Source organism: Lactiplantibacillus sp. 30.2.29, assembly GCF_018991255.1.
GTDB classification, from domain to species: domain Bacteria; phylum Bacillota; class Bacilli; order Lactobacillales; family Lactobacillaceae; genus Lactiplantibacillus; species Lactiplantibacillus pentosus.
Window position 1 is genome coordinate 230,686 of sequence record NZ_JAGYGU010000001.1, and the last position, 57,671, is coordinate 288,356.

The window sequence follows — 57,671 nt, forward strand, 5'->3', positions numbered from 1 at the left end:
CTGCCGTCACCCAGATGGCTAATGACCGGGTCGTTCACCTGACTGTCGCAACCCGCAACGAGTTAGGTGATGCTGAGACACTGACGTTGATTATCGAAATCATGGCGCGGCACAGTAACGTCATTTTAGTTGATGATCAAACGAGCAAAATCATCGATGTCATCAAGCACGTGGGCGCCGACCAAAACCGCTACCGGTTGTTACTACCCGGTGCCACCTATATCCAGCCACCCAAGCAAGACAAAATCGATCCGTTCACGCCCAATACTGATTATCAAACATTGGTGCGCGATTATCCAAACGAAGATGTCCTCGCTAAGCAGTTGCAGCAGCACTATCAAGGTTTAGGTCGCGACAGTGCCCAACAGTTGGCTGCTGACTTGCACCAACCAGGTGATTTAGCCGCACACTACCAGGCCTTCTTGGCACAATTCGATCATCCAGAACCAACGCTAATCACCTTGCCAAATCGTAAAACGATGTTTGCGGCCGGCAAGTTCGAGCACTTTGGTCCGGCTACCCGCCAGTTTGACACGCTCAGTCAGTTGCTCGATTTTTACTATGCGGATGCAGCCCAACGCGAACGCGTCCAGCAACAAGCCGGTAATTTGATTCGGGTCGTCAAAAATAACCTGAAGAAGAACCGTAATAAGCTCAAAAAGCTGGAACAGACTTTAGCCAATACTAAGCAGGCCGACGAGCTTCGGCTTAAAGGTGAAATTCTGACGACTTATTTACACGAAGTCAAACGCGGAATGACTGAAATTACATTACCTGATTATTATCATGATAATGCACCATTAAAAATTCAGTTATCTAACCAGTTGTCACCTTCACGCAACGCCCAAAAATACTTCTCGCGGTATCAGAAACAAAAGAACGCGGTCGGCTATGTCGGTGAACAGATCGGCTTGACGCAGGCTGAAATCGACTACCTGGATAATATTCAGACCCAGATCGAATTAGCCAGCCCAGCCGACATCGCCGAAATTCGCGAAGAATTGACGCAACAGGGCTATCTGAAGCAACATCATACCAAGAAGAAGCAGCGTAGTTCACGACGGCCTAGTCAGCCACAGGCGTTTGTCGCGACGGATGGCACCCCCATCTCAGTCGGTAAGAACAATCGACAAAATGACCAGTTGACGCTCAAAACTGCTCATAAGAGTGATTATTGGTTGCATACGCAGAAAATTCCGGGATCTCACGTCATCGTGCATTCTGACCACCCGAGTGAAACGACCTTGATGGAAGCGGCCAACTTGGCTGCCTACTTCTCAAAGGCTCGTGATTCTGCGACAGTCCCCGTTGATTACGTCCAAGTACGGCGAATCCGCAAACCAAACGGCGCCAAGCCTGGATTCGTGATTTATGAAGGGCAAAAGACCTTATACGTCTCACCGGATGCCCAACTTGTCGAACAGCTCACACCGAAAGATTAGTGTCTAAACGGGTAGCGGCTCGTTTGGCCCGCACGCGGCTTATCCTGATCGCAACAGGACTAGATCAATCAAAACCAGCACCCGTTGATTGACATTTAATGACACCGAACTAAAATCAGTATAATCACCACCAAAACGAGCCACTGGCAACCCAACCGGATTGTCCAATGGCTCGTTTTTTTAGTTGATCTTCGACTGGTGCCACCAATCTGTGCCAGCAATTTAAGCATCTGACTTGCCGCTGGAACGGTGCACCAGCGAGCTAGTTTTCTGGATGATACTCAGATCATCGTTAGCTTACATCAGTCCCTAGCGAATAAGCGTCACACTTCGCGCCGCCGGAACAACAGCCAACCTAACGCCAAGAAAAGACCAATATAGACTAAGTTACCCCAGAAAAATTGCATGTTGGATAACTTGGTCACATGGCTGAGTGACGCAACCCGCAGCTGTGACGCATAGTTGAACATGTTGATTGGATTCCATCTGAGCCACGCGTACTTTTTAATCAGCTCAATCATCGGCACGTTGACGAGTGAAAGTAAAAAGTACCCGACGATGCCGACAGCCACCGCCGTCCCTGACCGTTTAAAGCCCGTCGCAACGAGTAACACAAGACTAAGTAACAGCCAAGTATTCATGAAGTCCCCGGCCGTAGCGGCTAACCACTGCTTCCAAAAGCTGGGATGGGCAAAGATCATGAACTTATCGTTGAGGAGACTGACTTTTAGCAGCAACGTCAACCCTAGCGTCCCCACGTATAAAATCAAACTGTAAGTTAACATCGTCAGCCATTTACTGACCAGGACCTGCCCCCGCGTATACGACTGGGTCAAGACCGTTTTGATGGTGCCATATTGATATTCCATCGTCACCATCGCCGCAGCCGTGCCCATAATAAAGAAGACCAGGAATTGCCCCGTTTCAAAATTATCATTGAACAAAGCTTTAGCGGGGAAGAGTTTGGCATTGACGCGTGCCAGACTAGCAAAGGTTACTGCTAGTGCGATTAAGATACCGGGACACCACCACGTCGATTGCTTCTTAAGCAACTTACGCAATTCTTGTCGATATAAAGTTATCATCTGCCCCACCCCCTAGGCCTTAGATGACGCTAATAAGGTCAACACGATCTGTTCCAAATCGGCATCCTGGTGTTGAACATCTGTCACCGTGATGTGCTGCTGTTGCAACATGGCTAAGACATCCGCCACTGATTGATCCGGTGCTAGAAGCAGTTTAACTGGCGTTCCGGCTGCTAACTGATAACCCGCCGCAGTCAAGGCTGCTTTGGCCTGACCGTCATGTTCAGTCGCGACCACAACGTAATGTTCAGTCAACGCCAGAGCTGCGGCCATCGTCGTCCGCTGAATGACGCGACCATGGTCAATAATGACCAGGTCATCCGCTAATTTTTGTAATTCGCCCAGAATATGACTGGAAATCAGCAACGTCACCCCCTGCTGTTTTTGAGCCACAATAAAATCACGCAGTTGCTTGGTGCCCTGGGGATCGAGCCCGTTCATCGGTTCATCCAAGATGACCAGTTGCGGATGGTTCAAAAACGCCAGCGCAATCCCCAGTTTTTGTTTCATCCCTAGCGAATAGGTACGGGCCTTACGATGAATATAATTGGACATGTCAAACTGGGTCACGAGCACTTGAATTTGTGCCGCAACGTCCTGATCACGTGCAAACAACCGCAGATTATCCCAGCCACTCAGATAGGGGTACAGGCTCGGATATTCAATCAAGGCCCCGACCTGCGCCAATGCAGGATGCCGGTCAAATTGCATCGCTTGACCCGCAATCGTCACGGCGCCTTCAGTACGAATGAGTCCCAAAATCGATTTCATAATCGTCGTTTTTCCAGCACCGTTCGCGCCCACTAAGCCAATAATGCGTCCCGGTTCACAGTCAAAAGTCACATCCTGCAAGACCGGCTGGCGTTTGAATCGCTTATTGAGATGCGTGACACTTAAAATTGCTTCAGTCACTTCAACCACTTCCTTTTTGATTAACACTTCGATAGCCATTCGGTGATTTCTAAAAATTTTAAATTCAGTCAAATCGGCTCTAACCGGCTACAACTGTTGTAACCGCTATCCAAGCGATTCAACACCGCGGATTATACGATAGGCCAGCAGACGAAGCATCTGGGACGTCCCTGAATGACCTGATTTTTTAACTGCTAAACGATCCATGGCAAGTGACGGTTAACAAACAAACGTGTTAGGCGCAAGTGTGGCTTAACACAGTATCGTCTTAGGCCATAGCTGGCAACAGTCGGCCGATTACACAAAAACACACTTAATCACGCATTAACTGAGGACGTGTGAGTAAGTGTGTTGAGCATGTCGGATGAGCCCACCATGCAAAAAATGCGATGTTCAATTTACACTGTCCTGCATTTTTCCGGTTTAAAGCGCGTCGTTAATTTAAAACGTGAACAATCCCAATGTCCGGCAAACGTTTTTTGTTTATCAAAAGTGTAAACAAGATGAGCTGACTTACGTTTACAGGAATAATAAACATAAATCCAAATTTAATGTTTACAAATATGATAAACGCCCTTATAATCAATAGCATTGGAGGTGGCCTTATGGACCTAACTAATTTAACGATCGACGATTTAAAGCGTGGTTGGCACCAAACCGCCACAGCCATGTCCTGTAACTACTGTGATGCCAGTTGGGAACCAAGCACTGCGATTGAAACGATCGAACAACACTTGACGATCGTCCATGGTGGTAACCAGTCATCATTGATTCACTTGGATAGTCGCTATAACACTTTAACCGCTAAACAACAAAATTTACTGACCGCTTTTGCGACCGGCATTAAGGATGCTGACTTAGCCAAACAATTTCAATTAGCGGCGGCAACGATTCGCCATCAAAAATTTACCTTTCGTGAAAAAGCCAAACAAGCGAAATTGTACCTGGCCATCTATCAATCCGTCTTTGAGAGTGGCCAGACGAGTAATGATCTGATCGCCTTACCAGAACAACCCGGAATCGTTGATGACCGCTTTGCCATTACTGAAGACGAAGTGGCCCAAACGCTGAAGCAGTACTTCGACTTTGACCACGAGCCATTACAATTGAAGCGCTGGCCGAAGAGACAAAAGACGATCGTCATGATTTTGACCCGAATCATTGATGAAATTCCGCTGAACCAACCGCTCAGTGAAGCCGAGCTCAACACTTATTTGCGACCGATTTATTTTGATTACACCACACTGCGCCGCTACCTGATCGACTACGGCTTCTTAAAACGAACTGTCGATGGCCGGCAATACTGGCGTACAACGACTCAGGAGGATTAAAAGCATGCAACCAGCAGAAAAACGCGATTTACAGCAAAAATACAAACTAGCGCCAACTTATTATGGCGTCATTCAAATTACAAATGAACGCAACCACAAAATTTGGATTGATGTTGTCCCCAATTTGCATAACCGGTGGGCCTTTTATCAACTCAATCTTAATAAGAACTTTTATCGCGCCAATCCGTTACAGACTGATTGGAATCAGCAGACGCCCGCGGACTTTTCGTATCAAGTCTTGTGGCAAAAGGAAACAACGGCTGTCACGAATATGCGCGCCACACTTAAGGAACTCAAAAATAAATGGCTGCACAATTTACAACCATTCGATGAACATGGCTATAATCGGCGCCCAAAAGATTGGCAGGAAGACTAAATGACCACCACTAAACCAAACATGCACGCTGTTGCTATCGACCAAGAAACCTGGCCACGCCAACCGTATTTTTATTATTTTACAAAACTGGCCCCCAGTGGTTTCAGTCTCACAGTCAATATGGATGTCACTAGGACTCTAACTTGGACAAAAGCCCACCAGGTCAAATTTAACGCGGCTTATCTTTACCTAGTGAGTCGCTTGTTGACCACCCATCCCGAAATGCGCGTTGGCTATTTGAACGACCAACTGGTGACCTTTGACGTGCTCCACCCGTCGTATACGATTCTGCACGCGGACCGGACAATGGCCAATTTATGGACAACGTACGATAATAATTTCCGAACTTTTTATCAACACTATTTAGCCGACCAAGCTGAATTCAGTGCGCTTCCAGGGCCAATGCCTAAAGCACCGCAATCCCCAAATTTGGTCAATATCGGCAGCCTTCCGGGTGTTCATTTTAGCAGTTACACACCGCTGCCATTCAAACCGCTGGATAGCTTTTTTCCAATTTTTCAGGCTGGTCAGTTCAAGCAGGAGGCTGGCAGAACCACGATGCCGCTGAGCATTACGGTCAATCACGCCACCATCGACGGGGACCATCTCAGTCGCTTTTTTAATGAACTCCAAGCCTATTGGGACCAACCGTTACAATATTTAGGGTGACCACCCGCTTAGATTGTGTTGGATCCTTTATCAAGCTTGAACATGACTCGCCCCTCAGTCCGCTTCAAATCGGCTGGGGCCTAGGCTGGGTAGTTAGTTAGATTGCATTATTGACAGGTGGCCGTTCATAGTGACATCAGCGAGTGCCGCCCTTTTCAGAGCAAGGACCACACCCAGGTCCTTGCAGGTGAGATTGCCCTACTCGTCCCACCAGTGCAATTCTAAGAAATTCTTATGCTAGCCTTATGAAAATGCAGTAGTTACTGCGAGCGACGGCGCGTAAACTAAGTGTATTCATTAAGAAAGGAACTGATGTCTATGCGTCATCAACAAACTCTAACGATTACGCGGCGTCAAAGCCGACCGCAATCAGCACACCCAACTGTCATTTACGTGGCAAACCACCATCCGTACTGGCATTGGGACCTAACCAACTAAAACAATCAGCCGAGTAATGAATCGTAGTGGGCTCGTTTACTCGGAAACTCAAACCTAACGCCGTTGACGAAATGTGTGGGCATCGTCGACGGCGTTTTTGGTTGCAACCAGCTCCGCCTTTCTGTACACTTAGACCATCACAATTATGGCGAATTATTATGGAGGATTTATCATGGCTGACCAACTACACACCGATCTGGCAGTACTTCAACCGTATTTTGAGGCTGGTAAGTCCAGCGCACAACGGGCACAGCTGATTCCGCTGCTTAATTGGGTCCACACAACGTTTCCACAATTAACCCCGCGCGTGGCTTGGAACCAGCCGATGTTCACTGACCACGGGACCTTTATCATTGGTTTTAGCACGGCAAAGGACCACTTGAATATTGCGTTGGAGACCCCCACGCTTGACCATTTTCGAGCCGCTATCGAGGCCAACGGTGACCACGCCACTAAGATGCTCTGGCAAATCAATTTTGAAAAACCTGTTAATCATGACTTGCTGGCCCAGACGATTCAGTACAATATTGACACTAAGCAAGCGACCACGACTTTTTGGCGGGCTTAAGGGCGCTCATGTGACAGTCAGGCTTGATAGCAAACAAGTCATGCGCTGCATTGCCAGTTGCCCGCCTAACCCCTAAATTCAAAGCAAACAAAAACAGCCTACTCAGTTACTTCTGAATAGGCTGTTTGCACGTCACGATTGATCATCACTAAGCTGGGCAACCAGTCGCTAGTTGACATAACTTTAATTTATCTGAGCTGTTGGATTGGCCGACCAATCGATCACTTCATCAAACTGGAACTGGCCCGCTTCATAGCGATATTTCAAAACGGCACAATTGTGTAACACGATGCCCTGCCGTTCAATTTCGTCCATCGACAGCCATTTTCGCAAGAACATGAAGCTGGCGCCCCCGTGGCTCACCGCGAGAACCTGCTGATGATTGGGACGTTCCATAATTTCCGTCAACGTCTTGACCACGCGCGCCTGAACTTGTAAGTCACTTTCACCACCATATTGTAAGAAGAAATCACCGTGGCTGCGCCGAACTGGGTCGGGTTTGGGATTCAAGACTTCAGATTCTCCTTCAAAAACACCAAAGCCCCACTCCTTAATCCCTTTTACCCGTTCGTACGGCTGGTCAGTCACGAGTTCTAAGGTGTCGCTAGCGCGTTCCTGGGTCGAACAGTAGGCATGATCAAACGTGATCTGTGCTCGCCGAAAATAGTCGCCGACCTGCTTGGCATCCGCAATACCCCGTTCCGTTAATGGTGAATCACACGCACCTTGAATCTTGTGCAGCCGATTGAACAAGGTCTCACCGTGCCGCATTAAATATAGTGTCTTTGCCAATTTGCATAACCATCCTTTATCAAAATGTTAAGTTAAGCATACCACAAATGAAAGCGCTGTTCTTGACAAAAAGCGGCATCATCCGCCTAAACAGATGATGCCGCTTGTGACCAATCACGGGCGATAACCGCTCGCGGATACAAGGTCTTAATATCCAAATTGACAGATTACTGTCCCGCTGCCGCAGACCGCCGTGACCGTCTGATTGTGATCGGCCAGGCGATTAGCACACCAATCCACGCAACGATTGCAAGTACCGTTCCGAGTTTGGTAACGAAACTGCTTTGATACCGGATGATGAGCACGTTCTTGCCACGGCGCTGTTTCAGCCCAATATTACCGATCCAATGATGCTTGATTTGTGCTGATGTGACGCGTTTGCCGTTCAACACAAGCACGGTTCGACGATAAGCGACGACTGGTAGCGTCTGGACTTTCGCGTGTTTAGCATGCCAAGTGAGTTTGATGCCATCACGGATGACTTGGTGCTTAAAACGCGATTTCTGTTTAGAAAAATTCCGCGTGTAGGCATGGTAAACGTCTGGGTCCGTGACAACCTTATGCGTGACGGGCACATAGTCCGGGGTCGTTCGATCAGCATCATCAATCAGCTGTCCGAGTTTCCGCGTATGAAACGCTGGTTGCAGTTGTTTAATGTACTTCAGCCGTGAATGCACGTTGCCATCGGCCGTCTGTAACCCTTGCGCGAGTGGCGTCGAGTCGGCGATCGTAAAGTGCACGTTTTGACTGACTTTTTGCGTGCATAATATGAGCGAAATCAGACTCAAGCAAGTCGCCGCAATCCCAATGCTCCGGTGAAGTGTTTCACTGGTCTGCGTGTGGGCCACCTCACGATAAACCAAGACTGTCGCTAGCAACATGAACGGCGTCCCAATCAGCGTAATCCGGCGTGGCATTTGCAAGAATGATTGCAAGAGTGGGAACGATTTTTGCATCAAGTCCCACGGAAATAGCGTCGTCCCAATCACTAGATAGACCATCGAGACCGTCGCAAATAACTTTGTGAATGGCGTCAAGCGGTGCCAGAAGACGACCAGACCAGTCAACAGTGCATACACGATAATGGTCAAGACGATATCGCTATTGGAGTCGACGCCATTATAGATTGGCTGAAAAATCAGACTGGCATTGGGTGCCATATCCATCGCAACGGGTGGAATCAAGGTGTTGCCCCGGTAGACTTCTAACAATGGCAGAATGGTATCGAGACTGAGCAATACTGCCAGCAAGACCGCCGCCACGAAGTTTAGTAATCCGCTAACTTCGAATTTTGTTCGCCGCAGCCCGTGAATGAAAAATGGCACTAGGAATGGCAGGACTAACGCAACTGTCAGAATTTGAAATTGCGCTAACAACCCAATGTAGACGCCCAACTTCAGCATCGGTAACAACTCCCACTTGCCGGCATACAGATCTAGGATCGGACCGACGAGTAACGGCAATAAGCCAAACGCAATCGAGCGCCAAGTGACACCGAATAAGAAGCCGTAGACCACATTAGAGCTTAAGAAAATCACGCCCAAAGCGATCGAGACCCGTTTCGAAAAATGAAGCCGCTGACCGGCCGCGTACATCAACATCCCACTGGTAAAATAAACGATTGCTAGTGAGAGTATTTGGAATCGAAACCAATTGCCGACTAGCAGTAATAACGCACCGGCAATGTAAGTGATCAGCGGACTGTAGAGGCTGTTGACCACCCGGCCCGCTTGCTGAAATGAATACAGATTGATAAAACTAAAATTGTGATTTTTTAATTGTAACGCGGCCTCATAAATCCGATTGTATTGAAAATAACCATCCACCCCTAATAAAGCGTGATTATTCAATAGTAACGGACTACACATGACCAAGACGGCAAGTGCAATCACCACGATTGCCGTTTTGTGTTTGCGCATCTTCAATTCCTCCCCAACTAACCCTTTTGTTCTGATACTCGTTCAAGCACCTAAATTTACATTATATCCGTTTTACCCCATTGATTCCAATGTTAACTGGTTATCGTTAGTTCACACTCGCAACTCAAAAATCGCAACCCGACCAAGTTTTGGTTAGGTTGCGATCGCCAATATTTCTTAATGACGTTGGTCAAATAACGGCACAGTGTCAAGCGAACATGGGCATGTCAACCTAGAAGTCAGTGTCCTCATTGCCCTGATTCAAGGCCGTCAACGCCGCTTTCAACGTGTCACCATGGGCAATCACCGTCCCAGTCGCGTGACCAGGTTCGCCGGTTGCTTCGACTTCATCATAAATCTGTAAATGATTATATGGGAACGTGTTGGCCTGGACGTAAACGGGCTTCAAGCGGTTGACGTCTGGATAGTCGTACATCACCTTGGTCAACGACTCGCCCAACTTCACGTGTAGTAATAAGCGGGTCACGCTCGAGCCACTTGCTTTACTGATCAGTGCCATAGTCGCAATGCTCATCGGTTCAATCGTGGCCAGTTGCAGCTTCGTATCCGCAATTGCCAAGCGCACGGTATATAATCCGGGGGCGCCCATCGCGAGGACCCGTTGCTTGATTTCGTCAGTCAATGCCGTAATCGCTTGATTTTCAGCCTTATCCCGAATTGGGAAGACTTCGACCGCACCGCGCACGTTGCCACGAAGATTATTACCGGCAATAATTTCGCTGATCCCGAAAATTGAGACATCCGTTCCGTCCGTAATCACTTCCACGGCCGGTGAATCGTTCGTCTTGATTTGTTCGCGAGGCAAACTGTTATTGATTTGAATCACTTGATAGCCATCCCGAATCAGCTGTTGGCCCAGTCGATAGTCATGGTAGGTGGTAAAGACGATCAACGGCTTTTCAATCGCCAACACATTTAAAATGTCAGAATACTGCTTAGGCTCAACATAGCGCTTTTTCGCCAATTGCGGCGTCATCGCCACACTATTCGGATTAGCATTGATCAAAATTGGCTCGTAATTGGCCTTCTTCAAGTAAAACAACAGCTGTGAGACGAGATAATCGTTACCATGGTTAGTCCCGATACGGTTGGCGCCGGTGCCAATCACGACCACACGACGACCCGCAGTCGGTTGGCTTTCATTGTCAAATTCATAAGTTGAATAATAAGTACTAGTTTGTTCCGTGAATTCGCCGGCCGTTGGTTCGATTTCTTTAAACGTCGGCCGAATTTCATTTTCCAGTGCAAACTGGCGTACCTTGCTGACCTCAGCCTGCCAAGCAGCGGCCGCGTCTTCATCGGTAAAGCCGAAATATTTAGCCCGTCCCAATGCGTGGACGTCGAAAGGCCGCTCACGTAAAGCGCGTTCGATTTCTAAAATATGACTTAATTTATAGAAGTAAAAGGCGTCGATCTTGGTCAACTCAGCTAGCTCATCAATCTGGTAGCCCCGATTCAGTGCCTCTAGCAGAATCAGCATCCGCCCAGCTTGTGGGTGAATCAAGCGCTGAATCAGTTCACCTTCAGAATAGTTCTGTGGCCGATTGGCAATCACGTGATACCGTGATTCATCGGTCGAGCGCAATCCTTTCAGCAAAGCTTCTTCCGTTGAGCGACCAACGCCAATCACGGATCCAGTCGATTCAGTGACCGTATCGAGTTGGTGGCTGACCTTATTCAGCACATTGAACGGCCAGACTGGGATGCGGCAGACGATATGGTCGAGCACCGGTTCAATGAGGGCCGTCTGTTTACGATAAGCTCCTGGTAATTTAACTTCGGCTAAGCTAATGCCAACCATCAGATTACCGACAACTAGGGCGAGTGGGTACTCGGTTGCGCGGGCGGCCAAGGCCATCGTGCGGTCAAAATACGGCGTCACTTTAATGACATAGTAATTTTGAGTTGCCGGATCCAAGGCGAACTGAACGTGGCAGGACCCACTGAGCCGCAGCTTACGCATGATTTTCAGCGTCGCGGCTCGAAACTGTTGATACTCCTGGTCAGTGATCGTCTGCGTTGGCGCAAAAACGATTGAGTCCGCCGAGTGAATGCCGACCGGATCAAAGTTTTCCATCCCACTGACGAGTAATGCGGTGTCCTTTTGGTCACGGACGGCAACAAACTCAAGTTCCTTATAGCCAACAATACTTTGTTCGACAATGCATTGCTTGGTACCTGACACTTTGAAGCCCATTGCTAACGCTTGTTGCAGTTCATCTTCATCTTCACAGAGTTGCCGACTCGCTTCAATCCGTGGCGCCACTGATTTAACGATGACCGGGAAGCCGACGTGACGCACGACCGCCATCGCTTCTGCAGTACTGGCCACGACCTGCGAGGCAATCACCGGTTCGCCAATATCCTTCAGCCGATTACTCATGAGGGCGGGATTGACGATCATATCGACAACGTCTTGATCCCACTGCAACAGCTTGACCTGATTATTCTTAAGCACGTTATTTCGAATTAACCCCTGAATCAGGGTCACCGTTTGAATGCCACCCAAGGAAGGAATCAGGCCATCGGGTTGCTCGGCCTCGATAATTTTAGTCACAGCAGCAACCGTCAACGGCTCTAAGTAGACCTTATCCGCAAACCGATTTTCCGCCGCCACTGAATAGGCGTTGTTATCCACGAGTACGACCGCGATACCGAGTCGCCGAATCGCCGCACCGATTTGGGTCACGGCCGCATCATGTTGTCCTTCACGACCGATATCGTTGTGGCCCGCCCCGATGATCAGGACTTTTTGTAAGGTTTGATTATTCACCAGATTGGCCCCCTTGCTTGTTGCATGGATTCAACAAATTCATCGAAGATATCCCGCGTCTCAGTCGGTCCGGGCGCACCATCCGGGAAGAATTGGACTGAAAAAGCTGGAAAATCGCGCAGACGCAAGCCCTGAATCGTCCCGTCAATTAAATCAACAAACGTGGTAATTAATTTATTACGGTCAACGGTGTCCGCATCGACCGCAAAGCCTTGCCCCTGTGAGGCATAAATAATCTGATTAGTAATGACTTCGCGAATCGGATGGTTGGTGCCGTGATGTTCGGGTGACAACTTCATGATCTGTGCACCATTAGCCATCGCAAACAATTCATGACCGAGACCAATTGCAAAGAGCGGTACCCGGTTTTGAATATTTTTGATCATCTCCGTCACGCTGTCCGGCAAGTCTTGTGGTTTCCCAGGACCGGTCGACAAGACGACCCCGTCCGGATCAAGGTTCAAAATTTCTTCGGTCGTGGCGGTGTATGGCAACACCGTGACGTTGCAAGCCCGTTTACTAAGCTCACGTAAAATCCCGTGTTTCAGCCCAAAATCGACCACGACCACGTTCAAACCAGTCCCTGGATTGGGAAATGGTTTTGGTGTGGCGACGGCGGCAACTTGTTGATTGGTCAACACGGTTGCACCGAGTTGGTCAAAAGCGTGGGCATCCGCCACGTCCACGATGCTGGCCTTCATTGGACCGCTAGCTCGTAACTGCTTGGCGAGGTGCCGGGTGTCGATGTGACTGATCCCTGGAATGTTTTGTTGTTTTAAGTATTGGTCCAATGACCAACGTCGCTGCCGATTAGTCGAGATACTAGCGACATCACGTACGACGACCCCTTTGACCGTGGGTAAAATCGATTCATAGCTGTCGTGATTGATGCCGTAACTGCCAATCGTCGGCTGCGTAAAAGCAACAATTTGATTATGATAAATTTGATTGGTAATAATTTCTTGATAGCCCGTCATGCTCGTATTGACGACGATTTCTCCAGTCGAAACCGCTGGCGAGCCAAAGCCTTCGCCTAGGTAGGCGCTGCCGTCTTCAAGAATCAAATAGCGGTCTGCCATTGCGATCCCTTCTCATCTGTTTGATTACGTTTATTAGTTGATAATTTCAATGCCATCGTGACCGTCGATCTCACTGACGGTGACTCGAATGCGTTCCTGACGTGCAGTCGGAATGTTGCGGCCGATAAAGTCCGCGCGAATCGGTAATTCCCGGTGACCACGATCGACCAAGACCGCCAGTGCAATGCTTTGCGGCCGACCACCACCCATCAGGGCATCCAAAGCGGCGCGAATCGTTCGACCTGTGAAGAGGACGTCGTCAACCAGAATGACCCGTTTGTCAGCTACTGAGAATGCCAGCTGATAGTCATGGGCATTGCGCGCGGCATCCAGCGGCTGATCATCGCGAAAAGCGGTGATATCCAATTCACCAACGGGAATCGCGGTGCCCTCCAGCTGCTGGAGTTGGGCTGCGATGCGTTGTGCAATATAAACGCCCCGAGTTTTGATGCCCACCAACACGATATTTTTAATGCCTTTATTTTGCTCAATGATTTCGTACGTGATCCGGGTCAGCGCCCGTTTCATCGCCATTGAATCAACAACTTCTTTTTGCATATTTGCCTCCCAGTTTGTGATTAACGTTCATTTGAACCACCCATATGACAAAGAAAGGCGGCCGGACACAGAGTCACGGCCGCCGACAAAAGTTATTGTTAACAGGTTGCCTTTCAGTCTCGCAGGGCCGGATTAAAGGACATTCTTTACTGTTAGATTAATGATTCAAATCGGTTTTGTCAAGCTTAGCCAGGGTTTCAGTAAAAATCGGTGGCAAGGGTGCTTCAAACGTCAGCAGCTGCCCTGTCACAGGATGCTTAAAACCGAGCAAGCGCGCATGCAAAAACTGACCCTGTCCCTTAATGGTCTTTTTGGGCCCATATAAGGGGTCACCAACCAGTGGATGACCAATTGACTGCAAGTGGACCCGAATCTGGTGCGTCCGCCCGGTCTCTAAACGGCAGCTAATCAACGTGTAGTGCTGGTAGCGTTTCAAAACTTTAAAATGCGTTACCGCTGGTCGGCCAGTCTTAACGATGGCCTGTTTCTTGCGATCCTTAGGCGAACGACCTAAAGGTGCATTGATTGTCCCAGTCTCTTCCTTGATCACGCCGTGGACCAACGCGACGTATTCGCGCAGATTGGTCTTGGCTTTGAGTTGCGCCGCTAGTGACTGATGTGCCCGGTCATTTTTCGCAACCATCAGTAGGCCTGACGTATCCTTATCGATTCGGTGCACGATACCCGGCCGAAACTCGCCGTTGATGGTCGATAACGGACTATGATAGAGCAAGGCGTTGACCAAAGTATGGTCGGGATGCCCGGGTGCCGGATGCACGACCATCCCCTGGGGCTTATTGACGACGAGTACATCGTCATCCTCATAAACAATGTCCAACGGGATATTTTCCGGTTCGATGGTCGTCGTTTGGACCGTTTGGGCTGCGACGGTGATTTGGTCGCCCACTTTGACCTTGTACTTACTAGGTTGAACCTCCCCGTTGACCGTTACTTGCGCCGTTTTGATCAACTTATCGACCTGTGAACGTGTCCAGTCAGACTGCAGTCCAGCCAACACTTTATCCAAACGACCTTGTTGCGTCGTAATCGTATATTGTTGTTCCGTGGTCGCTCCTGCCACGTTATCAGCTCCCTATTACTTATTTGCCAAAACTATCGTCCCGTAAGACCCCAATCAAAATGAAAATCACACCGATCGTCAGGCACGAATCCGCAAAGTTAAAGATTGGAAAATTAATAAAATCAAGTTGGAACATATCAACGACATAACCCAGCCGCACACGGTCAATAAAATTACCCAACGTACCGGCAATCATCAGTGAAATGCCGACCTCATACGCCCATTTACCGCGCAACCGCCATAACAAGTAACCCATGATAACCAGCGCCACGACTGAAATTAAGTAGAAGAAACTCATTTTGCCTTCCAGAATGCTCCAGGCGGCCCCATTGTTATGTAAATTGGTCAATGATAATAGGCCGGGAACCACACTCGTGCTGGCCCCTAGTGCGATATGACTCACAATTGTTGCTTTGATAGCCTGGTCAGCTGCGACCAACGCCACCATCAATAGAATATAAATCCACATATTTTGCCCTCACATTTCGCTAAGCTGTGTTTAATTATACCAAAAGACGCCCCGCTTGTACGAAACTGGCTTGTAAAAAGCACGGTTTTTATTGGTTGCTTACGTATTATACTGGTTAATTTGTCATGAATCATGATTAAATCATGCTAGTTAGTGGATTCCTGTTCGTCAGCCGATGCGCGTCTTAGTCCGACTTCCGGGGCCGGCTGACAACGCTGGAACAGGGCGGACATCGATTTGAACTCACGCAGAAACCCACTGCGCAATTTCAAATACGAGTCTTCTTCTAGCCCGGGAAATTCACCCGGACAAGAAGAATTTCGCCCTTGAGCATTGTCAGCCAGCCCCTACAGTCGGGAACCCGCTCGAATGGCGGATGAACGGCCACCCATCTGGGTACAATTGACCATTGAATATTAGGAGACCGGCCCTTCAGGCAAACTTTCAATCGGTGTCAATCATGTTCTATGCCATTTGAGTACTGAGAGGATTATCTAGATATTGCTCACTCATCTCAATGCCACAAATTCCAATGGTAACTAGTCTTGAATTTAGTCGATAAAATTACCTTCGCTTATAATTGGAGACTTGTTTATCCCAGACGACTAAAGAAGATTCTGACAAGTTCAGTGGGGTCGCTTGTCTGACAGTATAAGTAAGGAACTTTAGTTATCATTAAAGACTAGTCTGACAGTTGAATATCAAAGTGACTGTGTACCAAGTAACCAACGACAAATCCAACAAAATGTTAGCCCGCACATGTCTGCCTTTCGAATAGCATCCCGGCTGGAAGGTGTTTCTGACAATGCTCAGCGATGAAATTCCACTTAGCAAGCGTTGTGTGCTTGGTTAGTGGAAGACCAGTATTTAAGGCGCGGGCTTTCGGCTTAAATCTGTGTCCATCGCGTTCCAGCGTTGTCAGAAATGCCTGGAAGCCGGACTAGGAAGCATCCACCACAGCAAGTTTACGGTAACTCGCACTTTTTCCAGCGGGTCTCAGCTGGTGGCTCTTAAACTTAGAAAATGGCATAATTTAATCATCTTTAATGCTATAACTAGCACAGCGCGCCGCCAGTTTCAGCAGTGGACGGCTGAGTGGCGAAGTTCAACTGCTCATATCAAAAAAGCGCTGCCGCCGGTCCATGACGACCGTCAGCAACGCTTAACTCAATTTAAAATTAAAGGATGATCGTGAAACTGCACGACTTTAGAACAACCCGGAGATTTTGCCATCATCCGTGATATCCATATCCAGGGCTGCCGGATGCTTTGGCAAGCCTGGCATCGTTAAGACGTTACCCGTTAAGGCAACGATGAAGCCGGCACCTAACTTTGGCACGAATTCACGTACATTGATCGTAAAACCAGTCGGCGCACCAAGCAGTTTAGGATTATCACTCAGCGAATATTGGGTCTTCGCCATGCAGACCGGTAAGTGGTCCCAACCCTGCTTGGCAAAGGTCTTCAATTGCCGTTTGGCCTTAGCAGAGTAAGATACCTCAGCGCCACCATACGTCTTCGTGACGATGGCTTCAATCTTAGTTTCCAAATCAGCATCCGCCGGTGATAACGGCTTGAAGTCACTCGGCTGGTCGCACAAGTCGACAACGGCCTGAGCAAGCTCAGTCGCACCATCGCCGCCCTTGCCCCAGACATCGGCTAAGACCGCTTGAACACCCAAATCGGCACAGTAAGCTTTGACTGCTTGAAATTCAGCATCGGTATCAGCCGTAAATTCATTGATGGCAACGACGACCGGGACACCATAGCGTTGCATGGCTTTGATATGATGACCTAAGTTAGCAGCGCCAGCTTGTAGGGCTTCAACGTTTTCAGTCTCTAAATCCTTCAGAGCTACGCCACCGTGCATTTTAAGCGCACGAATCGTCGCGACGATTACGACGGCGTTCGGGGCTTGTCCAACGGCCGGAACATTGATATCCATGAACTTTTGACCACCCAAATCGGCGCCGAATCCTGCTTCGGTGACGGTGTAGTCGGCTAAATTCAGCCCAGCCTGGGTCGCCAACACACTATTACAGCCGTGGGCAATGTTCGCAAATGGCCCGCCGTGCACGAGCGCTGGCGTATGTGCCAACGTCTGCACTAAGTTGGGCCGCAACGCATCCTTTAATAGGAGTGTGATTGCGCCACCAACTTGCAAATCCGCGACGGTTACGGGTTGCCGGTCATGCGTATAGCCAATCACGATGCGGTTGACACGCCGCTTCAAATCCGCAATGTTTTCAGACAAGCACAAGATCGCCATTAATTCGCTAGCGACCGTGATGTCAAAGCCATCTTCACGCGGCACACCGGAAGTTGCCCCACCTAGCCCGATAACGACGTGGCGCAACGCCCGGTCGTTAATATCCAGCGCGCGTTTCCATTGAATCCGACGCTGGTCGATGCCGAGCTGGTTGCCTTGTTGGATATGATTGTCGATTAACGCTGCCAAGGTATTGTTTGCGGCGGTCAAAGCGTGCATATCTCCCGTAAAATGCAGGTTGATGTCCTCCATTGGAATCACTTGGGAGTAACCACCACCCGTGGCACCACCTTTCATGCCCATGACCGGCCCCAGTGAGGGTTCCCGTAAAGCAATCATGGTCGACTGACCAATCTTGGTCAAAGCATCACCCAGACCGATCGTGACGGTCGACTTACCTTCGCCGGCCGGAGTCGGATTGATTGACGTGACCAAAATGAGCTTGCGTTTGGTTTCCTTCACTGGTAATGGTAACTTTAACTTGGCCTTGGTACTGCCATAAGGATCAATTTGATCAACTGTCAGACCAGCTTTCACCGCGATTTTCGTAATTGGTTCTGGTGTGACTTGTTGCGCAATTTCAATGTCTTTCATCAATTCTCCGCCCTTCGTTTTTTTATTACGACTCAATTATAACAATTAATCTGGTAAACAGGAACTTTATTTATTATAAATGTTTTTATTGTTCGTCATTAATGGCTAGTTGCCAGCTCAATCAAGGCATTCCGGGCCTTTTTACGCATCAAAAAATGATATTGGTTGCCGTCAATCTGAACTTTTAAGCCGCCCCGAATCGGTGCGATCAGTTCCAGCTGGTCGCGTGGAATCACTAACCACGAGTGGTTTAAAACCGTACTGAAGATAATCAAATTGTGATTAATGGTCACCCGGCGCAAACTGATCTGGACGGCCACTAACGCGACAAAGACCGCCGCAATCAGTAAAAACCACCATTTGAACTTCAGCAGTTCCAACCAGACAATGATGCCAGCCATCAAAACGAGCAAGGTCCACGACCAGACGATCACACTTGACGCTAGCATTGGTTGGTATTTAAAGGTATGCTTATCGTTATCCAAGAGTTACAATTCCTTTCACATTGGAGTGAGTTTTATGCAATTATATACGGATGCCGCCACGGCGCCCGATAATCATCAAAGTGCCGCTGGAATCCTGATCATCGACCAGGGCCAGCAGCACCAATTTAAACAAGTCTTGCCGAACAGCGATAATCATACCGCAGAATTTCTCGCGGCGATTGCTGGCTTCAAAACTTTATTGGATTCTTATGGTTCCGCAGTCAGTGTCTTCTTCTACACCGACAGTCAAATCGTTGCGGACAGTGTCGCCAAGGGTTACAGCAAGCATTATGCCGTCGAGCTCGCGACTTTGCTGCACTTACAAGATCAATGCCAACTGGTCGTCACCCAATGGATCGCCGAAAGTGAAAATCACGGCGCCCATCAACTCGCACAGCAGGGATTGCACCTGAAACACTAATCAGCCGCTTCTAAATAAGTTTCAATCGGTAATTGGTACTGCTCCCAATCGTGCGCCCCAGTCTGGACGTAATCAGCCAATAACTTGCCAATCATCGGTCCGGTCGTCAAACCAGAAGAACCAAGTCCACTAGCGACAAGAATGTGCGGGTTGTCTGGTAATGGTCCAAAGAACGGCGCGAAGTCGCGCGTATAAGCTCGCGTCCCAACCTTGACTTGGCTGATTTGATCCTTGGTCAAGTTCGCATCTAGTTTTAAACCACTCGCGAACAAGTCGTCTTCGACTAGCGACGAAACTTGTAGGTCATAACCCTGGTCATTTTCATGGGTCGCACCCACAACTAGTTTACTCCGGGTAAATGGAATAAAGTCGCGCTCACCTTCTGGCATCAAGACGGGAACATCATCTGCCCAGGTCTCCGGCAATTGCATCTCGATCAGTTGCCCCTTTTGCGGTCGCACGTCAGCAATAATTTTCATCGGTAATAATAATGGCTTTAGCCATGCGCCGACCGCTAGAATGAGCGTATCGTAGCTTTGTTGCCCGTTGACCGTCAACAACTGGCCCTGATCACCCAGGCGAACCTTACCTTTATGACGAATGAGGTTGCGCTTTTCAGCATACTTGAGTAGGTTATGGGCAAACTTGTCACCGTCAACGCGGGCACCACCACTGACAAACACCCCCGGTTGCGGGGCCGTCAGCAACGGAATTCGTTCTTGAACGGCTTCAGCGCTCAATTTTTCAATTGTCCCCATCTGCGGTGCGCTTTGCCGCCGTTCCAAAGCTAACTTGTACAACGCTTGTAAGTCGTCCGGATCAGCCCGTGTGACAATCGTTCCCGCCTGCTGATAGACTGAGTACCCCATCTGCGTATCGGTCACGATTTCTGGATACAGTGCCGCACCGGCTTTGGCCAATCGATACCAGCGCTGATTACGCCGCTTGGAGAGCCACGGTGAAATAATACCGGCAGAGTTCTTGGTCGCTTGACCAATCCCTTCATCATAAATCGTGACGCTCAAGTTCGGATCCTTACTTAAATAATACGCGGTCACAGCGCCAACGATGCCGCTGCCAATAATTGTCACTTGTTTTTGCATTTGTACAACGCCTCCACAACCAATCTGTCTTCATTTTAGCATACTCCGTTTTATTACGGGGAATCGATTCGCTGGTTGACATTGTTGACGGCATTAGATCAGGTGTAACAACCCACAACCCTTAAAAAAGCATCAAGTTTTAAAATTTAATCACATTTTGACCATATTTTCGTTTTACACTTGAAAATAGTACGACTATATTGTTTTAAAGGACTTTTGCCATGTTAGTTATTATTTGGATTCTCTTAGTTTTACTCTTAGGCCTCACTGGTTGGCTGGTATACCGCGGTTTGCAGCATCCGGTCATTCAGCCCACTAAGCCATTGCCGTTACGTGAACAGTTGACGTTACAGCATCAGGTCCGTCAGTCGATCACGAACAAGGTGCCCCGTTTGAAGGGCTTATACTACGGGCTCCTAGTGTGTGGGTGTCTAGGTGTCATCAGCCTCTTGGTCAGTTGCTACCTGATTATGACCAAGTTGCCGCTGCTGATATTCCCGATTCGCAGCGTGGTGGCCAGCATGGCGACGCTTGTAATTGGGGTCATCTTGTTACTGGTTCCGGCATTGGTATGGCCATCACAGGCTTATGATGAACTGATTGGCCGCAAGACCGACCCGAATCAGAATTGGCAATTGGCCGACACGCCGACTTTCGAACGTTATCGTCGCACCCAGATTTGGAGCGTCTTAGCCCTAGATTGCTTCCTCTTAGTCGGCATGATTAGCTGGGCCTACCGCGTCAGCACCGTGCCGGCAGTGACGATTGAATACTTGATCATGGTTGTCGTCATCGCAATCCCGGTCGTCGCCTTGGTTGCGCTACTGGCACAATTGCCTTACCTGTACCAGAACCGTTTCTTGATTTCAAATGGCGCTCGTTTTGGGACAGTGCACTACCAAGCTAACCGCGCCTTACTGAATCAACAGCCGGATGTTAAAGCGCATCTGATCATTGTTCAGATTTGTCGGATTATTGGTTACGCGTTGGGATTGTATGCCCTGTGGTTACCGTATTCCAACATTTTAGCGCCGAGCTTCGCAGTTGATACCAGCGTCGTTTATCCGGCCGCAGCGTTTGCACTGGTTGCACTCCTGATTGTATTGATCACGGGTGGCGCATGGTTACCCCGATTCTATGATTATTTGCAATTATTGGATACCAAGGCTCTCAGATTCAAAGTTGCCGGTAGCGACCAATTTCGCCGCTATCGCTTCCATTTGTACTATTTCAAAATTGCCTTCAGCATCCTATGGCTCGTTTTCTGGGGCTTGATCATCGGCTACATTTATTATTTCGGTTAATTTAAACGCGCTTCAGCGTTAAACAGATAAAACGACATCCAAGACCAAATGTCTTGAATGGGTATACTCCTACCAAGGTAGACAAGCAAATAATTAAAGCCTGTCTGCCTTGGTAGGAGTATTTTTTATAGGACGGCTAAAAAAGGACGAGATATAGAGCAGAAATATGAAATTGGTACAGGATGGGATATTAGCTAGTGCTGTTGAATGGGAGTATGGTATGCAACATGCTCAAGTTTCCAGAGTGATCGTGCCTTGTTGGCATTATTTTACCAAGCAATCTGAACTTATCATCAGTGGGCGTTATCCAATGAGCCACTTCAATAACCGCTGTAAGGGCATCTAGGCAATGGTGTCTAACTTTTTGGGGCCAGTTCATGTCGACTTAAGTTCCAGCAATTGTCAGCCGGCCCCGGAAGTCAGACTAAGACATCCATCGGCTGACGAACAGGACGCCAACTTGTCATGAGTTAACCATCTTTAAGGCTAAAGAATAACTAGCACAACGCGTGTCCCACTGTAATTTAAAAAGCGTTGTAAAACCATTTCGATTTTACAGCGCTAATCCTAGTATGTTCTAATCATTTTGCTTAGCTAAAGCGTCACTGACATTGATCGTTGGTAGATTAAACCCCGGAAACTCATTAGAGCTGTTGGTCAACATAGAAATTATTGCACGAATGTAAGGATACAAAATTGCAACAGCATTTTTCTGAACCAATGTATTTAGACCAATGTTGGCTTTGTCTTCCTCGGGATGATAAACAAATGATCCCACCAACGAACATGTTGCCTGAAATGGCGTCTCTGTCTTATCCAGTGCGCCAACAACCACTGTTAAGCTGACACTGATATTGTTACCGTTCTTTTCAATATCGCTTGAAATTTCAGGGCTAAAGATGATCTGTTTACTTGTTTGCCGATACTGATCATTTCTCTGATAACTCATATTTTCAACTCTGTATCCGTTAAATTGTAACACATCCATTAAACTGCAACTCCCATCACTTCTAAATCTGTATAAATATTATTAGTGTAAAGATGATCTTCTGCGTAATTGATACTAGGTTGATATTCTGACTTATCTAAAAGGCCGCTTAGTTGCTTATCAATAACACCGTCTTCGTTTGATGAACAATTTCCTGGAAGATGGCCATTCTCCTCATAGAAGGTTTTTGCAGCCTTAAACAAATTATCTTGATACTTAACCTGGACACGCAAGTTGTTTTCAATCTGTGTTAAGGATGACGGTGCAATCCCAAGACGTTTGGCAAATTGTCTCACTGTCAGTCCTAGATTATGACGCAATTTCCTAATATCCTCTGGTGTCATATAACCTTTTTTCGACCGATATGCCGCAAAACTACGAGTCACATTTTCCATTGGATTATTAAAATCAACCCATAACTCGCCATCGCTATCTTTCCAGTAATGATTTCTAACCATCAGATTACTTTCATCACGTACCTGAACTAGCTCAATCTTCCAAACTTCAGTATAGCGTTCAGTCGTGTCTAATTCAGGATTATAGAACTTTCTTTGTGCCATTATGCCTAGCCCCCTAAACTGTTTGAAACTACTTGTATGGATAATTCATAGGATATTTTGCATCGTGCAGAGAAATCCAAACGACGCCACCATTTGGCCGATCTTGAAACTTCAAGTAACATTCCACATCTTCTATGATTAATCCGAACACCCAGATATCTCATGGAATGGGTCTTGGGTGGTCATCTGTTTCTGGGCCGGAGATGTAGTCTTGCCAAGAAATTTTATTGTAGATAATATCTAAGGCAAGTGTTTCTTGAATGGCTAAGTTAGCCAAGGTAGCCATATTTTTAGGACGCCTACTGAGTACCCACTTGTTTCGGCGATTACGGATATCTTTAATTACGCGCTTTATCTCTTCACGGCTCGCCAACACTAGCACATCCTGACTAAATTTATTGATACTATTTTAACACAAATGTATCTCACAAAATACAAATATGCTCTGATGCTAATAAGCCCCTTCTCACGTTGAAAACTGAGAAGGGGCTTTAACGAACTTGTTTAAATTTGATTGTAGTTAATGCTTATCACAGTGGATGATTACTTTTGGGCATACATTGCTTAAATGTCTGCCCAAATTTAAATTAAGGTACGCTACGGGCTGGAATAATAATCGCTTCTCCTGTTTGTGGATTGTGCCCTTTTCTAGTGGCATGCTCAGGTGATTTGAAAGTTACAAAACCGACGAACGCCGCTGAATCATCATTCGCAACATGCGCTACGAGCTTTTCCAAAGTCTTGTTCACAACGGTTGTAACTTAGTTGATTGTAAAGTCACGATCAGCGGACATTTTTCGAATTAATGTCGTTCTTTTGGTCATGCTATTTTTAGTCATTGAACGCGCGTGTCTGTCAGTTAGGCTTCTTTAAACAAGCTGACGAAATCTTCCTGCCCACCAGCACTTTCAAACGCGGCTTTCGACAACGTTTTGACCTGGCGCTGATCAAGCCACAACACCTGGTATTCATCAAATGCCTGCATATCCCGAATGTCGTGGGTGATCATTAGATACGTGCGTTCGGGATGCGCTTGCATCACTTGGAATAATAGTTGGACGTTTTGTCGGTCGACTGCCGCCGTTGGTTCATCCAAGACGACTAATTCACGGTCGACTTGCAAAAATAGGAGCAACTGGACCAATTTACGCTGACCACCTGACAATTGTCCGTATCGCTGATCCCAAAGTGGCGCTAAAAATTCGTAGGTGGCTGGATCCACTATGGTTTTAAAATCAGCCAGTGTCACCTGAAGTCGGCCATCCTCAATTCCGAGCACGAGTTGAGCGACATCCCGCACCCGAATTGAGCTCAACAGGGGTAATTGCTGGTTCAAATAAATCGCACGCTGCGGCAATGCCAAGGCTCCAGTTGCCGGTCGTAATCCCGTCAGAATATCCGCCAACGTCGTTTTGCCAGCCCCATTTTGGCCAATCAAGAAATTAACGCCCGGACTTTTCAATTCAAAGCTCAAATCATCAAAGAATGGTGCCGAGCGCTGGTCAAACTGGTAACTCAAATGTTCAACTCGCATTATAATCCCTCCGTTGGCAACAGTTTCAAGTGTCGATAGCTAAACCATCCCAGGCCAAGTAAGATGACCAAAATAACGCCATAAGTCGCGATAAACTGACTAATCGTCCCGACGGTAAGCATCGCAAACACATTATTGACCAGGTAAATCGGACTGATCAGATTAAGTAGCAGATTGCTAACGTGTAAGTTGAGCACGGCATTGATGGCAAATGAGCCAATTATGACTAATAATGACACAGCATTGATGGCGGTATTGATTGCCCGTTGACGCCAAGCTAACGCAATCAACGGCAGACTATAGCAAGTCACCGGCAAATAGACCAACACCAGTGTCAGCCATAATTGACCAAGCAAGGGCAAGAAAGCCAGCTTGAAGGCAATACTGCTTAAAATTGCAATCAAGAACAACGTGCTGAGCATCAGCAAGCCATTCACCAGCGCCTGACTGACGATAAACACTGACGGACTGACGACCAGTGTTCGATACTGCTTCAAGTAGCCTTGTTCCCGAAGACTGGCAATGTTGCCAGCGGTGGTCAAACAGTTGGAAAAAATCATCCAGCCGATATACGGCATAATATGTTCAACATACGCACTTGTCGTCAGTGGCTTGAAAAATGCATCACCGACATTCAGTGCTAAAAAGACGAGTGGTAGGCAAATCGTATAAACTAACACCCCCGGCATATCACGCAGCACCTTCATAAAGTACTGCGTGTAAACAGCCACCTGCACCCCATATTTGCGCATTCCCATCACTCCCTCTTAATTATCTCATTAATTTATTATATATTTATCATCAAGTGAAATGCAAGTCGTCGCAAATCTAAACATTAAGTACGGTTAATTTGCGAAGATAACGGCTGGCAAAGACTAATGTAATCTTAATATTCAATTCATAAACCGAATAACGTCTCAAACGCTTAGTGACTCCGCCGAAAGCCGGCTTGCTCTTTGAGATAAAAAGGTATCGATAAACTCAGGAAGGTCACGCGATGCGTTTCAAGACAGCGTGCTGCGGGTCATACGTCACCAAAATTCTAGCACGCAAAAAAAGACCGATTGCGAATTTCAGGATGTCCTGATCAACTCACAATCGGTCTTTGAATCATTTAATTAATCGACTCGCATTTACCGTTATTGTGTCACCACGTTTGAGCGGTTCGCTGAAACGTAATTGCCTTTATTGGTCTTGTAATAGCGCGAACCACCGGACCGTTTGTAAATCTTCGTGACCTTGATTTTATCCCCGGCTGCATGATAAGCATGCCGATTAGACTTCACAAAGTTAGAAGAGTTATACGTGTACAGCCCCACTTTGGCTTTGATCCACTTACTTGATGGGAGTGATTCGTAATACCAATGATCAGACTTCGACACTTTGGCCGTAATGTAACCGCCGTTCGTCTTGATCCGGTAGAAGTTACCGCTCTTAACCAGTGTCCCGGTGTAAATACCGCCCTTCTTCAGCGTCTTACCCGTCGAGGTCGTCAAGTTAACGTCTTTGAACAACGTACTCTTTTCACGCAACTTATACAGCCGGTGTTGACCGATCCAATAGCCCGTCACATCCTGCGAACGAACCCACTTATTTAAGCCGCTCAGGTAGACCAATTGTTTGGACTTTCCGGTCGTGACGGATTTCGTGGCGGTCACTTTATAATACTTCTGCTTGGCACTGCTTGGAATCGTCGTTCCGTCGTAATAGGTCGATGAACTCTTATTCAAGTAGACGTGTTGGCCCTTCGTATAACTACTATAAGCATACGAGGTCGACGAACTGGAAGCCGAACTACTTGACGTCCACCAGCTCAACGGATGATACGTCGTTACTGAAGCGCTGTCGTACAGACTGTTATCCACGTATTGCCCTAATGAGGATAAGTAGTAGCTACTAGAATACTGCCAGAGTGAAAATGAAATCGTCGGTTTCGAGGAATAGTTAGCGATCCACTGGGCATCAAAACTCTGACGCGCCGTATTAGCATAGGTCGTCGCAAATGATTGATATGAGTAAAAAATCAGCTTTTTGCTGGTTAACGACCGCATCTCGTTATACCACGCCTTGACCGCCGCATTGGCCGCCGAACTACTCATCGACGTCGTTTCAAAGTCCAAAACGTAGAACTTGGTGTTCTTGTTCGACCGGCTGTACAGCTTCTTGGCTTCCGCCTTGGCCGTACTGGTGCTGGTAAACGTGGCATAGTCGTATGAGCCAAACGGAATCCCATACTTCACGTATAAACTTTCGTTAGAAGAATGATACAAATCCTCGTAACTACTCCCGTACTGCACCCGGTTGATGACAAAGTCCGCTTGGCTCGCCAAACTCTTGACTTCCGTACTCGTCAGCTTTCCTTGCCATTCTGAAATATCCGGCACCGCGGCGCTGGCCTTCACCGCGCCAGCGCTACCAATCAAACTCCCTAACAGTAGCAACATTAATTGCCATTTTTTGTGCTTCTTCAAAATCTTCGCCTTCCCATCCTTAAACTAAATATGTACCACTTTCCCTGCACTACTTATCGTACCCATAAAATGTGCAAAAAGGTTCACAAACTGATTGCATTCATTTTACGTTTTGTTTACATTGTGAACTAATGCTGGAAAGTGCGATTTAGTTTTTTCGGTGGGCGCCAAAACTGCAGTGAGATATGTAGATTGGAAACTGGCATTCACGATTTTTGCGGACCTTGTTTGCTGAGATGTCATGGATTTGAGCGCTAGACTAAAAAATTTGACCCTTCGCTGAACCAGTTACCGGTGACTGGTTCAGAAAAAGTGTCAAATTTGACTTGAATGTATTACTTGGTAAAAGCTGCAGACGGGTCGCGTCCTGCATCGTAGCAGGCAACCCGAACCAATGACCTCACTCGGACTGAAACCACGGCTCAAGAATCGTCAAGCTGGCCTGGTCGAAATTAATTGCCGCCTGGGCACCATATGGCAACGCTGTTCGTGGAAAGGCGTGGCCAAAATTAACGTTGTAAAGAATTGGCAGATCGAGCGCTGCGGTCTCATCAATCAGCAACTGGCGATATTCTGCGTAGTAATTTTCATTCTGGGGTTTACCGACCACGACAGCAGCGACATTGGTCAAGATACCCGCATCGCGGATACAGCGTAACATCCGCTGGAACAATGCCGGTGCCGGCTGCTCATCACTAGTTTCCATAAACAGAATTTTGCCCCGCCATTCATCAGCGGCCGGAATCAACTTGAAGGTCCTGGCAACTTGCTGTTCATCCGGATAGCGAGTCGTCGTCAATAGATCATAAAAGCTATCTAAACACCCTCCTAGTAATGGCCCTTTAACGACGCCAGTTCCTCGCAGCACTTCATAGTGATGCATTTCCACATGGCTTGTTCGAGGGGTTCCAATAGCCGTGGGACTAAAATCAACCCGCTCGTCATACCAGACTGGACTGCTCTTAATCACCGTCTGAGCATTGTCTGTCATAAAGCGGTGCCAAGTCGCGGCGGTGTATGGCAGCATCTCTGGGGCTAACTCAGCTAAATCACTAAGAAAATTAGGACCGTAAAACGTTTGAAGTCCCAACTGATAAAACATCAAGTGATTAATCGTGGTATCAGAGAAACCAGTAAATAGCTTGGGAGAACGGCGAACCGCGGTTGTAAATTCGTCGTCGTTCAACAAATATGGCAAAGTCCGATACGTTTCATCCCCACCAATCGCTGCCACGATACCTTGAATGTGATCATCCAAGAACGCCGCTTTCAAATCTGCTGCCCGCAATTCCGGGTGCCGGCGTAATGTTTCGCGCCCCTTAAGTGCATTTGGCATTATGACGGGTACTAAGCCAAGTTGGCGTAAACGTTGTAAGCCTAACTTTAGTTGGTGCTCACTTGACGGTTCGCCAAGCGTTCCGCTTGAAAGACTGACCACAGCTACATGGGTCCCCGGCAATAACGCTGCTGGTTTTAACATTTGACCATCTCCAATTTCATCGTTTCTTAATGTTATCATTTATTTCCAATGTCAACAATCCAGTGGTTAAGATTTTCGCTACTTTAAGGTACTCAAAAACGGCCAGGAGACGGCCGCGTGGCTCCTAGCCGTACTTCTGTCAATCAGATTTCAAATTCAGTGTACCCAGTGCGTGACCGCAACCCGACGTAAATTGTTCGTCACCAGCGCCCATTGTTGCGGCTGCGTTTTGATACTCGTGAGTAACTGCGACAGCGATTGAGGCCCTGACAACAACCGCTGACACAGTTCAAAAACTAATGGTGACTGCGGTTGGGCACCCAAGACAACGCAACGTTCACCACGATAAACCACCACGTCCCCACCGGCCCGCAACTGACCAAACGGCCGCTGCAACGTTACAGGCCCCAAAACTAGTACGCCACCATGATCAAACAAACCTTGTAATTGCCAATAATCACGTTTGACAGCATCCGGACGTGCTTTTATCTGTCCTGGTGTTTGACCAGTTTTGGGCATTATTACAGTTAAACCACGACTATAGGTTTGCCACGAATCCAGCCAATTTTGGACGGTGCAAATCAAATATGGCGGCAAGGTCGGCTGCGTCGCATAATATAAAATTCGCTTGATTGCGGGGTCGTTCATCACAGACGGACTGGCCTTAAAGGCAGTTGCTAGGCCACGAATCAGTTCGGTAAACGGTGCCAAGTAATCGATAAAACCGGGTGTCGCCAGGTTGATCAAAATTCGTTTGGCGACACAATACGTCACGGCATCCACGTAACGTGGCGCTGCATGGGCAACCGCATCCCGATAAGCGGTCATAATATCGAACAAACGTGGATTGGTGTAATCAAGGGTCGTCGAACCAGCATGTTTGTAATAGTTATAAAAGGGTTGTTGAACATAGGCCACGCGCTCACAGCGACTCAGCATGTCTAGTAAAATATCCAAATCCTCATAAACCATCGGCTGATAGCGACAATTTGTCCAACAATTACGAGCATACAGCTTATTGCCTGAATAGGCATTGTTCAGCCCGTACTTGAGATAAGCGGCGATATCCACGTGGTCGCTGGCAGCCGGTAAGCTCTGCAAACTAGTCTCGCGATTAGTTGCCACATACAATTTGCGAACGTCACAGACCACAATTTGGGTCTGACTGCGCTCCGCGGTCGCCAGTAACGTGGCGTACATCGTTGGTTCGACCCAGTCATCACCGTCGACAAACCCCAGATAACGCCCCTGAGCAGCCGCAATCCCCACATTTCGGGCAGGCCCTTGTCCACGATTGGACTGATGAATAACTCGAAACGTCTGTGGCCACTGCTGCGCGTACTGATCACAAATAGCAGCGGTGCCGTCCGTACTGCCATCATCAACGATAATCACTTCTAGTCCCACCAACGTTTGCTGCCGCAATGACGTCAAACATCGACGAATCCAACGTGCTTCATTGTAAACCGCCACGATCACTGAAACCTGAACTTGCATCCTGATGCCCCCAACAGATTAATGTTTTCGCTTTCATTATGGCACAATCGCTATCCCAATGACAGCTGTATCTAATGATAAGGGTAAGTGTGTTGGGTGGCCGTTTGATATTCTCGTAAGTCATCAATTTGGTTAGCGGCATTAAAGTGAATCGACGAAAGACCATCAAAGACGGTTAGTCGTTGTGTCTGCGCTTCAAAGTGCCACTGAACAAACATCGTCCCATCCGTCGCGGTCCAAATCCGCTGAATTTGCCAAACGATGACTCGTTGCACGGTAAGTTGATGCTAAATCCAGGCCTGAATTTCGGCAAACGAACAATATGCTGGTCCGTAGCATTCTTGGTAATAACAATCCGTGGCGATGACCTGCTTGAGTTTGCTAAAATCACGGGTCAGCCACATGCTGAAATAGTGTTGAATAATGGTTGTCCTTCTTTGCGTTGATGCAATATCGATTGGTTTCATTTTATGTTGCCCTCACTTGCTGATTTGTCTTTAGCAGCTACTTGTCCAATTATTAACTCAATTATAACAGCATTGCTGGCCTCAAAATCACTTGAGCGTGCACCATCGAACCTATCAGTTGTATTCTGCAGGTATTTCTGGCAGAGTTAATTTAATAACAATTCTAATCATAAAGTGAGTCGAAAATCATGATCAACATCAAAAGCTATCAGTTGCAAGACGTCCCCGTTTTGGAAGTCGTCGAAGCAACGGATGAACAGCAGCCCTTGCCACTCGTCGTTTTTTATCACGGTTGGCAGTCTAATAAAGAACTTGTGCTAACGCAAGCCCGCAAGTTGGCGCATCAACGGTTACGCGTCGTTCTCCCAGATGCGATGAATCACGGCAACCGCCATCAACCCGTCAGTCGCATCCCCTCGTTTACTTTCTGGAATAGTATTCAGGGTAACCTCGCCGAGTTCGACCTTATCATTGCCCACTATGAACAAGCCCATCTGATTTTAAACCATCAAATCGGTGTGGGTGGCTACTCGATGGGTGGAATGACGACCGGCGCCCTGCTGACCCACCACCCAGAAATCAAAGCGGCCACCATTATCATGGGCACCCCTAACCTAAATGCTTATGCACAACTGGTTCGTCAGCACGCCACCAAACACCACATTTATTTTCCCAGTGACCTCGGCCTCCTAACCAGCTGGCTAGACCATTACGATCTGAATCTGCAGCCGGAAACAATCAACCACCGGCCAGTTCTCTTCTGGCACGGCACGGACGACGAACGAATTCCTTACGCCCAGTCCCGCGACTTCTTTGACCGCGTTCATACTGCACCGTATGCTGAGCAGGTCGCGTTTATTACCGGGTACCAAGCTAAACACCTGGTTAAAATCCCGTTAATGGATAAGATCGCCAATTTCTTTGATTACTATTTGAACTAGACGCGCCATTTGAGTCATCGACGTGTCTGCTAGTGTCCTTGGGTCCCACTAAACTCATGTGCGGTTGTTTATCCTGGATGACTAAAATAAGCGTTCAGCCGAATTTTATTCGATTGAACGCTTATTTTTCATGCTAACCTAAATACAACATCAACCTAAATTGAGGCTGTCTCTTGCTCCTATTTAGTTACGCGCTGGCCGAATCCGCTTCCCCCAGTACTGGAAGTAATCGGTCCGTAACGCCCCGTTATAAAGTTTGCGCCGTTTAGTGGCTTTTTGACCATAGAAGTCTTCAAACTCTAAATCACTCGTTAAAATATACTTACTCCAACTTGGAAGCTTACCGTAGACTTGGCCCATTTGGCGATAAAGAATCCGGACACTGTCACGGTCGCTCAACCGTTCCCCATAAGGTGGGTTGGCAACGATAACACCATTAACTTTATCCGTGGTGAAGTCTTTCACGGCTAATTGTTTAAAGTGAATGTCATGTAACAGACCAGCTTCACGCGCGTTCAGCTTGGCAATATCGATCATTTTGCCGTCGATATCGTAGCCGCTAATATCTAGTTCCATATCATAATCCGCTAAGCTATCGGCTTCGTCACGTAATTCCTGACTCAACCCTTTAGGTACCCAGTCCCATTTCTCACAAGCGAAGGCCCGGTTGAAACCTGGTGCAATGTTGCGAGCGAGCAGGGCGGCTTCGATTGGAATCGTTCCGGAACCACAGACGGGGTCGACAAATGGATTGTCTGGATACCACTTAGCCAACATAACTAAGGCAGCCGCCATGTTTTCCTTAAGTGGTGCGCCCCCTTTTTCGACCCGATAGCCCCGTTTAAACAGACTTGAACCGGTGGTATCTAAGGTCAGCAAAACGTGATCCTTATTAATGGCAACTTCGAGTGGGAACAACGCCCCAGTCTCTGGTAAGTGGCCGCTACGGTGGTAGGTCTCTGATAATTGGTTGACGATGGCTTTCTTCACGATCGACTGCACATCGGGCACACTGTGTAACTTAGAATTACGCGATTTACCCTCAACTGGAAATTCAGCATCCATCGGCAATAACTGGTCCCATGGTAAAGCCAGCGTCTTTTCGAATAACTCGTCAAACGTGGTCGCGTCAAATTCACCGACAATGATTTTGATTCGGTCCGCAGTCCGCAACCACAAGTTCGTCCGTAAAATATCCTTGATCGTTCCATTGAACCGCACCCGACCGTTTTCAGTCTGCACTTGATAACCCAAGTCTCGTAATTCACGACCAACGAGCGCTTCAATCCCACTCGCCGCGGTAGCGATTAATCTAAATTTTTGCATAATTTCCTCCTACTGCAATTGTTAATATCTCTAGTGTTGGTTCCTCATCGAAAGCGAACCGTTTTCCCGCCATCTAGTTTAGCATAAGTTATTGGTTGACTTGCTTCATAGCTAAAAAAACTGGGACAAAAGCGAACTTTTGTCCCAGTCTCCTGTCTAAATGTAAATTCCTGTAGGCCATGTTTTGTACCTAGTCAAAGTACAGGGTCTGTTAACTAGGCGGTAATCATCTATCTCGAGATTACAAATCTCCCCCCACATTCAGTTCAATTCCATATGTGAAGCGCCCCTACCGTAGTTTGGGTTGCCCGCTCGCGGGGTTTACCGCGTTCCAACTCAGTCGTTTCCAACTGAGTATCGTCACTGTGGCACTTTTCAGGGATACTCGGGCATAGCCGAAGCCTTAGCCGTTTTTCCCGCCGTTACCGATAAATCGGCACCCCGGCTTATTTTTTCACCGAGCACGAACACTACAAGCATCGCAGCTTGTGCGAGCATGGACCTTCCTCAGCCGACATAAGCCGACCGCGATTACCCAGAATTTACATCGAATCACAATTATAGACGGTGTGATTCGTTTTGATTATTATCTAATTGGGCACCAAAGACGTGGCGTTCCAAGTTAGACAACCGTTTCAGAATGTCCATGTTCGTCACCGTACTCGTTGGTTGTGAAGATGGACTGGTTGCACCGACAGCGACTTGCTTAGTCAGCTCGTCAACTTTGGCACGTAACCGTTCGTTTTCATCTGAAAGTTGTTGGTTATCTTTAGTAAATGACTCATAGTCCTTAATGACATTATCTAAGAAGCCATCCACGTCGGCGGGATCATAGCCCCGCATCTTTGGCTTAAACTCTTTTTGAAGGATGTCTTTGGGAGTGAAATTACGTTTAGCCATATTTAAAAACACCTCATTGTTATTCGCGCGACACCCATAAGGCATCCGCATTACTTAAAACATTGTAGCAGACTTTATTCAAAATTAAAACCATTATTCTGTTTTTCTGCATATTCGTTGGCACTTTCCTGTAACCAATCGAAGTCGATCAGCGTCAATGGATACGGATGATTCTCGCTGAAGGTCTTGATCAAATCGTAGTCGTAGGAAGGCTTACCGGGATTATCCGGGTCATACACCAAGGTGGCCGCATCGGTGTGAGTCACCATAAATTCTTGATAATTTTTTAATTGTTGCGGATTTTCATACGGTTGCTTGCTGACGGGTGCGTGAAAGTCAACGCGGGCCAGTAACGTCTGCAACTTGGCCTGATTATTTTCATTCCAGCGCCCTCCAAATTCTCCATATGGAAGCATCATCGCAACTTTCAGTTCCGGATAGGTCTGCTTCAGTTCGAGCCCGACCTCGGCCGCCCACTGTTCGATCCCCAATTGACCACCGGTAATGAGCCAGTCCATGCCATCTTCAATTTGGGTCTTCAAGTAATTAGTTAACGCAAACTTAATAACTTTCAATTTGTCATCTTGATCACCGAAGACATTCAACTCGTAACTCCGGTAACCACTAAGCCATAACCGACTCATAAAAAGGCTCCTTTCGCGGTAGAATTCACGCTTAATCAGCTAAAAACTCACAGATATTTCACATTCCCCATTAGTTAATGGTAAAATGTAACATTATTAGGAGGTTGATTAATGTGACGATTCGCTATCCCAACGGTAAAGTCTATCGTCAACCTGGCCCAACCAAATCCAAAACTTCCAAATTTGCCAATGTTAATTTTGGCGATCGCGGGATGAGCTTAGAACAAGAAATCAACGATAGCAATACCTACTATCTTGAAAATGATATCGCAGTTATTCATAAAAAGCCAACGCCCATCCAAATCGTTAAAGTTGATTATCCAAAACGGAGCGCAGCAGTTATTCGCGAAGCCTACTTCAAACAAGCTTCAACAACTGACTACAACGGCGTTTACCGTGGCAGGTATTTGGATTTTGAAGCCAAGGAGACCAAGAGTAAGACGGCTTTTCCGCTTAAAAACTTTCATGAGCACCAAATCAAGCACATGCGTCAGTGCTTGTCACAAAGCGGCATTTGCTTCGTTATTATTCGCTTTGCTACATTGGGACGCCTATTTTTGCTGACAGCCAGCGACCTATTTACTTATTGGGATCATCAAGGAGATGGTGGTCGCAAGTCAATTCCACTGACGGATATTGAACACTTGGCCGTGGAGCTACATTATCAGATCAATCCACGAATTCCATACTTGGATGCGATTGATAACATCATTGATGAGGCCTCATCAATTCATTAAAGGAGAACATCATGGCAGGTAACAATGAACAGAATTCACGGGTTGCGCGACGTAAGAGCCAACCCCAACCACCCAAGAAACACTGGTTTCGACGAATTTTCCTCTCATTAGTTGGCTTATTTGTCGTTGGGGTACTGGCGGGACTGTGTCTCTTCTTCTACTATGCACAAACTTCCCCAACGATCACAGAATCCGACCTGAAAGGAACCAGTGCCGTTAAGATTTACGGTAAAGATGACAACTACATCACGAACCTGGGGACGAGCAACCTTCAGTACGTTAAGTCTAGTAACATTCCAACGACTTTGAAAAACGCCGTCGTCTCAATTGAAGACCGCCGCTTCTATAAACATCACGGGGTCGATTATTATCGGATCTTAGGAGCTGCAGTTGGTAACCTCAAGGGCAGTTCCCTGGGGATGCAAGGTGGGAGTACCCTAACCATGCAACTGGTTAAGTTGGCCGTCTTCTCGACGGATACGTCCGACCGGAACCTGAAAGTTAAGGCCCAAGAAGCTTGGTTAGCACTTAACCTGGAAAAACATTACAGCAAATCGCAAATCCTGGAATTTTACATCAACAAGGTTTACATGGGCAATGGGATCTACGGGATGGGAACCGCTGCGAAGTATTACTATAATAAGTCGCTCAAAGACTTGAGCTTGAGTCAATTAGCCTTGCTCGCTGGGATGCCACAGTCGCCAACCTATTATGATCCGACGACCTACCCGTCATATGCGACGAGCCGTCGTAACTTAGTACTCGAAGCGATGTACGACAATAAGGTCATCACGAAGTCTCAGGAAACGGCTGCCAAGAAAGTTAGCGTTAAAACCGGCCTATCTAGTGCAGGTCGATCCGGATTGACGACTCACAGTAAGACCAACAAGATTCTGGACGCCTATTTGAACCAAGTCCGTCAAGACTTACTCAAAAAAGGTTATAAATTGACCGATGGCGAAAAAGTGTATACCAACCTGGATATGGACGCCCAGAAACGCCTCTATGAGATTGCCAATACGTCGAAATACGTCACCTACCCGAACAATGGCAAGCAGACGTTCCAGTTAGGGGTCTCAGTGGTTGATTCCTACACGGGTAAAATTTCTGCTATGATTGGTGGTCGAAAGATTGGGAACGTCGTTTATGGGACTAACCGGGCGGTCCAAACCGATCGCTCGAACGCTTCCACGATGAAACCAATCTTGGACTATGGCCCAGCAATCGAATACTTGAATTGGCCAACTTATAAATCACTTTCTGATACTAAGTATAAGTACCCTGGCACCAATATCTCGGTTCATGACTTTGATAACAATTACCTGGGCAATATGACCATGCGGGAAGCCTTAGTTCAATCACGGAACATCCCCGCTGTACGAACCTTGCAAGCCGTTGGTAAGACGCGGGCACAGACCTTTGCTAAGGGGATTGGGATCGATTTGAAGACGGTCAACTACGCCAACGCGATCGGTGCGGGCGTAAGTACCCTGCAAGTGGCTGGCGCGTATGCGGCCTTCGCAGATGGTGGTGTCTACCACAAGCCATACTATATCCGTAAAGTCACGACCGCAGACGGCAAGACAACGTCCTACACGAGCAACGGTAAACGGGCGATGAAGAAGTCGACAGCCTACATGATTACTGACATGCTGAAAGGTGTCATCAATAGTTCTACTGGGACTGCGACGACTGCCAAAATCAGCGGCGTTTATCAAGCTGGTAAGACTGGGACTGATGATTACGATTCGAAATACAAGAATTCAGTTCCTTCTAACGCCGTCGTCGATTCATGGATGGCTGGTTATACGAAGAATTATTCCGTCGCCGTTTGGACTGGTTACGACAAAGCCACTGAAGCTGGCGGTTACTTGGACAGTTCCAACGAGAAGATCTCACAACAAATCTATCGGGCGATGATGAGTTACTTGCAACAATACTCACCAAACTCTGACTGGACCAAACCAAGTACGGTCGGGACCACTAAACGTAATGGAATTGAAGAACTGTACGTCGTCGGTCACCTCTTCTCAAGTAGTGAGGCGTCATCCGGCACTTCTAGTTCAGCTAGTTCCAGTTCGTCCGTAACTAGCAGCTCAGCGACGAGTGCTTCAAGCAGTAGCAGTTCTGAGAGCAGTGAAAGTAGTTCCTCTGAAGAATCTTCATCATCATCGTCTGCTTCTTCTAGCAGCGCTGAAAGTTCGTCATCTGAGGATAGTTCTGAGAGCAGTTCTACCGAAGCAAGTAGCTCTTCTGCCGCTAGCTCGGAAGCCACAACTGAAACACCAACAACGGACACTAACACTGAAGGCCAATAAGTCTTCTTAATCGCACCATCTGATCACTGGTTGAATCCAACCAGTGATCTTTTTTTGCCTAAATTACACACAAACTTTACACAAACGATACCAAAAATCAACGCATCACCCAGCATTTACCACTACAATACAAAGTGACTTAACCAAACGCGTCGTGCTAGTTATTATTTAGTATTAAAGCTACCAGCTTAGGACCGCTGGAAACAAAGCGAGTTAGCGTAAAACTGATGGATAGATGCGTCCTACGCCGACTTCCAGGCATTCTGGGCAATGGCCGGAACGTGGTGGACACAGATTTAAGCCGACAACCCACGTCTTAAATACTGGTCTTTCACTAACCAAGCACAAGACGCTTGCTAAGTGAAATTTCACCACTGGGCCTTTCCCAGAATACCTTCCAGCCGGGATGGTATTCGAAAGGCAGACATGTGCGGCCCCAACTTTCGATGAACTGTTCGTTGGTTCATAGTAGACAGTCATTTTGATACTTAACGGTCAGACTAGTTTTCAGTAACATCGAAGTTTCCTATCCGTATTTTTAGTCCGCATCACTGAACATTAACAAAACTTTCTCTCGTCAACATAGCTGCTAAAGCCCTAGATTCACTACAAATGACTATTTTATCGTCTCATCGTAAGTGGATTAAGCAGTAATCTTCAAACGACTTTACCGGTAAATAGGTATCATCAATTTAGATTCAAAAGTTTGCTTGAATGACCAGCCACCTAAGATTCGGTGGTCAATTGCACCAAGTTAGGTGGTCGTTCATCCGCCATTCGAGCGGGTTCCCGACTGGAGGGGCCGGCTGACAATGCTCAAGGGCGAAATTCTTCTTGTCCGGGTGGTCTTCCCGGGCTAGAAGAAGACTCGTATTTGAAATTGCGCAGTGAGTTTCTGCGTGAGTTCAAATCGATGTCCGCCCTGTTCCAGCGTTGTCAGCCGGCCCCGGAAGTCGGACTAGGCGCGCATTGGCAGACGAACAGGAATCCACTAATATGCTCTAATCATGATACATGACAAATTAACTAGCACAATACGTTTAACCAATTTTATCAATTTAGAGGAGTTATCCATTTTGGTCGCGATTAAATTACAACACGTTTCAAAAAGCTACCAAGGACCCGTCATTGAGGACCTCAACTTGACGATTCCGACGCAGCAGATCACTGCCCTGGTTGGCCCATCCGGTTCAGGTAAGTCCACCCTGTTAAACCTCATTGCGGGTTTAACGACGCCCGACAGTGGTCAGATCTGGTTCGATGAGCAACCAATTTTTGATGCTGACCAGTCGCTCAACTGCCCACCAGCAAAGCGCCAATTAGCGATGGTTTTTCAGGACTTCGCACTCTGGCCACACATGACGGTCCATCAGAACATCGCGTTTGCGATTGAGACCCACTTGTCTAAAGCTGAGTGCCGAAAACGCGTCGAGTGGGCGCTCGCGCAAGTCAGCTTAGCTGATTACGGCCAACGCTATCCGCGGGAGCTCTCCGGTGGTCAGCAGCAACGCGTGGCGCTCGCACGGGCACTGGCTACTCAGCCCGATTTAATTTTATTTGATGAAGCCCTGAGCGCACTCGACCCACAACTACGGCTACAACTGCAACAGGATATTAGTGTGCTGGTTAAGGCGCATCATTTGACCGCCATTTTTGTGACTCATGACCGCCAAGAAGCGTTACGGATCGCAGATAATATTGTGCTGCTGCATGCCGGACGAGTCGTCCAAAGTGATACTGCTGCCAACTTGTATCAGCATCCGCGTAACCAGTTTGCCGCGCGCTTTATGGGTCCGTTGAATCAAATCGACGATCACACTGCGGTTCGTCCGGAACACGTGCATCTCGTGGAACAGGGCGCGGATGGTCCATGTTATCCAGGACAAATTCTGACTTCAACCTTCATGGGTGATCACTATGACACGCTGGTCCAGATGGCCGACTATCAATGGCATCTCAAAACTGCCCTGCCGTACGCCCCCGCAACGATTACGATGACCGTCGACTCGTCTGCAATTCTTACTTATTAGGAGCTGATACAATGTCTAAATTAGCAATCATCACCCTGTCCACTTTAGGTGTCTTGACGCTGGGTGCAACCATCTACACGAATAGCCACCGTTCCAAAGCCGTAAATGCCGCTAGCAATGCAACCGAGCAACAAACCTTGACGGTATACGCCGCTGGTCCCAAGCCGTTGTCCGATCAAATCATTAAAGGTTTCGAACACCAGACTGGAATCAAGATCAAAAGTTTTGATGGAACGACCGGTAAAATCTTGAGTAAAGTCAAGGCAGAACAGGCGAACCCCCAAGCGGACGTCCTGATTCTCGCCTCAATGGCCGCTGGTGTCGACTTACAACGCAACGGTCAACTATTGACCTACCATGATGCCAAACGCGCCCAGCAGCTTAATCCAGCCTTTCAGGACAAGCACCAGCAACTCTTTAGTTACAGTGCTTCTGCAGTCGGTATCACTTACAATAAGCAACAAGTCAAAGTAGCACCGACGGATTGGTCCGATTTAACCAAGCCTGAATTTCGCAATCAAGTCACCATTCCGGATCCCCAAACGTCTGGTTCCAGTCTGGATTTCATCAACACCTACCAAATGCAACATGGTAATCGGTTACTGAAGGCTCTCAAACAGAATGGGGCCGAAATGGGTGGCGCGAACAAGGAAGTGCTCGATGCGGTCGTCACTGGCCAAAAAGCCGCTGTTTTCGGGGGCGTTGATTACATGAGCATCACCGCCATCAAAAAAGGCGAACGAATCGGTTGCGTCTACCCCAAAAGCGGAACGCTCGTCAATCCGCGACCAGCAATGATTTTAAAATCAAGTCGCCACCAGACTGCCGCCAAGAAATTTGTGGATTACTTGTTATCAGCTAAGGTGCAACAACAAGTCGAACAAAACCATCTGATTGCCGGGACAACGACCAAGCTGACGAACCCATTGAACAACCAGCCGATCAACACCTATCGCGTCAACTGGCAACGTGCCAATACGGCGTTGACCGACAACTTAGCCAGCTTCAAGCAGGTCTTTAATTGATGAATCGACGGCAAGGACTGATTGGTCTCTCAGTTGGTGGCTCGCTCATCTTAGCAGCCATAATTATTGGCCCGCTGATCGGTTTGGTAGGCCAAACGCTACTCGGACAGGCACCAGCGGCTTTATGGCACCAACTAATACAGTCACAGAACCAGACGAGTCTGCAGCACAGTCTCTTTTTAGGTGTCGGTACAATGGTCCTAACGACGTTGATTGCGATCCCGTTGGCCTTGATTATGACCCGCACACCACTCGCACAATATCGTTGGTTACAAGGCCTGTTATTAGTTCCCTTTATGACACCGCCATATATCAACGCGATGGGTTGGATCTACTTTTTCCAACCACACGGCCTGTTAGCCCAATTGAGTCCGACTTGGCATCAGCACTTCCAGTGGCTCTTCTCTCCAGCTGGCATGGTCTTGATTATGAGCCTGCATCTCTATCCCATCGCGTACCTGGGATTACAGACGGCGTTCAGTCAATATAACCGGCGTTGGACGGAGGCGGCTACTGTTCATGGTGTGTCCAAATGGCGTCAGTTGACCCGCATTAGCTTACCCGTGATGGCAGTCCCATATCTAGCAGTCTGGCTACTAGTCTTCACCAAGACTCTGGCTGAGTTTGGCACCCCGGCGACGTTTGGCCGTAACATTCATTTCGAAGTCCTGACGACCACTATTCAAAAGGATTTAAGTCAGTGGCCACTCGACTTCCAGAATGGCGTCTTGACGGGAACAATATTGCTCGGCCTAGCACTGACCGCATGGATCGTTCAGCAATGGCTCTCACGGCGCCCCAGCGTTACTTTGACCGGGCAAGAACCTATCATCACAACTCGGCGTGGCTTAATCGGCCTAGCCAGTAGCTATACAGCGCTCTTGGTCGGTGTCGCCATCATTCTGCCCTATAGCGCAATTCTGGCTCAGTCGTTGTTCAAGCAGCGCAGTCTTGGCTGGCAGCTAAGTAATTTGACCCTGGCGCATTATCTGGAACTATTGCGTTTTGACAGTCCGGCCTTTCAGGCGATGCTGACGACCCTGGGCCTCGCGCTCTTAATTAGCAGTCTCAACGTCCTAATTGGGCTATATTTAAGTCTTGGAAGTCTCACTAACCGTCTGCCCAACTGGTTACGACAGGTCAACCAGATTTTAGGCGCCCTGCCACTGGCGATACCAAACGTGGTCTTGGCACTCAGCCTGATGATTTTATTCTCACAATGGTTGGCTTTCACGAAACTATATGGGACGCTCGCAATATTGGTGATCGCTGATATCACGCTCTTTCTGCCAACCACGGTGCAATATTTGACCGCCGCATTAAAGACGTTTGATGGAAGTCTGCTCCAAAGTGCGCGCGTCTTTGAACCTAACTTTGCGCGGATCATCCGTAAGATTGCCTTACCAATTTTGTGGCCAGCGCTGGCCAATAGTTTGATCATGGCCTTCATTGCCACGAGTCGTGAACTCGTCGTCGCACTACTGTTATTACCATCCGGCATGACGACCGTTTCAACCTACATCTACCAATCGTTTGAACAAGGTGAAGCGGCATCCGGCATGGCACTGGCGGTGATTACAGTCGTACTAACGCTATTGGGCACGACCGCAGCTAGACGTCTGAAAGTTGATCGATAATTTGAGATAGTCGCTAATCGTCGTCCACCTGAATTGTAGCTTTGAGTGACGGGACGATCAGTTCACGAACTTTCAGTTTAAAACCGCGCTGATAACAACCACGACTAGCGTGCCATTCAAACGCGCTCACACAACTATCATAGAACGCCAAAAAGACTTATCACGCCAATCAGTAGCGTGGTAAGTCTTTTTATAAAAGCAGTATTTGCATCGGAACGCCATCTTACGACTCAAGGCGGCCTACCATGGAAAATTCAGACCGCTGCCCTCTCACTGGATTGGCTATTCCGTCTCATCCTGAGTGGTATCCGTCCGTTCCAGTTCCTCAGCTTCGTCATTCGGCATGTTCACGACTGTCACGTTGGCTTCCGTATTGCGCACAACGTAGGCCGTGGTCGACCCTAAGAATAGTCGTGAAATCGCGTTGGTTCCAGAACGGCCAATCACAATCAGGTCGATATTTTGTGCTTTAGGCACATCGACCGCGATCGCTACTTTTGGGACCCCCGTCTGCCGAATAATTTCGGCGTGTAGCTGGTGGGCTTCAACACGTTCTTGCGCCTGCTCCAACAGCTTCTTACTCTGTGCTTCATCAAAACTCATCATATCTGGGGCCGCACTTGTAAACACATCCGGGCTATAGACGCCAAACCGATTCGTATCAATCACATTGAGTAAGAACAGCTGTGAATCAAATACCTTGGCAAGTTCAATCGCATGTTCTAACGCGAAGTAAGCATTATCCGAACCATCGAGTGGGACTAAAATTCGTTCATACATGATTGAGGACCTCCTGATCAAGTTCAAAGTTTACGACATTTGTTATCATAATCATAACTTGAACGTAATCATTTAGCATTCAATATGCTCATCAATTATCGAAATAAGTGAGGGGCTTTTCGACGTTGATCTTCGTCCCATAATATTTCTGCTTGATATATTTCTGGATAGCCGCACGGTGATATAATTTGACCAGTTTGAGATAGCTGGCCCGATGCTTGTTTTTCGCCGCGGTCGCCAAAATATTGACATTATCCTTAGTGCTTTTATTCATACTTTCATGATAAATCGAATCTTGTAAGACGTGTAAATGTCCTTCCAAGGCGACGGTGTTCGAAATCAGGACGGCATCGACGTTCTTAATAATTCGCGGTCCAGTCGTATCATCAATCTGCTTGAACTTCAAATGTCGTGGATTGCTAGTAATATCTTTAATCGTTCCGAGGACGCCAAAGTTCGCCGATAATTTAATGAGTCCCGCTTTTTGCAACAACAGCAGTCCCCGTGACGCTTGCGACGGATTATCGGCAATTGCGATCGTTGCACCGTCTGGAATTTCATCGACATTTTGATATTTTTTAGAATAAATTCCCATCGGTTCTAGATAGGTCGTTCCTAGCGCTGCCAATTTGGCCTTGGGATTTTGCCGATTGTAGGTTTCATAATACGACCACGACTGAAACGCGTTCACGTCCACATCGCCGTCCGCCGTGGCTTTGTTCAACTGAACACCATCCGTGATCTGTTTAACTTTAATTGTTAGCCCCATTTGCTTGGCTTCGGTACTTTTAGCAATATGCTGCCATACCTCATAATCTGAACCCATTGAGCCCACCGTAATCGTGGCACTTTGTTGCGCCCGTGCGGAGTAACTTGTAATTTCGTGTAAGCCGACGCACACGCCGACAATCACTGCAATGCCTAATAACCACCATGCTAATCGTTTCATCGACACTTTCCCCTTTTACTGGTGTGAGACTCGTTTGACGAGCCAGTCGCCGAATAACTGAACGGCAAACACCATCACTAGAATAATAATCATTGCGACCAACGTCACGTCATTTTCAAACCGGGCATATCCAATGCTGATGGCGATGTCACCAAGACCGCCAGCACCAATTGCGCCAGCCATCGTGGTCAACCCAATCAAACTAATGACGGTGACGATGGAAACTCGGACTAAATCTGGTAGGCCTTCCTTGAGATACACGCGAAAAATAATCGCGGCCGGACTCGAGCCCATCGATTGAGCAGCCTCAACGATGCCACCATCTACATCTAATAGGGCATTTTGTACCTGCCGAGCATAGAATGGAAAAATGCCAAAAACTAATGGCACCAGTGAAGCCGTTGTCCCCACCGTCGTCCCAACTAAGTAACTGGTCAGTGGCGAAATGACTGCCAGCAAAATAATGAATGGCACCGACCGCAATAAGTTAGTTAGTTTATCTAATAATTCATAAGACGGCCGGTCCGCCAAAATCCCACCGGGTTGGGTCACGACTAGTAAGACCCCGAGACCCAGGCCAAGTATACCCGCTACGATGGCACTGATTGCGGTCATGTACAGCGTCTCCCAGGTTGCTTGAATAAATTCTGCTTTCATTTGTAACACGTTTGGTATCAAGGCACTCATCAGTCCACCAACTCCTTTACATCTTGTTCATTAATCACATGAGTCTGCACACCCTGGTCAGCGAGTTGCGCAATCGCCTGATTGAATGCGGGCAAATTACCCGTAATAATCGCAATCATATCACCGACATTTTGACCATCGATCTGGTCAATATTGGCAAACAGAATGTTGACATCCACACCGAGCGTTTGTGAAAGATGGGAAACGATGCCTTGCTTGGTCGATTGCCCCACAAATTTAAACGCAATTAATTCTTGATCATCTGCCAGTTCACTCAATTGGATCGTCCGCGTGATGCGTTCGATGGCTGCCCGCACGTTGGTCGATGTTTCCACAAAATCAACCGTCAGTGGCGCTTGGGGTGCCGTAAAGACTTGCGCAACAGGGCCGCGTTCAATGATCCGGCCATTTTCCATAACAGCCACGTGATGACAAACACTCTTGATCACTTGCATCTCATGCGTAATCAGCACGATCGTAACACCTAAGTCCCGATTCACCTGTTGCAGTAACGACAGAATCGCCGCGGTCGTTTTGGGATCGAGTGCACTGGTCGCTTCATCTGAAATCAGAATTTGCGGATCAGTCACCAGTGCCCTGGCAATTGCCACCTGTTGCTTTTGCCCACCCGACAATTTATCTGGATAGCTGTCAGCGTAATCTTCCAGGCCAACCAGTTTAAGTAACCGTAGCGCTTTAGCCCGGCGCTCGGACTTACTGATTTTTTGCCCGAGTAACGGATAGACCACGTTACCGAGCACCGTCCGCGACTGCATTAAGTTAAAATGTTGGAAAATCATACCGACCCGTTTACGTGCCTGTCGCAAGGCAACTGGCGAAAGCTCTTGCAAAGCCTGACCATTAACGACCACCCGCCCAGTTGTTGGGACCTGTAGTAAATTAATGACCCGGACTAGCGTACTTTTTCCAGCCCCAGAATAGCCGATAATGCCATAGATGTCACCAGCTTCAATTTTCAAATCCACGTCTTGAACGGCCTGAATCGTCTGCTGGCCATCCTTAAACGTTACACCAATCTTCGTTAAATCAATTACTGCTTCTGTCATCTTCTGCATCCTCTCCATTAAAAAACGCCCATTGTCTTTAATCTGATTGCCAGATTAAGGACGAATGGACGTTTTTCCGTGTTACCACCTTACTTCGAATGACCCTCATAGGCCACCGCACTTCAAGTCACGCCAGTCCTTATGACTGCCGTAACTCTAACCCAATAACGGGCGTACCCGTCAACGCCTTACTCATCAAGTGCTCAGCGCTGAAACTTGCATTATAAGACCATCTTCGACGTTGCGGTTTGACTGCCTCACACCACCCGACAGCTATCTGACCGATCTACACAACGCCTACTCATCTTACACGTATTTATCGATATATTCACTTGCTTGTTTACAGTATCGCGCTCTTATGATGAGAAGTCAATAACTAGTTATCATCTGTTTTTAATTATTCTATGACGTTTGGTTTTGATTTACTAAAGTAGTACAAACATCTGGCATCAAAAATGATAAAAACGTGCCGATTATTAAGTTCAAAACGGCCAGCTGGGCCCCGCTGGAAACAGTGCGAGTTACCGTAAACATGCTGTGGTGGATGCTTCCTAGTCCGGCTTCCAGGCATTCTGGGCAATGGCCGGAACGTGGTGGACACAGATTTAAGCCGACACCCCACGTCTTAAATACTGGTCTTTCACTAACCAAGCACAAAACGCTTGCTAAGTGAAATTTCACCACTTGGCCTTGCCCAGAATACCTTCCAGCCGGGATGGTATTCGAAAGGCAGACATATGCGGACCCAACTTTTTATTAGTTTAGTCGTTGGTTCCTCAGCACACGATAATTTTGATATTGAACTGTCAGATTAGTTTCTAACAATAGCTAGACTTCCATACCCAATTTTTTAAAGCCGATAACAAGCAACTTTACTGAGTTCGTCGGAATCTGCTCTAGTCGTCTGAGATAACAAAATCTTGAATTCTAAGCGAAGGCCATTTTATCGATTAAACTCGAGACCAGTGGCCGTTGAATTTAGTGGCATTGAGAATAGTGAACGATATTCAGGTGATTTTCTCACTACTCAAAGGCCATAAAGCATTAACAGTACCGATCAAGATTTTACCGGAGGGGCCAATCACTAAATGTTCAGAGGTCAATTGTACCCAGATAGGTGGCCGTTCATCTGCCATTCGAGTGGCTTCCCGACTGGAGTGGCCGGCTGACAATGCTCAGTAGCCAAATTATTCTTAGTCGGAAGTAATTTTCTTCCGGCTTAGAATAAGACTCGTATTTGAAATTGCGCAGTGATTTTCTGCGTGAGTTCAAATCGACGTCGGCTTACGTTCCAGCAATTGTCAGCCGGCCCCGGAAGTCGGAATAAGGAGATCACCGGCAGACGAACAGTAAACCAAACAATGCGCACTTTTTTATCATCATCGATACCAACTGCCAGCCAAAAAAACTCGCGACCAGCCATCCGAAATAGCTAGTCGCGAGTTTGATTTAAATCCAGTTATGACACTTATTCGTTTTTTTGCGACAAACCAATCTTAAGACTGGTCGTCGCCCAACTTAAAGAGTGGGATTTTAGGTAGCGCGTTCTCGCCAGTTTGGCGTTGCGGTTGTGGGGCTGAATTCAGCCGTTGTTCGATGCTGCGTTGACGTTCAGCTTCGACCTGAGCCGCAGTCTTCAAGTTGCGCTTCTGCCAATTCAGCAGGATCCGGTCCATGTAAGTCAGGTTGTACACTTGCCGTAATACGGCTTCACGCAATGCCAACTCGATAACGTCGGGGTCGTAATGGTCTTCATCAAACCACTTACTAATGTTTTCCATTTCGATTGGCGATAAGTCCCGCCCAAATTCAGTCTGAATCGCACGAAATACTTTCTGTCGTTTATTCTCATTAGCGGTTTGCTTTTCAGCCTGATCCGTGACAGGTTGCTTTTTAAGCGCCACGGCCAATTTGTCGTAGAGGCCGTCGAAATTATACCGGTCATGAATTTTTTGATCATCGCCAGTAATCGATTCAATCGTTAGTAACTTTTTAGCCAACATTTCATGCAAGCGCTGAAAAACGGTGTTCGTTGACTCACCTAAACTCTTGGCAATCACCGCTGCATCCGGGAATTGATTGCCTTGATCGATCAACCGTTTGAATTGTAGATAAACCAATAACTCATCATTAGTGACGCCGATCTCACGATAATGCGCCAGTAAGGCATTGGCAATCGTGGTCTGACCATCATTCACTAATGCCGCTGCTAAAGACTCCATTCAATCAACACCCTTTCACCATTAAGAGCGTGAGACCAGGTCCCACGCTCTTAATAAAAATATCAATTTATTTATTTTACGGGTAAATCCGGTTCAATAAACGTGGGAATGGAATCGTCTCCCGTACGTGGTCCTCAGCGGTAATCCACGTTAAGAAGCGTTCCAAACCAAGCCCGAAACCAGAATGAGGGACGCTCCCATACTTACGCAAGTCCAAGTACCAAGCGTAATCGTCAGGGTTCAAGCCAGCTTTCTTGATTTGGTCCAGCAGGTAGTTATAGTCCGTAGCCCGTTCAGAACCACCGATGATTTCACCATACCCTTCTGGTGCCAATAAGTCCGCACAAATCACAACGTCTTCACGCGTTGGGTGTGGCTTCATGTAGAATGGCTTGATGGCCTTTGGATAGTTTAAAACGAAGACGGGTTGGTCAAAGTGGTCTGCTAAGAAAGTTTCTTCTGGCGAGCCAAAATCAACACCCCAATCAACATCGAAGTCGTTGGCTTTCAATAATTCGATGGCTTCATCGTAACTGATCCGTGGGTAAGGCAACTTCGTGTATTTCTTCAGTGTTTCGACATCGCGACCTAAAATATCTAAGGCGTATTGACAGTGGTCGATGACACCTTGAACTAAGAAAGCAATGTAGCGTTCTTGAACTTCCAAGCTTTGTTCTTGATGCATGAAGGCCATTTCTGGTTCAATCATCCAGAACTCGATCAAATGACGACGCGTCTTAGACTTTTCAGCCCGGAAAGTTGGGCCAAACGTGAAGACCTTGCCGTAAGCTAATGCGCCAGCTTCAGCGTATAACTGACCACTTTGAGACAAGTAGGCGTCCCGGTCGAAGTATTCCGTATGGAACAGTTCAGTCGTTCCTTCTGGCGCACTCCCGGTCAAAATTGGTGGATCCATCTTGATGAAGCCTTCTTGATTGAAGAATTCATATGTGGCCCGGGTAACTTCATTACGAATGTTCATAATTGCCCATGGTCGTTTTGAACGAAGCCATAAGTGACGATGGTCTAATAAGAAATCAACCCCGTGTTCCTTAGGTGTAATTGGATATTCTTCACTCTCGCCGACCACTTCAATGTCTTCAACTTCGATTTCGTAGCCAAACTTGGAGCGGCTATCTTCATGAATCACACCCGTAATCCACATGCTAGCTTCTTGCTTGACTTCCTTAGCGAGCTCAAAAACAGCTTCGCTCACTTGGCTTTTAACGACGACCCCTTGGAAAAAGGCTGAACCATCGCGTAATTGTAAGAAGGCAATCTTCCCACTTGAACGCTTATTAGTTAGCCAAGCCCCAATCTTAACTTTTTCGTCAACATGGTCCTTAGCGTCGATAATACTGATCTGTTGCACCATTTACTTCCATCCTCCAGTTACTTTGCTTGTTCAGCAATTTTTTCTGTCATAAATTTATCTAAACGTCGATGGGCTTCGCGTAACGAATCCATGTCAGTTGCATAGCTCAATCGTAAGCAACCTGGTAACCCAAACGCTTCCCCAGGAACTAACCCGACGTGTGCTTCAAGCAGCACCGCCGTCACGAACGCGGGCGCGTCGGCATAACCGGTCAAGCGCAAGGCTTCGGTGATGTCTGGGAACAAGTAAAAGGCCCCCGCTGGCTTACCAGCTGGCATCTTGAAGCCTGGCAGACTCTCAATCAGCGGATAAAGTTCATTCAACCGCGCCTCAAACCCTTGACGCATCGTTTCGACTGAAGACTGATCACCACTGAACGCTTCGATGGCCGCATACTGCGAGACAGCCGCCGGATTGCTGGCCGCGTGTCCGAGTACGACACCCATCTTCGCCATGATTTCTTTAGGACCAGCCGCATACCCGATTCGCCAACCAGTCATTGAGTAGGCCTTGGAAACACCATTGATCAAAACAACGTGATCCATATTGGCCGCATCTAATTCTAACACGGATGTAAATTGATAACCGTTATATAATAGCTTTTCATAAATTTCGTCAGCCACGACCAAAACATCGTGTTCATTGGCCCAGTCCATGATGGCAGTCAGTTCAGCTCGGCTGAAGACTAACCCTGATGGATTTTGCGGTGAATTCAAGACCAATGCTTTGGTCTTCGCTGTCCGATGGGCTTCTAGGTCAGCGGCCGTGAACCGCAGTTGATCATCGGTCGGTACTTCAACTGGTACCCCACCAGCCAACTTAACTTGTTCCGAATAACTGACCCAGTATGGGACGGGTAATAAAACCTCGTCATCCGGATTCAAGATGACTTGGAACAGGGTGAACAACGCCATTTTGGCGCCATCTGTCACGACAATTTGACTGGGATCAAAATGATAATGATGATCCGCTTCAATTCGTTGACTAATTGCCGCCTTCAGTGCGGGTAAGCCCGTCGCTGGCGTATAGAAACTAGCTTGACCATTTTGAATACTGTCAATGGCAGCCTGCTTGATATTATCAGGGGTTTGGTAATCGGGTTCGCCGATACCCAAATTGATAACGTCGATGCCATCCGCCACCATTTGCTTGGCAGTTGCACTGATTTTTAGTGTTGCTGACGGTTGAATCTGCATTACTTTACGCGATAATTCCATGTACATCCGCACTCCTTTAACCGTTAAATATTAATAATCGATTTCAGTTGATTCCCATTCGAATACTGCAAGATTTCATAACACAAGTTCTTTTTCTGATTCAAGTAGGTAATTTCCCAGACGGTGGTGCCATCATATTCACCCAGGGTGGCCTTAATGACCTTGCTAGGATTGCGTTTCGACCAAACCTTTTTAAGCGCCTTCGTCCGTGAAATCCCAGCGGACTGTTTGACAACGGTCGTTTTATGATGCTTATTCGTGTTGATCAGCGCGTAGACTGGAACGTTCTTGCTGTTAGTCCCAGTTACAACGTAATAACTACTCGTCCCATTGTACTGTGAAAATGCCGTGGTCGTCTTTAGCTTACCTTTGCTGACCGCCAGACTATAAGCGGTCTTTTGGGCTTGATGCATTGGTCGCTGTGCCGCCCATAACGTCCCATATACGGCCACGATGATTGCCAAGATGACAACCAAGATAATCATAATGAGCCGTTCAGGGCGCCTTCTACGTTGAACTCGCATATGCTCTTCCTTTCAAAAAACAGATAAATTAATTATAGCAAATTTATCTGTTTGCGGAATGGTTTCTTACTTAGTTTTGAAAAAACTTTGAAGTTCGGCGGTAATTTCCGGAATCGTCCCGGCTGTCGGCGGTAAAGTCTTCGGCAACGCCTTAATAATCGTTTGCCCATAACGCTTGGTCATTAGCCGGTCATCTAAAATCACAGCGGCCCCGCAGTCATGGTCCGTTCGAATCAAACGACCGATGCCCTGACGTAATTTCAAGGCCGCTTTCGGCAAGGCCTCATTATAAAACGGATTGAGCTGGGCTTGCCGCAATTGCTGATAACGCGCTTTAGTCGTCGTTTGGTCGGGCGACTCAAACGGTAATTGGGTCACGATCAACAGTTCCAACTGTTCTTGCGGCAAATCGATGCCCTCCCAGAAACTGCCGGCGCCTAACAGAATCGCGTTGTCGCCTTGTGTGAACCGGCGCAGGAGTTTTTCACGGCTCCCATTGACACCCTGTGCCAAGATTTCCCGGTCACCAGGCAAATTGGTCTGGTGCAAACTATAGAAGACCGCTTCAATCATGCTGAGTGAATTGAACAGGATCAGCGTTTGTTTCGGTGTAGCCGTCACAATGTCATGAATCGCGCGTGTCAAATAGGCCACGCGTTGTTTACCACTCGGCTGTTCATTCGCCTGCGCATCAGTTGCCACTAGCAAACGAGCCTGATGGGCTAAGTCAAATGGTGTCGACAACTTGTGATGCTTGGCAGTCTCTTGGTCCAAATCCAACTGAGAATAAACGTACTGAGACTTACCGGTCGCAAACAACGTCGCCCCAGTCAACAGTGGTGCGCTGAAATAGGGATAGAGTTGCGTCTTAAAGTAGCCCTGCGTATCGATTAGACTTCCTGCCAGCGTTAAACTTCCCCGGTCGTGCCACTGATTCAAACTCACCCAAAAGACCCGTTGTTCGCGGGAGGCCGGCACTAACCAGGTTCGTAGCAAGTCATAGCCTTGGCGCAAATGTTGGAGGCGATTATCAAAATCGTCTAACACGTGTTGCTCGCTCGGTAAGACTTGCGACTGGTCATGTTGATACTGCTCATTCAATTGTTGAAATTGCAAGAAGCAGTTTTCAATCGCCGTTTGTAATTGTTTGATCAATGGATTATGGGCCGCAAAGAATTCGGTCAGCTCATCAGTCGTGATGCCGAGTTCCACGGGTTGATTGCCACCCTTTTGTGCTGGTACGAAGGCGCGTGCCAATGCCGCCTGCAGTTGTTGCAAATGCAGATCCGTATCATTGAGCGAATTGTCTAATAGTTTGAGTCGATAATCGGCTTGCGGCTGTTCGGCAAACAACGCCCGTAAGTTCAGCCGATGCTCACTATCGATGCGACTAATCAAACTATGACAGGTCGCCATGTAGCCATTGAAGTCGAATTTTTGACGTGAATCACGGACGACACCATCTGCTAAATGCTGGGCCTCATCTAAGACCAGCAATGGCCGTTCTTGCCGACTGCCGAGCTGTGCCACGTGGTGCATCAAGTAAGCATGGTTCGTGATAATGAACGTTGCTTGAGCCGTCAATTGGTCACGGAATCGTAAAAAGTCTTCCTTAAAGAACGGGTCATCCGCCTTGAGTGACGCTACCCCGTGATGGGCGATCTCACTGAAATATGGCGCCTGATAGGTACTCAAGTGCAATTCGTCGAGGTCCCCGGTCGTCGTCATCGTCAACCACACGAGCACCCGTAATTTCAACAATTGCGTCTGTTTGGAATGTTCGTGTAACGCTAATCCACGAGCAAACCGATTCAGGTCAACATAATGCTGGTTACCCTTGATGACGACTGCCGTCACTGGCTCGGGCAAAAGCTGATTTAACAGCCCGACGCCTTGATCACGCAATTGCGTCTGCAACACCGTCGTCGCCGTGCTAATCACGACTTGCTGGCCGTCCTGTGCCAAATAGGCTAATGGTAACAAGTAGCCTAAGGTTTTACCGGTCCCAGTCGGTGCTTCGATTAACAATGGCGGTTGTTCGGCCGGCTGCTTGGCATAGTGACGATAGATTTGGTTCATCATCCGTGCCTGTTGTGGTCGATAAGTTAAACGGTCACCAAATAAGTGTTGCTTCTGCGCTTTGGTCAACGGGTAGCGGGCGGCCTTGCGTCCAACGGGCTGCTGTGGCAGTCGTTGTTTTCGCAAGGCCAGCCCATTTTTGATGACTAAGCCACTCGGCAGTTGATGCGGATGCCGCTTGCCTTGTTGGAAGGCGTAGGCGAATAAGTCAGCGGTCTCGCGCGGCAATTCCGGTGTGAGTTGCACCATCTGCTGCAACGTAATCAGTGGTAACTGTGCCAAGCGCTGCTGCAATTTGATAAACAAGTGTGCCGTTGCGATCGCATCACTATCCGCAGCGTGCGGATGTTCGTGGTCGATCTTTAGTTGGTGACTCAAATCGCGCAGACGAAAACTCGGCGCGGTCGGTAATAAGATTTGACTGAGCGAAACGGTATCCACCGCCTGAATAGGTAGTTCCGGATAGCCGACTCGCTGCAGTTCTCCATTAATGAACGGCAAATCAAAATTAACGTTGTGAGCAACAAAAACGGTTCCTTGCAACAAGCTATAAATCGTCCCCGCCAAGTCATCAAACGGCGGTGCTTTGCGGACCCGTGCATTACTGATACCCGTCAAGTTCTCAATCACGGCGGGTACCGTTCTTAACGGGTTAACGTCCGCGGCAAAGGTATTAATTATTTTATTGTTTTTAACAAACGCACAACCGATCTGAATGATGCGGTCGCCGTCCTTCACACTAGTCCCGGTCGTCTCAATATCAACGACCGCATAAGTTGTGTTTGGTTTCATGGTCATTTCCCCAGATTATTGATTGTAAAGCTGTCGTGTTGCATGCTATATCCGCGGCGCACTAGCAATTTGATTAGCGCGCCACCCGGATTATTGACAGCCTTATCGCATACCATTCTAAATTATAGCATATTCATGCACTGAGCTTGACCCGGACCCCTCATCTAGGCGAAATCAGCAGGGCTAATCTCAACTGACGGATAATGACTGAGCTGGTCTAAGTCCGTATCCAGTGGGCAATGATACAATTCATAGAAGGTTTGGGGATGAGCTTGTCGCAATGTTGCTAGTTTTGACCGTGCCCGCTTTAGATCTGTTGAAACGTAGACCGCGGCAACGACCCCGACTTGCTTCGGCGTTTCTTCGACATAACCGGTCATAATCAGATAAACTTCTGTCTCTGGCATGGAATCACCCTCATTTCTAATTATTTTCTAATTCTACCATATTCACGCCTAGTCGCCACTAGTTGCCATCCTTTAATGGCCCAAACAATCGACAGGTATTGCATGCCACTTGAATTTGTTAGTTTCCAAACCAGTCCAACTTAATTTCAGCTTAAAATCCAGCCGCTAACCGTAGTTGCCGTGGCAAAATCCACGCGAATAAGGTATTATGAAGCTATTATCAATCTACTTACAGAAAGGCAGCGACACGATTGAAAAATCTAGCTACCGGTACTAGTCATGCCAAAATTATTTTAATTGGGGAGCACGGCGTCGTCTATGGACAACCCGCGATTGCCTTACCAATTTCGACGATTCAAATGCAGGCGACGATTCATCGCCGCGATGCCGCTCAGACCGTTAAAAGTCGGTACTTCAACGGCGACTTCAACATGATGTCCGCCAATTTAGGGGGTATTCAGACCCTCATCAAAACTTTGCTGGAACGCTTCGACGCGCCAGATCAAGGCTTTGATATTCATATTACAAGCGATATTCCTTCCGAACGTGGAATGGGCTCTTCAGCCGCCGCGGCAGTTGCCGTCACCCGCGCGTTCTATGATTTTTTCGAACGCCCACTCTCACACCAAACATTATTAGCAACGGCCAACATTGCCGAGAGCTATACCCACGGACAACCGAGTGGGCTCGACGTGGCGACGGCCAGCGCGAAATCACCAGTCTGGTTCGTCAAGGGACGAGAAAATTTCCCAATTCCGGTCAAACTGCCCGGATATTTAGTCATTGCGGATACTGGTATTAAGAGTCAGACCAAAATTGCCGTTGCGACCGTCCGTAACTTACTGATGATTGAGGGCGCCACGATTCAAAAAAGAATCGACCACTTGGGTGACATGACCCGCCAAGCACGAACTGCACTAGCTGATGGCAATCTGGGTACACTGGCAACAGCACTCAATGGCGCACAAGATGATTTACGGGCACTAGGTGTCAGTCATCCCGCACTTGAACAGTTGCTCGCGGTTGCCCGCCAGCACGGTGCCTTAGCTGCAAAACTCACTGGCAGTGGCCAAGGTGGCTGCTTGATCGCGCTCGCCCCTGAGGCTAGTATCGCCAACCAACTCGCGCAAGAATTAAGTGCTGCAGGGGCCACGGCAACCTGGGTCGAACCACTTTTGACTGATGATTAATTAACTTTTGGAGGAAAATTCATGGCAAAAACTGTAACCGCAAAGGCCCACACCAACATTGCGCTGGTCAAATACTGGGGCAAAAAGGATGCCGACTTGATGCTACCCCAAAACGGCAGTATCTCGCTCACATTAGACCATTTCTATACGCAAACTAGCGTGACCTTTGCCACACAACTGACTGCCGACGAAATTGAGTTCAATGGTCAGCGCCTGACCGCCAAAAAAGCGGCCCGCATCAGTCAGTTTTTGGACCTGGTTCGCCAGCAAAGCGGTCAGACAGCCTACGCCAAGGTCGTCACTGAAAATCACGTGCCGACCTCAGCGGGACTGGCTTCCTCTGCTTCTGGCTTTGCCGCCTTAGCGGGTGCGGCCAGTCGTGCAGCCGGTTTGCAACTCGACTTGACCGACTTATCACGACTCGCACGTCGGGGGTCTGGTTCAGCGACCCGCTCGATTTTTGGTGGCTTCGTCGAATGGCGCGCCGGACATGATGATGCTAGTTCTTACGCGGAAGTCTTACAGGACCCGGTGGATTGGGACATTCAGATGATTGCCGTCGTACTCAAGGCCACGCAAAAACCAATCAGTTCGACTGCCGGCATGGCACGAGTCGTTCAGACCTCCCCTTACTATCCAGCTTGGGTCCAGACCGCCGAAGCCGATTTGAAACGGATGCGACAAGCGATCGCGGCCCGCGATCTACAGCAGGTCGGACAAATCGCAGAGACCAATGCGATGCGGATGCACGCGCTTAATTTGAGTGCCGAACCCGCGTTTAACTATTTTACCGCTGAGACGTTAACCGCAATTCAGGCGGTCACCGACTTGCGTTCACAAGGGGTAAACTGTTATTATACTTTGGACGCTGGCCCGAACGTTAAAATCATTTGTGCGGGTCAGGATACTGACGTGATTAAGACAGCGTTACAACAATATTTCGAACCTGAACAACTGATTGTTGCCAAACCCGGTCCTGGAATCACGATAACAGAAAATTAATGCAGTTTAATTTAAATGGTCATGACTGGCCATGAAAGGACATGATGGCATGATAACGGTGAAAGCTCCTGGAAAACTCTACATTGCCGGCGAATACGCAGTGGTGGAAAGCGGTTATCCAGCAATTATCGTTGCGCTCGACCAGTTCGTGACCGCAACGATTTCACCTAGCGAAACGATTGGGAGTATCGTTTCAGAACAATACCAAGAAAACTCAATCGTTTGGCGACGTCAGGGCGATGCGATGGTCTTCGATAATCGCGATAACCCCTTCCATTATATTTTGGCAGCAATCAGTTACACTGAAAGCTATGCCCACGAACTAGGCCGTGACCTCGGGGTATACCACCTCGGGATCAACAGTGAACTTGATAGCGCGGATGGCAAAAAATACGGCCTTGGTTCTTCGGCTGCGGTCACCGTGGCCACCGTCAAGGCGTTATGCGAGTTTTACCACTTACCAATGGATAAGCCGAAGCTCTTCAAACTAGCGGCGATTGCCCACCTCTCTGTTCAGGGAAATGGTTCACTGGGCGATATTGCGGCGAGTGTTTACGGCGGTTGGATCGCCTACCACTCGTTTGATCGTGATTGGTTGCAGCTACAACAAGCCCAATCCAGTCTCAGCGAACTATTGGCAATGACTTGGCCAGATTTGAGCATTGAACTCTTAACACCACCTGCCGACTTGCGTTTGATGATTGGCTGGACCGGCTCGCCGGCTTCAACCTCGCGCTTAGTCGATAAGGTCGCATTGGTCAAGGCCAAACAGCGCAGTGAATACCAGACCTTCTTACAAGCCAGTAAAGCCTGTCTGAAACGCATGATCACTGGTTTTCATCACGGTGACCTGGCTGCGATTCAAACGGAATTGCGGCTCAACCGACAGTTGCTACAAAAGCTCGGTACGTTTAGTCACGTGACGATTGAAACGCCACTATTACAACGCATGATTCAATTGGCTGAAAACGCCGGCGCAGCGGCTAAAACTTCTGGTGCTGGCGGTGGGGATTGCGGCATCGTCTTGATCAATCAAGCGATCGACCCCCAACCGCTCTTAGCGGCTTGGGCCGCTGAAGGTATTGAACAACTCAATTTAAACGTTCACACGGTGCAAGACACCGTCTTACCAAATT

Annotated in this window: 53 protein-coding genes and 1 other RNA gene (2 of these 54 only partly in view); 16 read left to right on the forward strand and 38 right to left on the reverse strand. The window is 47.8% G+C overall.

Annotated features, from left to right (window positions below):
• Positions 1–1,442, forward strand: the 3' portion of a protein-coding gene (locus KGF65_RS01005; RefSeq protein ID WP_216747985.1) for an NFACT RNA binding domain-containing protein. The gene continues 265 nt to the left of window position 1, outside the view; 1,442 of the gene's 1,707 nt are visible here — the last part of the coding sequence; its start codon lies off the left edge, out of view; it ends in the stop codon at positions 1,440–1,442.
• Positions 1,443–1,765: 323 nt separating this feature from the next.
• Here KGF65_RS01005 and KGF65_RS01010 read toward each other — a convergent pair whose 3' ends face one another.
• Together KGF65_RS01010 and KGF65_RS01015 are read right to left on the reverse strand one after the other, a co-directional pair.
• On the reverse strand, positions 1,766–2,527 hold the full coding sequence (locus KGF65_RS01010) for an ABC transporter permease subunit (protein WP_105924239.1): 762 nt from the start codon (positions 2,525–2,527) through the stop codon (positions 1,766–1,768).
• Between the two features lie 12 nt (positions 2,528–2,539).
• A complete protein-coding gene (locus KGF65_RS01015) occupies positions 2,540–3,439 on the reverse strand; it encodes an ABC transporter ATP-binding protein (protein WP_216747984.1) in 900 nt (299 codons plus the stop codon).
• A gap of 605 nt (positions 3,440–4,044) precedes the next feature.
• Between KGF65_RS01015 and KGF65_RS01020 the strand changes: the two genes are divergently transcribed.
• From KGF65_RS01020 to KGF65_RS01035, 4 genes are all read left to right on the forward strand, one after another.
• The gene (locus KGF65_RS01020; RefSeq protein ID WP_105924238.1) at positions 4,045–4,770 is read left to right on the forward strand and encodes a DUF2087 domain-containing protein; all 726 of its coding nucleotides are present in this window, start codon (positions 4,045–4,047) and stop codon (positions 4,768–4,770) included.
• A 4-nt stretch (positions 4,771–4,774) separates the two neighbouring features.
• Entirely contained in the window at positions 4,775–5,146 is a 372-nt protein-coding gene (locus tag KGF65_RS01025) for a GIY-YIG nuclease family protein (RefSeq protein WP_216747983.1), read from the forward strand.
• On the forward strand, positions 5,147–5,815 hold the full coding sequence (locus KGF65_RS01030; RefSeq protein WP_105921535.1) for a chloramphenicol acetyltransferase: 669 nt from the start codon (positions 5,147–5,149) through the stop codon (positions 5,813–5,815). It abuts the gene before it with no gap.
• Positions 5,816–6,425: 610 nt separating this feature from the next.
• Positions 6,426–6,821, forward strand: coding sequence for an iron chaperone (locus KGF65_RS01035; protein ID WP_105924237.1), 396 nt, complete (start codon positions 6,426–6,428; stop codon positions 6,819–6,821).
• A gap of 183 nt (positions 6,822–7,004) precedes the next feature.
• Here the strand turns inward: KGF65_RS01035 and KGF65_RS01040 are convergent, their stop codons facing one another.
• From KGF65_RS01040 to KGF65_RS01080, 9 genes are all read right to left on the reverse strand, one after another.
• Positions 7,005–7,613 carry a histidine phosphatase family protein gene (locus KGF65_RS01040; RefSeq protein WP_056952850.1) on the reverse strand — a complete coding sequence of 203 codons (609 nt, stop codon included), beginning with the start codon at positions 7,611–7,613 and terminating at the stop codon, positions 7,005–7,007.
• A 167-nt stretch (positions 7,614–7,780) separates the two neighbouring features.
• Positions 7,781–9,532, reverse strand: coding sequence for a hypothetical protein (locus KGF65_RS01045; protein ID WP_216747982.1), 1,752 nt, complete (start codon positions 9,530–9,532; stop codon positions 7,781–7,783).
• Between the two features lie 232 nt (positions 9,533–9,764).
• Positions 9,765–12,326 carry an ATP-grasp domain-containing protein gene (locus tag KGF65_RS01050; protein ID WP_101873483.1) on the reverse strand — a complete coding sequence of 854 codons (2,562 nt, stop codon included), beginning with the start codon at positions 12,324–12,326 and terminating at the stop codon, positions 9,765–9,767.
• The gene (locus tag KGF65_RS01055) at positions 12,323–13,405 is read right to left on the reverse strand and encodes a carbamoyl phosphate synthase small subunit (protein ID WP_003638766.1); all 1,083 of its coding nucleotides are present in this window, start codon (positions 13,403–13,405) and stop codon (positions 12,323–12,325) included. The genes KGF65_RS01050 and KGF65_RS01055 overlap by 4 nt, the downstream gene beginning before the upstream one ends.
• Before the next feature lie 33 nt (positions 13,406–13,438).
• The gene (gene pyrR, locus KGF65_RS01060; RefSeq protein WP_003638765.1) at positions 13,439–13,963 is read right to left on the reverse strand and encodes a bifunctional pyr operon transcriptional regulator/uracil phosphoribosyltransferase PyrR; all 525 of its coding nucleotides are present in this window, start codon (positions 13,961–13,963) and stop codon (positions 13,439–13,441) included.
• Between the two features lie 157 nt (positions 13,964–14,120).
• Entirely contained in the window at positions 14,121–15,044 is a 924-nt protein-coding gene (locus KGF65_RS01065) for an RluA family pseudouridine synthase (RefSeq protein WP_105924235.1), read from the reverse strand.
• Positions 15,045–15,063: 19 nt separating this feature from the next.
• Complete coding sequence (lspA, locus tag KGF65_RS01070; protein WP_216747980.1) at positions 15,064–15,513, reverse strand: signal peptidase II; 450 nt, start codon at positions 15,511–15,513, stop codon at positions 15,064–15,066.
• A gap of 1,207 nt (positions 15,514–16,720) precedes the next feature.
• Entirely contained in the window at positions 16,721–18,376 is a 1,656-nt protein-coding gene (locus KGF65_RS01075; protein ID WP_216748491.1) for a formate--tetrahydrofolate ligase, read from the reverse strand.
• Positions 18,377–18,474: 98 nt separating this feature from the next.
• Positions 18,475–18,861: an EbsA family protein gene (locus tag KGF65_RS01080; protein WP_050338659.1), complete on the reverse strand. Its 387-nt coding sequence runs from the start codon at positions 18,859–18,861 to the stop codon at positions 18,475–18,477.
• 34 nt (positions 18,862–18,895) lie between these two features.
• On the opposite strand from KGF65_RS01080, the gene KGF65_RS01085 reads away from it, so the two are divergent.
• On the forward strand, positions 18,896–19,282 hold the full coding sequence (locus tag KGF65_RS01085; RefSeq protein WP_050338660.1) for a ribonuclease HI family protein: 387 nt from the start codon (positions 18,896–18,898) through the stop codon (positions 19,280–19,282).
• On the opposite strand, the gene KGF65_RS01090 is transcribed toward KGF65_RS01085, so the two are convergent.
• Complete coding sequence (locus KGF65_RS01090) at positions 19,279–20,385, reverse strand: FAD-binding oxidoreductase (RefSeq protein ID WP_056953099.1); 1,107 nt, start codon at positions 20,383–20,385, stop codon at positions 19,279–19,281. The two genes, KGF65_RS01085 and KGF65_RS01090, sit on opposite strands and share 4 nt — an antisense overlap.
• Positions 20,386–20,606: 221 nt before the next feature.
• Here KGF65_RS01090 and KGF65_RS01095 point away from each other — a divergent pair, with 221 nt between their 5' ends.
• A complete protein-coding gene (locus KGF65_RS01095) occupies positions 20,607–21,689 on the forward strand; it encodes a hypothetical protein (RefSeq protein WP_105924232.1) in 1,083 nt (360 codons plus the stop codon).
• Between the two features lie 577 nt (positions 21,690–22,266).
• On the opposite strand, the gene KGF65_RS01100 is transcribed toward KGF65_RS01095, so the two are convergent.
• The 11 genes from KGF65_RS01100 to KGF65_RS16940 all read right to left on the reverse strand — a co-directional run bounded on the left by KGF65_RS01100 (position 22,267) and on the right by KGF65_RS16940 (position 30,686).
• Positions 22,267–22,677, reverse strand: coding sequence for a protein-export chaperone SecB (locus tag KGF65_RS01100; protein WP_088769521.1), 411 nt, complete (start codon positions 22,675–22,677; stop codon positions 22,267–22,269).
• The gene (locus KGF65_RS01105) at positions 22,677–23,237 is read right to left on the reverse strand and encodes a helix-turn-helix domain-containing protein (protein WP_065674714.1); all 561 of its coding nucleotides are present in this window, start codon (positions 23,235–23,237) and stop codon (positions 22,677–22,679) included. The genes KGF65_RS01100 and KGF65_RS01105 overlap by 1 nt, the downstream gene beginning before the upstream one ends.
• Positions 23,238–23,397: 160 nt before the next feature.
• Positions 23,398–23,610 (reverse strand): hypothetical protein, encoded by a 213-nt coding sequence (locus KGF65_RS16930; RefSeq protein WP_225351351.1) that lies wholly within the window; start codon positions 23,608–23,610, stop codon positions 23,398–23,400.
• Between the two features lie 214 nt (positions 23,611–23,824).
• The gene (locus KGF65_RS17370; protein WP_082230237.1) at positions 23,825–23,986 is read right to left on the reverse strand and encodes an HU family DNA-binding protein; all 162 of its coding nucleotides are present in this window, start codon (positions 23,984–23,986) and stop codon (positions 23,825–23,827) included.
• Positions 23,987–24,096: 110 nt separating this feature from the next.
• The gene (locus KGF65_RS01120) at positions 24,097–24,771 is read right to left on the reverse strand and encodes an ATP-binding cassette domain-containing protein (RefSeq protein WP_225368228.1); all 675 of its coding nucleotides are present in this window, start codon (positions 24,769–24,771) and stop codon (positions 24,097–24,099) included.
• Complete coding sequence (locus KGF65_RS01125; RefSeq protein ID WP_105924228.1) at positions 24,771–25,523, reverse strand: hypothetical protein; 753 nt, start codon at positions 25,521–25,523, stop codon at positions 24,771–24,773. Before KGF65_RS01125 ends, KGF65_RS01120 begins: the two co-directional genes overlap by 1 nt.
• A gap of 387 nt (positions 25,524–25,910) precedes the next feature.
• Positions 25,911–27,242 (reverse strand): GH25 family lysozyme, encoded by a 1,332-nt coding sequence (locus KGF65_RS01130; RefSeq protein WP_099722346.1) that lies wholly within the window; start codon positions 27,240–27,242, stop codon positions 25,911–25,913.
• 400 nt (positions 27,243–27,642) lie between these two features.
• Positions 27,643–28,722 (reverse strand): S66 peptidase family protein, encoded by a 1,080-nt coding sequence (locus tag KGF65_RS01135; RefSeq protein WP_105924227.1) that lies wholly within the window; start codon positions 28,720–28,722, stop codon positions 27,643–27,645.
• A 156-nt stretch (positions 28,723–28,878) separates the two neighbouring features.
• The gene (locus KGF65_RS01140) at positions 28,879–30,219 is read right to left on the reverse strand and encodes a glycosyltransferase (protein ID WP_216748490.1); all 1,341 of its coding nucleotides are present in this window, start codon (positions 30,217–30,219) and stop codon (positions 28,879–28,881) included.
• A 71-nt stretch (positions 30,220–30,290) separates the two neighbouring features.
• Positions 30,291–30,494 (reverse strand): hypothetical protein, encoded by a 204-nt coding sequence (locus tag KGF65_RS16935; protein WP_225083402.1) that lies wholly within the window; start codon positions 30,492–30,494, stop codon positions 30,291–30,293.
• Between the two features lie 12 nt (positions 30,495–30,506).
• A complete protein-coding gene (locus KGF65_RS16940) occupies positions 30,507–30,686 on the reverse strand; it encodes a hypothetical protein (RefSeq protein WP_225083401.1) in 180 nt (59 codons plus the stop codon).
• A 188-nt stretch (positions 30,687–30,874) separates the two neighbouring features.
• On the opposite strand from KGF65_RS16940, the gene KGF65_RS01150 reads away from it, so the two are divergent.
• Entirely contained in the window at positions 30,875–31,627 is a 753-nt protein-coding gene (locus KGF65_RS01150; RefSeq protein WP_213472331.1) for an alpha/beta fold hydrolase, read from the forward strand.
• 183 nt (positions 31,628–31,810) lie between these two features.
• Here KGF65_RS01150 and KGF65_RS01155 read toward each other — a convergent pair whose 3' ends face one another.
• The 4 genes from KGF65_RS01155 to KGF65_RS01170 form a co-directional block, all read right to left on the reverse strand.
• Entirely contained in the window at positions 31,811–32,953 is a 1,143-nt protein-coding gene (locus KGF65_RS01155; RefSeq protein WP_050338671.1) for a class I SAM-dependent RNA methyltransferase, read from the reverse strand.
• Positions 32,954–33,121: 168 nt separating this feature from the next.
• Positions 33,122–33,496: RNase P RNA component class B (gene rnpB / locus KGF65_RS01160), an RNA gene on the reverse strand.
• A gap of 15 nt (positions 33,497–33,511) precedes the next feature.
• The gene (gene gpsB / locus KGF65_RS01165) at positions 33,512–33,853 is read right to left on the reverse strand and encodes a cell division regulator GpsB (protein WP_003638751.1); all 342 of its coding nucleotides are present in this window, start codon (positions 33,851–33,853) and stop codon (positions 33,512–33,514) included.
• A gap of 74 nt (positions 33,854–33,927) precedes the next feature.
• Entirely contained in the window at positions 33,928–34,497 is a 570-nt protein-coding gene (locus tag KGF65_RS01170) for a DUF1273 domain-containing protein (RefSeq protein WP_003638750.1), read from the reverse strand.
• A gap of 113 nt (positions 34,498–34,610) precedes the next feature.
• Between KGF65_RS01170 and recU the strand changes: the two genes are divergently transcribed.
• The 5 genes from recU (at position 34,611) to KGF65_RS01195 (ending at position 42,244) form a co-directional block, all read left to right on the forward strand.
• Positions 34,611–35,234 carry a Holliday junction resolvase RecU gene (gene recU / locus KGF65_RS01175; RefSeq protein WP_021336540.1) on the forward strand — a complete coding sequence of 208 codons (624 nt, stop codon included), beginning with the start codon at positions 34,611–34,613 and terminating at the stop codon, positions 35,232–35,234.
• Between the two features lie 11 nt (positions 35,235–35,245).
• Positions 35,246–37,552: a PBP1A family penicillin-binding protein gene (locus KGF65_RS01180; RefSeq protein WP_216748489.1), complete on the forward strand. Its 2,307-nt coding sequence runs from the start codon at positions 35,246–35,248 to the stop codon at positions 37,550–37,552.
• Between the two features lie 1,076 nt (positions 37,553–38,628).
• Positions 38,629–39,582 carry an ABC transporter ATP-binding protein gene (locus KGF65_RS01185; protein ID WP_105924223.1) on the forward strand — a complete coding sequence of 318 codons (954 nt, stop codon included), beginning with the start codon at positions 38,629–38,631 and terminating at the stop codon, positions 39,580–39,582.
• An 11-nt stretch (positions 39,583–39,593) separates the two neighbouring features.
• Positions 39,594–40,607, forward strand: coding sequence for an extracellular solute-binding protein (locus KGF65_RS01190; RefSeq protein WP_216748488.1), 1,014 nt, complete (start codon positions 39,594–39,596; stop codon positions 40,605–40,607).
• Positions 40,607–42,244 carry an iron ABC transporter permease gene (locus KGF65_RS01195; protein WP_216748487.1) on the forward strand — a complete coding sequence of 546 codons (1,638 nt, stop codon included), beginning with the start codon at positions 40,607–40,609 and terminating at the stop codon, positions 42,242–42,244. The genes KGF65_RS01190 and KGF65_RS01195 overlap by 1 nt, the downstream gene beginning before the upstream one ends.
• Before the next feature lie 282 nt (positions 42,245–42,526).
• Here the strand turns inward: KGF65_RS01195 and KGF65_RS01200 are convergent, their stop codons facing one another.
• From KGF65_RS01200 to KGF65_RS01245, 11 genes are all read right to left on the reverse strand, one after another.
• A complete protein-coding gene (locus KGF65_RS01200) occupies positions 42,527–43,024 on the reverse strand; it encodes a universal stress protein (RefSeq protein ID WP_105924221.1) in 498 nt (165 codons plus the stop codon).
• Between the two features lie 91 nt (positions 43,025–43,115).
• A complete protein-coding gene (locus KGF65_RS01205; protein WP_088769539.1) occupies positions 43,116–43,973 on the reverse strand; it encodes a MetQ/NlpA family ABC transporter substrate-binding protein in 858 nt (285 codons plus the stop codon).
• A 15-nt stretch (positions 43,974–43,988) separates the two neighbouring features.
• Positions 43,989–44,660, reverse strand: a complete 672-nt coding sequence (locus KGF65_RS01210; protein WP_082230238.1) for a methionine ABC transporter permease — start codon at positions 44,658–44,660, stop codon at positions 43,989–43,991.
• Positions 44,660–45,727, reverse strand: coding sequence for a methionine ABC transporter ATP-binding protein (locus KGF65_RS01215; protein WP_216748486.1), 1,068 nt, complete (start codon positions 45,725–45,727; stop codon positions 44,660–44,662). The genes KGF65_RS01210 and KGF65_RS01215 overlap by 1 nt, the downstream gene beginning before the upstream one ends.
• 1,007 nt (positions 45,728–46,734) lie before the next feature.
• Positions 46,735–46,863 carry a hypothetical protein gene (locus tag KGF65_RS17230; RefSeq protein WP_260201178.1) on the reverse strand — a complete coding sequence of 43 codons (129 nt, stop codon included), beginning with the start codon at positions 46,861–46,863 and terminating at the stop codon, positions 46,735–46,737.
• Positions 46,864–47,223: 360 nt separating this feature from the next.
• The gene (locus tag KGF65_RS01220) at positions 47,224–47,949 is read right to left on the reverse strand and encodes a DnaD domain-containing protein (protein ID WP_216748485.1); all 726 of its coding nucleotides are present in this window, start codon (positions 47,947–47,949) and stop codon (positions 47,224–47,226) included.
• Between the two features lie 76 nt (positions 47,950–48,025).
• Complete coding sequence (gene asnS, locus KGF65_RS01225) at positions 48,026–49,321, reverse strand: asparagine--tRNA ligase (RefSeq protein ID WP_050338853.1); 1,296 nt, start codon at positions 49,319–49,321, stop codon at positions 48,026–48,028.
• 20 nt (positions 49,322–49,341) lie between these two features.
• Complete coding sequence (locus KGF65_RS01230; protein WP_216748484.1) at positions 49,342–50,541, reverse strand: pyridoxal phosphate-dependent aminotransferase; 1,200 nt, start codon at positions 50,539–50,541, stop codon at positions 49,342–49,344.
• Positions 50,542–50,564: 23 nt separating this feature from the next.
• Positions 50,565–51,065 (reverse strand): DUF5590 domain-containing protein, encoded by a 501-nt coding sequence (locus KGF65_RS01235; RefSeq protein ID WP_021336528.1) that lies wholly within the window; start codon positions 51,063–51,065, stop codon positions 50,565–50,567.
• 66 nt (positions 51,066–51,131) lie between these two features.
• Positions 51,132–53,936: a helicase C-terminal domain-containing protein gene (locus KGF65_RS01240; protein WP_216748483.1), complete on the reverse strand. Its 2,805-nt coding sequence runs from the start codon at positions 53,934–53,936 to the stop codon at positions 51,132–51,134.
• A gap of 164 nt (positions 53,937–54,100) precedes the next feature.
• Positions 54,101–54,343 carry a hypothetical protein gene (locus KGF65_RS01245; RefSeq protein WP_088769542.1) on the reverse strand — a complete coding sequence of 81 codons (243 nt, stop codon included), beginning with the start codon at positions 54,341–54,343 and terminating at the stop codon, positions 54,101–54,103.
• A gap of 251 nt (positions 54,344–54,594) precedes the next feature.
• On the opposite strand from KGF65_RS01245, the gene mvk reads away from it, so the two are divergent.
• The 3 genes in view from mvk to KGF65_RS01260 are tightly spaced (at most 49 nt apart) and all read left to right on the forward strand, a layout consistent with a single transcriptional unit that may run on beyond the window.
• A complete protein-coding gene (mvk, locus tag KGF65_RS01250; protein WP_050338685.1) occupies positions 54,595–55,533 on the forward strand; it encodes a mevalonate kinase in 939 nt (312 codons plus the stop codon).
• A gap of 21 nt (positions 55,534–55,554) precedes the next feature.
• Positions 55,555–56,535 carry a diphosphomevalonate decarboxylase gene (gene mvaD, locus KGF65_RS01255; protein WP_216748482.1) on the forward strand — a complete coding sequence of 327 codons (981 nt, stop codon included), beginning with the start codon at positions 55,555–55,557 and terminating at the stop codon, positions 56,533–56,535.
• A gap of 49 nt (positions 56,536–56,584) precedes the next feature.
• Positions 56,585–57,671 carry the 5' portion of a phosphomevalonate kinase gene (locus tag KGF65_RS01260; protein WP_105920975.1) on the forward strand. The gene runs 5 nt beyond the window's last position, so only the first 1,087 of its 1,092 coding nucleotides appear in the window; it begins with the start codon at positions 56,585–56,587; its stop codon lies off the right edge, out of view.

Excerpts from the sequence above, each read along its gene's own strand:
- KGF65_RS01035 (WP_105924237.1), top strand. The coding sequence starts at position 6,426 with ATGGCTGACCAACTACACACCGATCTGGCAGTACTTCAACCGTATTTT.
- KGF65_RS01240 (WP_216748483.1), bottom strand. The coding sequence starts at position 53,936 with ATGAAACCAAACACAACTTATGCGGTCGTTGATATTGAGACGACCGGG.
- KGF65_RS01210 (WP_082230238.1), bottom strand. The coding sequence starts at position 44,660 with ATGAGTGCCTTGATACCAAACGTGTTACAAATGAAAGCAGAATTTATT.
- KGF65_RS17230 (WP_260201178.1), bottom strand. The coding sequence starts at position 46,863 with ATGGCAGATGAACGGCCACCTATCTGGGTACAATTGACCTCTGAACAT.
- KGF65_RS01135 (WP_105924227.1), bottom strand. The coding sequence starts at position 28,722 with ATGTTAAAACCAGCAGCGTTATTGCCGGGGACCCATGTAGCTGTGGTC.
- KGF65_RS01105 (WP_065674714.1), bottom strand. The coding sequence starts at position 23,237 with ATGGCACAAAGAAAGTTCTATAATCCTGAATTAGACACGACTGAACGC.
- KGF65_RS01230 (WP_216748484.1), bottom strand. The coding sequence starts at position 50,541 with ATGGAATTATCGCGTAAAGTAATGCAGATTCAACCGTCAGCAACACTA.
- KGF65_RS16940 (WP_225083401.1), bottom strand. The coding sequence starts at position 30,686 with ATGAAACCAATCGATATTGCATCAACGCAAAGAAGGACAACCATTATT.
- KGF65_RS01010 (WP_105924239.1), bottom strand. The coding sequence starts at position 2,527 with ATGATAACTTTATATCGACAAGAATTGCGTAAGTTGCTTAAGAAGCAA.
- pyrR (WP_003638765.1), bottom strand. The coding sequence starts at position 13,963 with ATGCAAAAAGAAGTTGTTGATTCAATGGCGATGAAACGGGCGCTGACC.
- KGF65_RS01205 (WP_088769539.1), bottom strand. The coding sequence starts at position 43,973 with ATGAAACGATTAGCATGGTGGTTATTAGGCATTGCAGTGATTGTCGGC.
- KGF65_RS01220 (WP_216748485.1), bottom strand. The coding sequence starts at position 47,949 with ATGGAGTCTTTAGCAGCGGCATTAGTGAATGATGGTCAGACCACGATT.
- KGF65_RS01170 (WP_003638750.1), bottom strand. The coding sequence starts at position 34,497 with ATGAGTCGGTTATGGCTTAGTGGTTACCGGAGTTACGAGTTGAATGTC.
- KGF65_RS01100 (WP_088769521.1), bottom strand. The coding sequence starts at position 22,677 with ATGGATGTGTTACAATTTAACGGATACAGAGTTGAAAATATGAGTTAT.
- KGF65_RS01140 (WP_216748490.1), bottom strand. The coding sequence starts at position 30,219 with ATGCAAGTTCAGGTTTCAGTGATCGTGGCGGTTTACAATGAAGCACGT.
- KGF65_RS01075 (WP_216748491.1), bottom strand. The coding sequence starts at position 18,376 with ATGAAAGACATTGAAATTGCGCAACAAGTCACACCAGAACCAATTACG.
- KGF65_RS01215 (WP_216748486.1), bottom strand. The coding sequence starts at position 45,727 with ATGACAGAAGCAGTAATTGATTTAACGAAGATTGGTGTAACGTTTAAG.
- KGF65_RS01235 (WP_021336528.1), bottom strand. The coding sequence starts at position 51,065 with ATGCGAGTTCAACGTAGAAGGCGCCCTGAACGGCTCATTATGATTATC.
- KGF65_RS01025 (WP_216747983.1), top strand. The coding sequence starts at position 4,775 with ATGCAACCAGCAGAAAAACGCGATTTACAGCAAAAATACAAACTAGCG.
- KGF65_RS01125 (WP_105924228.1), bottom strand. The coding sequence starts at position 25,523 with ATGCGCAAATATGGGGTGCAGGTGGCTGTTTACACGCAGTACTTTATG.
- KGF65_RS01120 (WP_225368228.1), bottom strand. The coding sequence starts at position 24,771 with ATGCGAGTTGAACATTTGAGTTACCAGTTTGACCAGCGCTCGGCACCA.
- lspA (WP_216747980.1), bottom strand. The coding sequence starts at position 15,513 with ATGTGGATTTATATTCTATTGATGGTGGCGTTGGTCGCAGCTGACCAG.
- KGF65_RS01045 (WP_216747982.1), bottom strand. The coding sequence starts at position 9,532 with ATGCGCAAACACAAAACGGCAATCGTGGTGATTGCACTTGCCGTCTTG.
- KGF65_RS01020 (WP_105924238.1), top strand. The coding sequence starts at position 4,045 with ATGGACCTAACTAATTTAACGATCGACGATTTAAAGCGTGGTTGGCAC.
- KGF65_RS01200 (WP_105924221.1), bottom strand. The coding sequence starts at position 43,024 with ATGTATGAACGAATTTTAGTCCCACTCGATGGTTCGGATAATGCTTAC.
- KGF65_RS01195 (WP_216748487.1), top strand. The coding sequence starts at position 40,607 with ATGAATCGACGGCAAGGACTGATTGGTCTCTCAGTTGGTGGCTCGCTC.
- KGF65_RS01090 (WP_056953099.1), bottom strand. The coding sequence starts at position 20,385 with ATGCAAAAACAAGTGACAATTATTGGCAGCGGCATCGTTGGCGCTGTG.
- KGF65_RS01150 (WP_213472331.1), top strand. The coding sequence starts at position 30,875 with ATGATCAACATCAAAAGCTATCAGTTGCAAGACGTCCCCGTTTTGGAA.
- KGF65_RS01190 (WP_216748488.1), top strand. The coding sequence starts at position 39,594 with ATGTCTAAATTAGCAATCATCACCCTGTCCACTTTAGGTGTCTTGACG.
- KGF65_RS01055 (WP_003638766.1), bottom strand. The coding sequence starts at position 13,405 with ATGGCAGACCGCTATTTGATTCTTGAAGACGGCAGCGCCTACCTAGGC.
- KGF65_RS01155 (WP_050338671.1), bottom strand. The coding sequence starts at position 32,953 with ATGCAAAAATTTAGATTAATCGCTACCGCGGCGAGTGGGATTGAAGCG.
- KGF65_RS01180 (WP_216748489.1), top strand. The coding sequence starts at position 35,246 with ATGGCAGGTAACAATGAACAGAATTCACGGGTTGCGCGACGTAAGAGC.
- KGF65_RS01030 (WP_105921535.1), top strand. The coding sequence starts at position 5,147 with ATGACCACCACTAAACCAAACATGCACGCTGTTGCTATCGACCAAGAA.
- mvaD (WP_216748482.1), top strand. The coding sequence starts at position 55,555 with ATGGCAAAAACTGTAACCGCAAAGGCCCACACCAACATTGCGCTGGTC.
- KGF65_RS01085 (WP_050338660.1), top strand. The coding sequence starts at position 18,896 with ATGCAATTATATACGGATGCCGCCACGGCGCCCGATAATCATCAAAGT.
- gpsB (WP_003638751.1), bottom strand. The coding sequence starts at position 33,853 with ATGGCTAAACGTAATTTCACTCCCAAAGACATCCTTCAAAAAGAGTTT.
- KGF65_RS01095 (WP_105924232.1), top strand. The coding sequence starts at position 20,607 with ATGTTAGTTATTATTTGGATTCTCTTAGTTTTACTCTTAGGCCTCACT.
- KGF65_RS01245 (WP_088769542.1), bottom strand. The coding sequence starts at position 54,343 with ATGCCAGAGACAGAAGTTTATCTGATTATGACCGGTTATGTCGAAGAA.